This window comes from Arcobacter sp. L (genome assembly GCF_000284235.1).
GTDB lineage: Bacteria > Campylobacterota > Campylobacteria > Campylobacterales > Arcobacteraceae > Aliarcobacter > Aliarcobacter defluvii.
The window spans coordinates 2,652,887-2,710,557 of sequence record NC_017192.1 but is presented as its reverse complement, the minus strand read 5'-3'; the positions used below and the strand labels follow the sequence as shown (position 1 = coordinate 2,710,557).

The following is a 57,671-nucleotide window of genomic DNA, read 5'->3' as shown; positions in this document are numbered from 1 at the left end:
TCAAAATTTGAAACACCATTATTTACTCCAACAACAAAGGGTGTGAAAGATATTCCATTAAATTCACAAAAAGTAAGAGATACTTTCCCTGAAATCATCTCAAGTTTAGAAAAATTATTTAGTGAATTTACAAAGTTTGCACAAGATAATGGAATTATTGTAGTTGATACAAAACTTGAAGTTTTTGTAAATTCAAAAGGTGAATGGATTTTAGGGGATGAAATATTAACACCTGAAAGTTCAAGATTTATTTCAAAAGAAGATTTTGAAAAACAAAATTATATTTCTATGGATAAACAAATTTTAAGAGATTTTGGAAAAGCAAGTAATTGGAAAGAACAGGCAAAAGAGTTAAAACCTGGTCAAAAATTAGATGTTATTGTTCCACAAGAAATCAAAGATAAAATTTTAAGTGGATATACAACAATTCTTAAAAGATTGAGTTAATAGGCTTAAAAGAGCTAAATTGCTATAAGGCAGTTTTAGATATAATCGCAAAAAAATAAATTGAAGGTGACAAATGAAAGCAATTGTAAATGTAGGATTAAAACAAGGTGTTCTTGATGATCAAGGTAAAGCAACTCATCATGCTTTAGATACATTAGGTTTTAAAGAGATTGTTAAAGATGTAAGAATTGGTAAACAAATTATCATTGAATTAAACTCTTCAAATGAAGAAGAAGCAAGAGCTGAAGTTACTAAAATGTGTGAAAAACTTTTAGCAAATACAGTAATTGAAGATTATAATATACAAATAGTAGGTTAATATGAAAATTTCAGTATTACAATTTCCTGGAACAAACTGTGAATATGATACAAAATATGCTTTTGAAAAGTTAGGTTGTGATGTAGAAGTTATTTGGCATAAAGAAAAAAAAATACCTTCTGATACTGATTTATTAGTAATTCCTGGTGGCTTTTCTTATGGTGATTATTTAAGAAGTGGTGCGATTGCCAGATTTGCAAATGTTATGGAATCAGTTCAAGAATATGCTGCAAAAGGTGGAAAAGTTTTAGGAATTTGTAATGGATTTCAAATTTTATTAGAAGCAGGATTGTTACCTGGTGCTATGAAAAGAAATGATTCTTTACATTTTATTTCTAAATATCATACTTTAAAAGTAATTAATACTGATAATACATTTTTATCTTTAACAAAAAAAGATGAAGTTTTGAATATTCCAGTTGCACATCATGATGGAAATTATTATATTGATGCAGAAGGTTTAAAAGAGTTAGAAAAAAATAATCAAATCCTTTTAAAATATTGCGATAAAGATGGAAATTTAGTAAATATGAATGGTTCAGTTTCTAATATCGCAGGAATTTGTAATAAAGAAAGAAATGTTTTTGGTTTAATGCCTCATCCTGAGCGAGCTATTGAAGAGATATTAGGTTCAACTGATGGAGTAAATATGCTGAAGGGTTTTTTACAATAAAGAGATGACAAATCTCTTTATGTAAAAATGAAAATGAAAAAAACATTTCTATTTATCTTATTATTTAATATTCTTCTTTCAGTAAATCTTTTTGCTGCCAAAAATTTATATTTATCTTATAAAAAAATTCCTAGTAACGTTTATAAAAATCAAAAATTTGAAGTTGTTATAAAAGCATTAATTACTACTGATAATTTTGATAAGCTGTCTACTACTTTTTCAAATTCTTCAAATATTACAGTTTTAAATTCAAATAGTGAATGGAAAAAGATATCTAATGATACTTATGAAAATAGTTATTATTTTAAAGTAAAAGCAGGAAATTTTAAACTTCCAGATATTGAAGTAAAATTATGGAGTAATGATTCTTTAATTGATGTAAGTGAATTATCTGCAACTCCTATTAGATATTCAGATATAGGAAAAGGTGATGAAAGATTTTCAAATATAATTGCAGATAATATTTTGTTAAAGGCATATAAAACAAAGCAATATAATAATAAAGAAGCATTAACAATAATTGATATTGATGCTTTAAATTCAAATTTAGAAGATTTTAAATTAAAAAATATTGAAGAACAAGGAATTTCAAATTTAAAAGAATGGGAAGGAACGCAAAATTTAGTTTATTATTTTGTAACACCTATTTATCAAAAAAACTTAATATTTACATATTACAATTCAATGACAAAAAGTTTCAAAGATGTAAAAATTCCATTAATTTTACAAAATGAATTAGTTAGTACTCAAACAGATTTAAATCCAAATGATTCTACTTTTGAAAGATACAAAAAAGTTGCAGCTATTGTGATTTTTGTATTTTTATTTATATTACTTATTTGGAAAAGAAATAAATGGTTTTTGATCTTAACATTAATATCATTTATCATTGCGATACTTTATAATTTACCAAATAGTAAAGGCGTAGTAAAAAAAGATTCTTTTGTTTATATTTTACCAACAAAAAATTCTACAATCTTTTTTAAAGTTGAAAATGAACAAAAAGTTGAAGTTCTACAAAGAAAAAATGGTTTCATCAAAGTTCTTGGCTTAGATAATGATTTTATTGGTTGGATAAAGGATGAGAGTTTTGGCGAGAATTAGAGGAATTATACTTTTTATACAATTTTCTATTACGGTTGCAGTTACAGTCTTATTTATGTATATATTTAAAAATCATACACATAAAGTAATAAAAATTTGGATGACTTTCCAAATGTTTGTTTTAGGAATTAAACTAGAAATTGAAGGAAAACTTGATGAATCATGTGATATGTTAATCATGAATCATCAATCTTTACTTGATATTATAGTAATTGAATATATTCATTCTCGAGATTTAGCTTGGGTTGCAAAAAAAGAGATTACAGATTTATTCTTTTTTGGGCATATCATAAAAGCTCCAAGAATGATAAGTATAGATAGAGAAAATAAAGCTGGAATAATTACTTTATTAAAAGAGACAAAAGATAGATTAGACAAAGGTAGACCAATTGCAATGTTCCCAGAAGGCACAAGAAGTAATGGTAAAAAAATGGGAAGTTTTAAACCAGGAGCTAAAATAGTTGCAAATAAATATAACTTAAGAGTTCAACCAATAATTTTATTTAATACAAGAAATATTGTTGATTCTAAAAGTTTAAAAGCAACACCTGGAATTGTAAAAGTCATTTTTTTAGAACCAGTTCTAGCATCAAAAGAGACATCATGGTTTGAAGATACGGAAATAAAAATGAATGAAGTCTTTGATAAAGAGTGCAATAATTATGTCTCTTAGCTGGCAAACAATCTTAGCAATTGGACTAGGAGGATTCTTAGGTGCAATTGTAAGAGCTTATGCTGTTCATTTTACAAATAGATATTTTTCTATAGAGTTTCCTTTAGGAATTTTACTAGTAAATCTAGTTGGTTCATTTATTATTGGTGTACTATTTGCATACTTTTCTCATTTTACAGTTTCTGTAAATGTAAAAGCTTTTTTAACAACTGGATTTTTAGGTGCATTAACTACATATTCTACATTTGCAATTGAAACATATTTACTTTTTAGTACCTCAATTTATTTAGCAATTTTGAATATCTTATCAAATTTAATCGGTACAATTATCGCAGCAGGTAGTGGATATAAATTAATCCAATTTTTTCTTAAGTAAATTACTCAAAATTTTTTTAAGCATTATATAGTTATAATGCTCCACAAAATCAATATAATAAGGATAAGTCATGAGTATGCCAGGTGGTATGGAATGGTTATTAATTGCATTAGTTGTATTACTATTATTTGGTGGTAAGAAAATACCAGAACTAGCTAAGGGATTAGGTTCAGGAATCAAAAACTTTAAAAAAGCTGTTAAAGATGATGAAGATGAAATAGCAGATGCAAAAAAAGTTGATGAAATTGAAAAAAAATCAGAAGTAAATGCAACTGATAAAAATGAAACAAAACAATCATAAGAGAAAGTATTGCAAAATTTAGTAAAAGAATTTATTGAAAAAACATTAGGAATAAGTCTTGTTTTGGAAAAACCTAAGGATATATCTTTAGGACATTATGCAACTCCAGTTGCATTTTCTTTAGCAAAAGAGTTGAAAAAATCACCAATGGCTATTGCAGATGAATTAGTTTCAAAATTTGATGATTGTCAGATGTTTGAAAAAGTTGAAGCTGTAAAAGGGTTTATAAATTTTAAATTATCAAACTCTTTTTTACAATCATTAGTTGATAAAGCTTTAACTCAAAAAGAAGATTTTGCAAAACAAAATAAAAAAGATGAAAAAATCTTATTAGAATATGTTTCTGCAAATCCAACTGGACCACTTCATATTGGTCATGCAAGAGGAGCAATTGCAGGAGATACTCTTGCTCGTGTTGGAAGATATTTAGGTTATGATATTACAACAGAATATTACATAAATGATGCTGGTGCGCAAATGGATATGTTAGGACTGTCTATTTCTTTAGCTGCAAGAGATTTTTTATTAAATGAAAATGTTGAATATCCAGAAACTTATTATCGAGGTGAGTATTTAATAGATATAGCTAAACAAATTCAAGAGACACATGGAAATGAGATTTTTTATGATGAATCTAGATTTAAAGAAATGGCTAGATTTGGTAAAGATGAAGTGATGAAAATCATCATTAAAGATTTAAAAGATTTAGGTATTGAATTTGAAAATTTTGTTTCTGAGAAATCTTTATATTATGCATGGGATGAAACAAAAAAAGTACTTGAAGATAATGGTTCTTTATATGAAAAAAATGACAAGATTTATTTAAAATCTACTCAATATGGTGATGATTCAGATAGAGTAGTTGTAAGAGATAATGGTATTCCAACATATTTAGCTGGAGATATTATTTATCATAAAGATAAATACGATAGAAATTATGATAGATATATAAATATTTGGGGTGCAGATCATCATGGATATATTCCAAGGGTAAAAGCAGCAATTGAATTTTTAGGAAATGATTCTTCAAAACTTGAAGTTATTTTGTCTCAAATGGTACAATTACTAAAAGGTGGTGAACCTTATAAAATGAGTAAACGTGCTGGAAATGTTATATTGATGTCAGATATTACTGAAGAAATAGGTCCAGATGCTTTAAGATTTATTTTCTTAACAAGAAAAAGTGACACTCATTTAGAATTTGATATTGATATGTTAAAAAATCAAGATTCATCAAATCCAATTTTTTATATAAATTATGCTCATGCTAGAATTAATCAAGTTTTTGTAAAAGCAGGAATTACGACAAAAGATATTGAAAATATAGATTTTGATAATTTAAATCAAGATGGATTAAATTTAGTTTATGAATCATTACTTCTTGAATCAATATTAAGTGAAGCATTTACAAAAAGAGATATGCAAAAAATAACTGAATACTTATATAATCTTGCTTCATCAGTTCATAAATTTTACAATGAGCATAAAGTTATTGGGAGTAATGAACAAAATTTATATTTAAAAGTATTATCAATGGCAGCATTAAGTATAAATGTTGGATTATCTTTATTAGGGATTAAGGCTAAGGATATAATGTAATGAAATGGGTAATTGGGATTCTAATTATTATAGTTTGTTATGCGATTTATACTGGTAATATGGGTGGAGCAAGAGATGCAGCATCCAATTACAATAAGCTTTTAAGAGGAGGGGAAGAAAAATAAATTTTCTTCCTTTTTTTATAACTCTTTATTTCCTAAAGTATGAAGAAACTCTTCTAAAGAGTATTTTGTTCTATATTTTTCACTCATTAAATGTATAAAAATATCACCTAAATCAATGATTGTCCATTCATCATCTTCATCAACTCTTAAGAACTCTTCACCTTGTGGTTTTAAATCACTTTTTAAGTAGTTTAATAATGCAAAACCATGTTTTGGATTTAATGTTGTTGCAATTACAACATAATCAACAATATAGTCTTTTGATGTTAAATCAATAATCTCTATATTTTCCGCTTTTTTGTCATCTAATATTTTTTTTATGTTTTCTAATCTTGTATTCAAAAACTTTTACCCTTTTTTAAGATTTAATATATCATCTTTAATTTCAATTGGAACATAATTCATATCAATATGTTCTCTTAATAAAGTTGAACTAATATCAATATTTATATCCAAAATTTTAAATTCTTTTGCTTTATTTGATTCAAAACCTTTTCTTGTTGCTACTACAAATTCAACCATTTTTTTTAAGTCATTAATTTTGTACCATTTATCTAAATTTTCAATATTATCTTCACCTAAAATAAAATATATTTTAGTTGGCTGATATAAACTATTTAAATAATTTACAGTATCAACTGTATAACTTACTTTTTTCTGATTTATTTCATAATTAGAAATTTCAACTTTTTTAAATTTTTGAAAAACTTTTGTAAGTAATTCAAATCTAATTTCTGGTTTTAAATAAAAGCTATTTTTAAAGGGATTTAAATAAGTAGGAACAATAATTAATTTATCAATATTTAGATTTTCTAAAGCAGCCTCTACAATAGCAACATGAGCTATATGAACTGGGTCAAAACTACCACCAAATATTGCAATTCGCACCTATTTAAAACCTTTGTAATATACTTAAATATTATTATAGCAATTTTTCGATAAAATATCTACCATTTAGATTTATATTAAAGGGAACAAATGGCTGTTAAAGTTGCAATAAATGGTTTAGGAAGAATCGGAAGATGCGTAGCAAGAATAATTGCAAGTCGAAACGATGTTGAGTTAGTGGCTGCAAATGCTAGTGGTAGTGAAGAAATGATCCAATATAATTTAAAATATGATACAGTTCACGGACCAAAACTTGATGTAAAAGTTGAAGATGGATATATTTATATTGGTAAAGATAAAGCTAAATTATTAAGTGAAAGAGACCCTTCTAAAATTGATTTTGCTGCATATGGTGTAGATGTTGTTTTAGAATGCACAGGAGCATTTTTAACTCAAGAATCTTGCCAAGCATATATTGATAATGGTGTAAAAAAAGTTGTTATTTCAGCACCTGCAAAAGATGATACACCAACATTCGTAATTGGTGCAAATGAAAATACATATGCTGGACAACCAATTGTATCAAATGCTTCTTGTACTACAAATGGTTTAGCTCCTGTAGCAAAAGTATTAGATGATGCATTTGGAATTGAAAAAGGTTTAATGACTACAATCCACTCATATACTTCATCTCAACCAATTTTAGATGCAAAAGATAAAAAAGATCCAAGAAAAGGAAGAGCTGGGGCAACTAACTTAACTCCTTCAAGCACAGGTGCTGCTAAAGCTATTGGAAAAGTAATGCCACATTTAAAAGGTAAATTAAACGGTCAAGCAATTAGAGTTCCAACACCAAATGTATCTTTAGTTGATTTAACTGTAACACTTAAAAAAGATGTAACTTTAGAAGAAGTATGTGAAGCATTTAAAGTATCTGCTGAGGGTAATTTAAAAGGTATTTTAGGTATAGATGAAGAGTATAGAGTAAGTTCAGATTTCAATGGTGAAACATTATCTACAGTAGTTCCTTTAGATACAATTCAAGTTATTGAAGGAAACATGGTAAAAATTTTATCTTGGTATGACAATGAATGGGGATACTCAACAAGATTAGTGGACATGGGTGTTCACATAGCTACAAAATAATTTTTTCAAGGATATAAATTGAAATTACAAGAAATCAAAAATATTGATATCACAGGTAAAAAAGTTTTCATTAGATGTGATTTTAACGTTCCAATGGACGAATATAACAATATTACAGATGATAGAAGAATTAGAAGTGCATTAAATACTATTAGATATTGTATAGATCATGATTGTTCAGTTATTTTAGCATCACATTTTGGAAGACCAAAAGGTGGTTATGAAGAAAAATACTCTTTATTACCTATTGCAAAAAGATTACATATTCTTTTAAAGCAAGATATAAAAATGGCTCCAGGTATTATTTCGGATGAGACATTAAAAATGGCTCAAGAGTTAAAATCTGGAGAAATTCTGCTTCTTGAAAATATGAGATTTGAAGTTGGTGAAACTAAAAATGATGAAGAATTAAGTAAAAAGTTAGCTTCAATGGCAGAAATTTATATTAATGATGCTTTTGGAGTTTCTCATAGAGCTCATTCATCAGTTGAAGGAATTGCAAAATATTTTGATATGAACCACAAAGCTGCTGGATTTTTAATGGCAAAAGAAATTAAATTTTTCCATCACATAGTTCATAATCCAAAAAGACCATTTGTTTCAATAGTAGGTGGTTCTAAAGTTTCTGGAAAATTAGAAGCACTTCATAATCTTGTACCAAAAGTTGATAAAATTATTATTGGTGGAGGAATGGCCTTTACCTTTTTAAAGGCATTAGGACATGAAATTGGTAATTCTTTAGTTGAAGAAGATTTAATTCCTGAAGCGATTAAAATAATGCAAGAAGCAAAACAATTAGGTGTTAAATTGTATTTACCAGTTGATGTAGTTGCTGCAGAAGCCTTTGATGCAGAAGCAATAGCAAAAATCGTAACTATTCAAGAAATTCCAAAAGATTGGATGGGATTAGATATTGGACCAGCATCTGCACTTTTATTTAGTGAAGCATTAAATGATGCAAATACTATTTTATGGAATGGACCAATGGGTGTTTATGAAATGGATAAATTTGCAAAAGGAAGTACAAAAATTTCTCATGCAGTTGCTAATTCATTCGCTACAACAGTAGTTGGTGGTGGAGATACAGCAGATTTAGTTAGAGTAACTGGTGATGAAGATGAAATGACATTTATAAGTACAGGTGGTGGAGCTTCTTTAGAATTAATTGAAGGAAAAATATTACCTGGTGTTAAAGCTCTTGTGCTTGAGGAAGATGTTTAATATGCCTATAATTGCAAGTAATTTCAAAACAAATCATACAAGAAAATCAACAGCTATATTTGTAAATGAAGTTAATGATTATTTAAAAGAAAAAAATATTTTAAGTGAAGTTTATGTGTTCCCTACAGCTACTTCACTTGATATTTTTGATACGGTTTCAAATTTTATTATAGGAACTCAAAATGCTTATGCAACAGCAAGTGGTTCTTTTACTGGTGAAATTGGAACTGTTCAACTTGATGAATTTGAAATTAAAACAATACTGATAGGACATAGTGAAAGAAGACATATTTTAGGTGAAACACAAAATGTAATAGCTCAAAAATATGAATTTTATAAAAATCTTGGATATAAAATAATTTATTGTATTGGTGAACCTTTAGAAATTAAACAAAAAGGAATAAAATCTACTTTAGAATATATTTATGAACAATTTATTGGAATTGATATAAATTATGAAAATTTGATTCTTGCTTATGAGCCTGTTTGGGCTATAGGAACGGGAGTTTCTGCAACGAATAATGATATAGAAAATGTTCATAATGCAATAAAGGAAAAAATCAATAAACCACTTTTATATGGTGGAAGTGTTAAGTCAGAAAATGTAAGAGAAATATGTCAAATTCCAAATGTAGATGGAGTTTTAATAGGAACGGCTTCTTGGAAAGTTGAAGAATTTATAAAAATAATAGAAAATACAAAGGATTTATAGAATGTTTATGAAAGGTAAAAAAGGTGTAATTTTAGGTGTAGCAAATGATAAATCAATTGCTTATGGAATTGCAAAAGCATGTGCTGCACAAGGTGCACAAATAGCATTCACATATTTAAATGATGCACTTAAAAAAAGAGTTGTACCAATTGCTACTGAGTTTGGAAGTGAAAATTTAGTATATCCATGTGATGTATCAAATCCAGAAGAAATAAAAGCTTTAAAAGAGTCATTAGAAAAAGATTTAGGTCAAATTGATTTTATTGTTCACTCAATTGCTTTTGCTCCAAAAGAGGGATTATCTGGAAGATTTTATGATATTTCAAAAGAAGCTTTTGATATAGCTATGGATATTTCTGTTTATTCATTGATTGAAGTTGTAAGAGAGTTAAAACCTTTGTTAACAGATAATTCATCTATTTTAACTTTAACTTATTATGGTGGAGTAAAATATATTCCAAATTATAATTTAATGGGTATTGCAAAAGCAGCTCTTGAAATGACTACAAAATATTTAGCTGAAGATTTAGGAAAAGATGGAATTAGAGTTAATGCAATTAGTGCAGGACCTATTAAAACTTTAGCTGCAGCTGGAATCGGTGATTTTAGATTTATGCTTAAATGGAATGAAGCTCATTCACCATTAAAGAAAAATGTGACTATTGATGAAGTTGGAAATTCAGGAATGTATTTATTATCTGATTTAAGTAGTGCAGTTACAGGTGAAATTCATTATGTGGATAGCGGATTTAATGTAATGGGTATGCCAGCTGTTGAATTTGAAGATGGAAAACCAAAAATTGCTTGGAATGGAGAAAAATAGTTAAAAGCTTAAGCTTTTAACTATGAAATAAAATTTTATTTTTAAATTTATTGGAATTTTAAATTAAGATTTTAAAGATAGGATAATTATAAAAAATGAGTATTAATTTTAAAGAATTAGCAAATAAGTATCAAACACCATATTATGTATATGATTTTGATCATATTACAAAACAATATGAAGAATTAAAAGGGGCATTTAGAGCAAGAAAATCTTTAATTGCATACGCAGTTAAAGCAAATTCAAATTTAAGCGTTATTAAGCATTTGGCAAATCTTGGAGCAGGAGCTGATTGTGTAAGTATTGGCGAAGTTAAAAGAGCTTTAAAGGTTGGAATTCCAGCATATAAAATTATATTTTCAGGTGTTGGAAAAATAGATGATGAAATAAGACAAGCTTTAGAATTAGATATTTTAATGATAAATATTGAAAGTGCTGCTGAACTTGATAGAGTTGAAGTAATAGCTAAAGAATTAGGAAAAGTTGCAAGAATTTCAATAAGAGTTAATCCAAATATTGATCCTAAAACTCATCCATATATCTCTACAGGACTTCATGAAAATAAATTTGGAGTTGACATAGATACAGCAAAAAGAATGTATATTCAATGTAAAAATAGTGAAAATTTAGACCCAGTTGGAATACATTGTCATATTGGTTCACAATTAACTCAACTTGAGCCAATTAAAGAAGCAGTTAAAATTGTTGCAGATTTAGTTAGAAATTTAAAAGCAATTAAAATTGAATTATCATTTATGGATATAGGTGGTGGATTAGGTATTGTGTATAAAGACGAAAAATTAATTGATACAAATGAATATGCACAATCTGTATTAGAAACAATGTTTGGTCTTGATATTACAGTGATTTGTGAACCAGGTAGATTTTTAGTAGGAAACTGTGGAACATTTATAACAAAAGTTTTATATGAAAAAATTAATGGTAATAAAAGATTTGTTATTGTTGATGGTGCAATGAATGATTTAATCAGACCTGCACTTTATAATGCTTATCATAAAATTGAAGTATTAAACGATAATAAAGAGTTTAGCGATTGTAATTTAGTTGGTCCAGTTTGTGAAAGTGGAGATTTTTTTGCTAAAAATATTGAATTACAAAAAACACAACATAATGATTTAGTAGCTATTTATAGCGCAGGAGCTTATGGATTTACAATGTCAAGTAACTATAATACAAGAGGAAAAGTTGCAGAAATTGCTGTTGAAAATGGAAAAGATAGATTAATTAGAAGAAGAGAAACTTTTGAAGATTTAATTGCTTTAGAAGAAGAGTTTATAAAATAGAAAGGCTGTTATGAACAACGAAGATGGATTATTGGAGCTTAGAAATCAACTTGATTCAATAGATAATAAACTTTTAGATTTGTTAAATGAAAGAATGCAAATTGTTCATAGAGTTGGTAATTTAAAAGCAAAAAGTGGCGGTGCAATTTATCGACCTGAAAGAGAAAAAGCAATAATAAAAAGATTAGAAGAAATTAATAAAGCAAAAAAAGGCTTATTAAATAAAAATGCCATTGAAGCACTTTTTTTAGAAATTTTTGCAATCTCAAGAAATTTAGAATTACCAGAAAATATTGGATATTTAGGGCCTGAAGGAAGTTTTACTCATCAAGCAGCTGAAGCTAGGTTTGGTGCAATGAGTTCTTATATTCCTATTAATTCTATAAAGGGAGTTTTTAGAGAAGTAAATACTAAAAAAGTTAAATTTGGTGTTGTTCCAATAGAAAATTCTTCAAATGGAATTGTAAATGACACGATAAATGGCTTTAGTAAATATGATTTAAAAATTATTGCAGAAGTTGTTCTTGATATTCATCATACATTAGCTTCAACTTGTGATAAGGTAAGTGATATAAAAAGAATTTATTCAAAAGATATTGCATTTGATCAATGTAGAAGATTTTTAACAAATTTTGGCTTAGATGAAGCAGAGTTGATTCCTATAGAATCGACAACTAAAGCTGCAAAAATAGCTGCGACTGAAGCAGGAAGTGCTGCGATTTGTCCTCATGTGGGTGCCAAATTATATAATCTTCCAATTTTATTTGAAAATATTGAAGATAAAGATAATAATAAAACAAGATTTTTTATAATCAGTGATTTTGAAAATGCCCCAAGTGGCAATGATAAAACATCAATTTTAGTAAAATTTCCAGATAGACAAGGAGTTTTAGTAGAATTTTTAACTGATTTTAATGAAGCTGGTATTAATCTAACGAAAATAAAATCACATATAGTTGAAGGTAATTCAATCTTTTTTATAGATTTTGATGGTCATAAAGATGATGAAAATGTGAAAAAAGTTTTAGAAAAACACAAAAGTAGTGTTAAAATTTTAGGCTCTTATGTAAAAGAGATAAATGATATTTAAGAATTTAGGAAAAATAGATGAAATTTAATGAAGTATTAGAAAATGTTTCAATTTATGAAGCAGGAAAACCAATAGAATTGGTTGTTAGAGAATATGGTGTAAAACCTGAAAATGTAATCAAACTTGCATCAAATGAGAATCCTTATGGAACATCTCCAAAAGTAATTGCAAAAATTCAAGAAATTGCAAAAAATATGTTTGTATATCCTGATGATTCAATGTTTGAATTAAAAGAAGCATTAGCAAAAAAATTTGAAGTTGAAAGTGAAAATGTGATTATTGGTTCAGGAAGTGACCAAATAATAGAATTTTGTATTCACGCAAAATGCCAAAAAGGTTCAAAAATTTTAATGGCAAAAACAACTTTTGCAATGTATGAAATTTATGGAAAACAAGCAGGTGCAACTATTATTAAAACTGATTCAGAACAACATAATCTTGAAGAATTTTCAAAACTATATAAAGAACATGGTGCAGATGTGATCTTTTTATGTATTCCAAATAATCCATTAGGTGAATGTGTAGATAAAGATGATGTTTATGCATTTTTGCAAACAGTAAGTCCTGAAACTTTAATAGTTGTAGATGGAGCTTATCAAGAATATGCTTCTTTTAAAGATGAGAAAAAAAGAATTGTGCCAAAAGATTTAATGACAAAATTTCCAAATGCAATTTATTTAGGAACTTTTTCTAAAGCATATGCACTTGGAGGAATGAGAGTTGGTTATGGTATAGCACAAGCTGATATTATTCAAACTTTATATAAATTAAGAGCTCCATTTAATATCACAACTTTAACATTAGCTGCTGCTATTGAAGCATTAAAAGATGAAGATTTTGTAAAAAGTTGTATTGCTAAAAACTTCGAAGAAATGACAAGATATGAAGAGTATGCAACAAAAAAAGGATTTGAATATATTCCTTCTTATACAAATTTTATAACAATTAAAATGGGAGATAAATTTGTATCAAAAGTTGTAGCTCAAAAACTATTAGAAAGAGGAGTAATTGTAAGAGATTTAACTGGATATGGGCAAAATGCAATTAGAATTACGATAGGAAGAAATGAGCAAAATACAAAAGTATTTGAACAATTAGACGAAGTATTAGAAAATTTAAAATAAAGTTTATTAGAAATGGAAATAAAAGAAAAATCACTAGAAGAGTTAAAAGAACTTTCACAAGAAATTAGAGAAAGAATAATTGATGTTGTATCAAGAAAGGGTGGACACTTTTCATCTACACTTGGTGCAGTTGAGTTAACTCTTGGTATGCATTATGTATTTGATGCGTATAGTGATCCTTTTATTTTTGATGTATCTCATCAATGTTATCCTCATAAACTATTAACAGAACGTTGGGAAGAGTTTGAAACAGTTAGGCAATTTGGTGGATTAAGTGGTTTTACAAAACCAAATGAAAGTTCTGCTGATTATTTTGTAGCTGGACATAGCTCAACTTCTATTTCATTGGCTGTTGGTGCAGCAAAATCAATAAAATTAAAAAAAGAGAATAGAGTTCCAATTGTAATGATTGGTGATGGTTCTATGACAGCTGGAATGGTTTATGAAGCATTAAATGAACTTGGAGATTTGAAACTTCCAGTAGTAATTATCTTAAATGATAATGAAATGAGTATTGCAAAACCAATTGGAGCTATTTCTAAATATCTTTCAAAACTACTTGCAGGGAAATATTATCAAGGTTTTAAAACAAAAGTTGATAAATTTATAAGAAATAATATGCCAGAAGGTACAACTTACATAGCAAAAAGAATGGAAGAGGCTATGAAACTTATAACTCCAGGAATTTTATTTGAAGAAATGGGACTTGATTATATAGGTCCTATTGATGGGCATGATATTGAAGAAGTTATAGAAACTTTACAAATTGCAAAAGCAATGCAAAAACCAGTTATTGTTCATGCGCATACAATAAAAGGCAAAGGTTATAAAATCGCTGAAGGGCAACATGAAGAGTGGCATGGAGTAGGACCTTTTAATATTGAAGATGGAGAATTTGTAAAAAAAGTTGCTCCAAAATCTGCAACAGCAGTTTTTGCAGATGCTTTGATTGCTTTAGCTTCAAAATATGAAAATATTGTAGGTGTAACTGCTGCAATGCCTAGTGGTACAGGAATAAATAAACTTATGGATAAGTTTCCTGAAAGATTTTGGGATGTTGCAATTGCAGAACAACATGCAATAACTTCAATGGCTGCTATGGCAAAAGAGGGATTTAAACCATATATTACAATTTATTCAACGTTTTTACAAAGAGGATTTGATCAAATTATTCATGATGTTTGTTTGATGAATTTACCTGTTGTTTTTGCAATGGATAGAGCTGGAATTGTAGGAAATGATGGAGAAACTCATCAAGGAGCTTTTGATATTTCATATTTAAGATTTATTCCAAATATGATTTTGTTTGCTCCAAGGGATAATAAAACTTTAGAATTAGGTTTAGAATTTGCTTATAGTTTACAAAGTCCATGTGCAATAAGATATCCAAGAGGTAATTTTAAAGAGTTAAATTATTTACCAACTCAATTTGAGTTAGGAAAAGCTGAACTTTTAAAAGAAGGGACTTCAAATAAATTATTTATTGGTTATGGAGCAGGCGTTAGCAGGGCAATTGAAACAGAAGCTTTGCATGCAGAAGATATATCAATTTTAGATTTAAGATTTGTAAAACCAATAGATAAAGAGACTTTAATAGAACTTTCAAAAGAATATGATGATTGGTATGTATTTAGTGATTCACAAAAACAAGGTGGAGTTTCAAGTGCGATATTAGAAGTACTAAATGATGAAAATATTCATAATGTACAAGTTACATCTTTTGAATATGAAGATCACTTTATAGAACATGGTGACACAAAACAAGTAGAAGAAAGTTTAGGACTTTTACCACAGCAACTTATCTTAAGAATTAAATAATATTTATTTAGTTCTTCTCTCAAAGAAAATGTCAAGAAAAATTTTACATATGTAAAGATTTCAATAATAAAAATTTACAATTTAGTTTTATAATACCTCTCTTTATTAGATAAAATTAATAAATTATACTTATAGAATAATATATTAATTTAGGATAAAAAGTATCTTATATTATTAGCTAAAATACTTTAAAATAGGATATTTTTACTCTTAAATTATAAGTTAAAATTATAAAAAAAATTCTAAAATATTATAAAATTAATTTTCATTTAATAAAAATTGTCATATAGTTAAAATTATTTATTTAGGAGGATTATTATGAAATTAGCAATTTCTTTAACAGTTTGTTTATTAGGTGCAAGTACATTGTTAGCAGCAGAGACTTTGATAACAAAAGCGAAGAATAGTGGACTAGAAGCAATACCAACAGATAATGCAAAATTAATGAAAATGATAGATGATAAGAAAGATCCAATAACAAAAGAGAAAGTAGAATTAGGGAAAAAATTGTACTTTGACCCAAGATTATCAAGAAGTGGATTGATATCATGTAATACATGTCATAATCTTGCATTAGGTGGAGCAGATGGAGTGCCAGCAGCAATAGGACATGGATGGACAGCAAATCCACATCACTTAAATTCACCAACCGTGTATAATTCAGTGTTCTTTAAAGCACAATTTTGGGATGGAAGAAGCCCACACCTAGCAGATCAAGCACAAGGACCAGTACAAGCAGGACCAGAGATGGCAGCGCCACCATCATTAGTAGAACAAAGAATAAACTCAATACCAGAATATGTGGAAGAGTTTAAAGGTGCATATGGAAAAGAAGTAAAAGTAGATTTTGCAAAAATAACGGCAACAATCGCAACATTCGAGAAAACATTAGTAACTCCATCAAGATTTGATAAATTCTTAAGTGGAGATGAAAAAGCATTAAGTAAAGAAGAAAAAGAAGGATTAAATACATTTATTGATAAAGGATGTACAGCATGTCATACAGGAATAGCATTAGGGGGAACAATGCAAGCATTCCAAGTTGCCTCACAATACAAATTTATGAATGTAGGGGATTTTAAAGGTGATGCAAATGGAATGGTAAAAACACCAACATTAAGAAATATAACAGAGACAGCACCATATTTCCATAATGGACAAATATGGTCATTGAATGAAGCAGTAAAAGAGATGGGTTCTGTTCAATTAGGTATTAAAATTTCTGATGCTGATGCTCAAAAAATTGTAACATTCTTAAAATCATTAAAAGGTGATAAACCAGAAATAATATATCCACAACTTCCAGAATCTACAATAGAAACTGAAAAACCAACTTTCAACTAAAAATTTAAGAGGATTATTCCTCTTAAATTATAAAAATATTTTCAATTTCTCAACACATAATCCCATAGCCGTACTTTCGTATCCATTTACACTTTTTATATAAGGTTTACAAAAACCTTCAACCATGATTGCTCCAGCTTTTCCAAAACATTCACCACTATTTAAATACTCTTCCATATCTTCTTTATTAAATTCTGAAAATTGATAAGTTGTAATTGAAAGGTTAATTACCTCTTTTTCTTTTGATTTATAAATCATACAAGTAATAACTGAAGTTTTATTTCCACTTTGAAGTTCAAGCATAGCTTTAGCATCATCATAATCTTTTGCTTTTCTTAAAAGTTTTCCTTCACAAGTAACAACACTATCTGCAACTAAAAGAGGCATATCTTCAACACCATACTTTTTATAAAGTTCTTTGAATTTTCCTAAAGTTGCTTCATAACAAAATGATTTTGGATTTGTTGTTTTGATTGAATCTTCATCAAAATCTCCACCATTTTGAATAAAATCAATTCCAAAATTTTTTAAAATAAGTGCACGAGTTGGTGAATTTGAGCCAAGTCTTATCAAAATAATCCTTTTTTATTTGGATTATACTCAATTTGAATATAATAAATTTTTAAAATATTAATACAATTTAGGAAAACAAAAATGAATATAGTTGTAATAGGTGCTGGTGGAGTTGGAGTATTTTATGGAGTATTATTTCATAGATTAGGTCATAATGTAAAATTTGTAGCTCGTGGTAAAAATCTTGAATATTTAAAAGAGAATAAAATAAAATTAACACATTCAACATTTAGTTTAAATGAAAAAATTGAAGCTTTAAGTATAGAAGAGCTTGTACTATTAAATCCAAAAGATATAGATATTATTTTTTTGGCAACAAAATCTATGAGTACAGAAAATATTTCTTTGAAGTTGGAAGAATGGATAAAAAATAAAAAAGAAATTCCATATTTTATTTCTTTACAAAATGGTGTTGAAAATGAAGATATTATGTGTGAACATTATAATAAAGAGTATGTAATTGGTGGATTAACAAGACTAATTGCAGCTCATACAATTACTTTAGGACATGTGGAATCAACAGGAGAAGTTCAAACTATTTTAGGAGCAATGTATCCAACAAAACAAAATCAAGAGTTTTTAGAAAATCTAAAAAAAGAGCTTGATAAAACTGATACAACTACATTTTTAAGTCAAAATATAAAACTCGAACTTTGGAATAAACTTATCATTAATAATGGTGTAAATGCAATTTGTGCACTTTTAGGTGAAAAAACAGGAAGGTTAATAAATGATAAAAAAGTTTCAAAACTAATTTATGGGCTTATGAGTGAAACAGCACTTGCTTCAAAAACTGCAGGAGTTAATATCCCAAAAGAGAATGTAAATAAGATGTTTGAACTAATGACAAATTTTGAATCAATAAAACCTTCAATGTTAATTGATTTAGAAAAAAATAGAGATTTAGAACTTGAAGATATTTGTGGAGTCGTTATTAAAAACTGTGAAAAACAAGGTTTCGATGCTCCATATACTAGATCAGTTTCAACAATCTTAGAGTTCTTATATGATAAAAAAAGAGCTAAATAATCGCATGAAAATCGCAGAGATTTTGAAAAAAGAGATATATTATCTGTTTTTAGTATAATAGTAAAAAATTGAAAGTAGTTTATGAAATATTATGTATTATTAGTCTTAACAGTCCTTTTTTGGTCTGGTAATTTTATTTTTGGTCGTTTGGTTTCAAGTAGTATTGAACCAATGCAATTATCATTTTTTAGATGGTTTTTTGTACTTTTATTATTGTCTCCATTTCTTATTATAAATTATAAAAATATTTTAAAAGTATTTAAAAAAGAGTATTTGGTTCTTTTGATTTTAGGAAGTTTAGGAATTTCTGGTTTTAACACTTTTTTGTATTATGGTTTGCAAACTACAACAGCAACAAATGCTTTATTGATAAATTCAAGTATTCCAATATTTATTATCATATTATCAGCTATTATCTTTAAAACTTCAATTACAAAAATACAATTTTTTGGAGTAATTCTTTCAACTTTAGGAGTTATTTATCTTATATTAAAAGGTGAAATAGATCACATATTTGAACTTGAGTTTACACATGGAGATTTGTGGATAATAGCGGCTTGTGTTGATTGGGCTTTATATACAGTGTTATTAAAATATAAACCAAAAGAGTTAAACTCTATAGAGTTCTTTAGTATTACTACGCTAATTGGAACAATAATTTTATTTATAGTTTTTTTATATCAAGGTTATAGTTTTGAATTTAGTTTTTTAGAAAAAAATGAAGTTTTGTACTCTTTAGCATATATTGTAATTTTTCCATCAATTTTATCTTTTTATTTTTGGAATAGGGCGATTCTTGAAGTTGGAGCAAACAAAGCAGGGCAATTTACACATTTGATGCCAATTTTTGGAGCAATTCTGGCTTATTTCTTTCTTGGTGAAGTAATGCAAACCTATCATATTGTTGGAATAATTTTAATATTCTTAGGAATATATTTATCGATATTTCTAAAAAAAAGAGAAAAATAAAATGCAAATATTATCAAGAATATCTGGAATATTGATTTTTTCTTCTTTTATATCTACAATTTATTTTTATTTTTTTCATAAAGAACTTTTAATAATCTCTGGAGTTTTAGCTTGGATTGCATTTGTTCTTTTATTTTCAAGTCTAAAAAGTAAAAAAATAGTTGTAATTTTATTGATTTTAAGTTTTGTATTTTTTGGTGTTAGTTTTTTTAATCATTATGATATAAACTTTATAAAAGTATTTACCGTAAATCAATATCTATTAACTCTTTTAATAGGAGTAGGTTTTTTAAGATTAATAGCAATACCAAAAGAAGAAAAAAATACAAACTTACCAAAAGGAAGACAATCTTTTATAAAAACTTATTGGAGTGTACATCTGTTTGGTTCGGTGATAAATTTGTCTTCATTAATTTTAGTTGCAGATAAAATGTATAAAAAAGGTGCTTTAAATAGTGCTCAAATAGTTCTTTTAACAAGAGCATTTGCAAGTGATGCTTACTGGTCACCATTTTTTGTAGCCTTTGCTGCTGCTATTACTTATGCTCCAAAATTAGATACATCAACAATTTTAATAAATGGAATTTTTTTAGCAGTTATTACTTTTTTTATTACATATTTTGAAGTAATAAAAAATAAAAAATTTAATATAGATGAATTTTCTGGGTATCCTTTATCTTTTGATTCATTATTTTTACCAATAGTTCTTGCTTTATTAGTTTTAATTACAAATCATTTTCATCCAGAAATAAAAGTAATTATTTTAATTTCATCTTTTTCAATCTTGATGACTTTATTTATTTTACCAACAAAAAAGAATTTAAAAGAATCAATAAAAATATTAAAATTTCATGTTTTAGATGAATTACCTAAAATGAAATCAGAGTTATCTCTTTTTTTAGTTGCTGGAATGTTTGGTATTTCAGTTAGTTCTATTTTAATTGGATTAAATTTATCTTTACCTTTTGAAGTTTTTGATTGGCAAATTGCATCAGTTTTACTTCTAATATTTATCATTTTATCTTTTATTGGAATACATCCAATTATTACAATAGCAATTATTGGAGATTTCTTAAGTGGAGTAAATCATACTCTTTTAGCAGTAACATTTTTAATGGCATGGTCAACAACAGTTTCAACTTCACCTTTTTCAGGTCAAAATCTGACAATAGTTTCTAGATATAATTGTGATGCTAAAGAGATATTTAAATTAAATTTAGTCTATGTTATTAAAATGTATTTTATTTGTATATTATGTTTATATATTTTATCAAAATATTTAGCTTTGTAATAAAATCATATAATTATCATATGATTTTATTACAATTATTCTGATAATGGTAAACGTATGATGAAAAACATTCATTATCCTTTCTGCTTCCTAAATTTTAAATCATGCGTTTACTTTATTTTGCTAATTTTCGTTAAAATTATCCTAATTTATTTTAAGAAGTTTATATGAATTTATTTTTTATTTTATTAGGAAAAATTTCTCCATTATATTTGAATATTGCAATTGGTTATGTCCTATCACGTTATTTTAAAGTGAAAAGAGATTTGATAGCCTTTCTTCTTATATATATTTTGGGTCCAGTTGTAATATTTTTTGCAACTTTATCTATTGAAATTAATCTTCAATTACTTTTTTTACCTTTGTTTGTTTTTTTCTTTGGTTCGTCAATTGCATTTTATATACTAAAAAGATATAAAAAAGATTGGAATGACGCAAGTATTAATACTTTAGCATTTACCTGTGGAACAGGGAATACGGGCTATTTTGGTATTCCTCTTGCTATGATATTGTTAAGTCCTGAATCAGCAAATATTTTTATTTTTGCAACTTTAGCATCTTTACTTTATGAAAATACAACAGGATTTTATGTAACGGCAAAAGGAACTTTTACTGCACGACAATCAATTATGAAAGTAATTAAACTTCCATTGCTCTATGCATTTATAGCTGGAGTTTCTTTGAATATTGTAGGAGTCAGAACACCTGATTTTTTAATACCTTATTTTGAAAATTTAAAATGGGCTTATGGAATCCTTGGAATGATGATGTTAGGAATGGGAATGAAAGGTTTTAATCTAAAAGAAGATTTAGATAAAAAATATTTAAAAGTTGCCTATTTTTACAAGTTTATTTTTTGGCCAGGAGTAATTTTAGCAATAATAATTATAGATAGAAATTTTATAGGCTTTTTAAATGAAGAGATTTATAAAGTATTGTTTTTATTTTCGGTAGTTCCACTTGCTGGAAATACGGTAACTCTAGCTGTACTTTTAAAAGCTAGACCAGAAAAAGCATCTTTTACAGTATTATTAAGCACTTTAATTTCAGTTTTGTATATACCAATTGCTTTGATAATTTATGGAGGATTTTAAAGAAAGAAGGATTAATCTATAATTCTTCTTGAAGTCCAATAATTCTTTTTATAAAAAGGTTTATCTAAACTTGTGAATTGGATACCCTTAATAGAAGCGTGCATAAAATTTCCATTTCCTACATAAACTCCTACATGTTTATCTGTTTTACTCGTTTTGAAAAAAACCAAATCTCCTGGGATTAATTCAGCTTTTTTTACTTCAACACCCATATTAACTTGTGTAAGAGTTGTTCTTGGTAATTTTATACCAAATTTATCTTTATAAATTCTTTGCGTAAATGCTGAACAATCTATACCTTTTTTAGATTCTCCACCAAGTTTATATCTAACATTTTTCCACTCATTATAAAAGTCATTAAAAGCTTGTTTTCTTTTTGGTATTTCAGATGATGATTTAACATTTTCACTATTTTCATTTAACATTAGAGTTTTATATTCTTTTGGTGTTATTACTGTTTCATATTCTAAAATAGGTTTATTTTTTATTTTTTTATTTTTTTCTTCATAAAGTTTTTTATATTCTATATATGTTAAAGTTGTTTTTTCTGATTGAGAGTTATTTGATTCAATATTCTGATTTTTATTACTACATGCGGTGAAAAATATTAGAATAGGTATTATTACAAAAATCTTTTTTATCACTATTTTTCTCCTATATATTTATGAATTAATCTATAATTCTTTGAGCTTTCCAATAGTTTTTACTAAAATAGTCATTATCTAAATCAGAAATTGTAACACCAATTTTTGTTGATGCATGCATAAATTTACCATTATCAATGTATATTCCAACATGTTTACTTTTACCAGTTTTAAAAAATACTAAATCTCCAATTTCAAGCTCATTTTTCTTTATTTCTTTTCCTACTTTTGCTTGTAAAAGTGTAGTTCTTGGCATCTCTAAATCAAATTTTTCTTTAAATGCTTTTTGAATAAAAGCTGAGCAATCTATTCCTTTTTTAGATTCTCCTCCAAGTTTATATCTTACACCTTCCCATTTAGAATAGAAATCAAACAATTCATTGTTTAAAGCCGATTTTTTTGTTATGTAGTTGTTATTAGTAAATTCATTAAAAGGATTATTTTTAGAGTGTTTTTTTGATAATTGTTTAGATTTTATGTAATTCTGATAATTGCTTTCTTGAAGAGAAGCATTAGAATGTATAGAATTTTTATTTTTTAGATATGAAGACATATCTACAACTTCTTCACTAGTTTTGAAAGAACAACCTGTAAAAAATAAGGAAACATAAATAGATATAACTAATAAATTTTTAATATTCATATTATAAGATTCCCCTTTTAAGGCATTTTCTAGTAAAGATTTAGTTTATGATATTAAAAAATCAAAAATATGTCAAGTCTAAAACTTTTAGGAGTATAATGAGGCATTATTTTAAGGGGAAAAAAATGTTAAAATATTTTATATTTATGTTAACTGTTTTTGGTTTAAATGGATGTATTTCTACTCAAAATTTAGGATTAGATAATAATTTAAAATTAGAAAATGAAAAAAAGATTTCTACTTTTGATTCATGTACAAATTTTTCATATATCTCACAATCAACAAATAATAAATATGATAAATTGTTTATTGAATATATAAATTTAGACAATTTTTGTAAATGGAATGGTTTACAAAGAGGATACTTTGTAGATTTGTTTAAATCAACTATAAAAGCTAAGTCATTTAGGCTTATTGAGAGAATTGAACATAATAATTCTGAATATAACACATATTTAATTGATGAAAAGTATTATGTAAATATGATCTACAAATATACTGTATTTGAAGATTTATTTATTATTGATTATGCTGGAATTTATACAACAGAGCAAATTCAATCATTTGACAAAAGTTATAATAATTTATATTTAGATAAACCTAGATTCTCATCTAATTATTCAAATAGCTTAGTTAGAATGAATTTCTTAAACTCATATTTTACAAGAGAAAGTGAAGGTTATGAGAATTAATTTATTGATTATTGTTTATTGTATTATTGTTGTTTTATCTATTATGTATGCTACTCAGCCATTACAACCTTTACTTGCAAAAGAGTTTGATATTTCAGTTATAAAAGCTTCTCAATTTACTGCTGTAATTATGCTTTTTTTAGCAATTTCACCTATTATTTATGGATATATCTTAGAAAAAGTTTGTGCAAAAAAAATGTTAGTAAGAGCTTCAAGTATTTTATTAATTACAAATATATTTTTAGGATTAGCAAATAGTTATGAAACTTTTTTATTTTTAAGAGTTTGTGAGGCATTAGTTGTTCCTGCAATTTTAACTTCATTGATGAGTATTTTGGCAAATATTGATAAAAAAAATATTAAATTTAATATGTCTATTTATGTTGCAGCAACAGTTTTTGGTGGATTAGTTGGAAGAGTTTTTTCTGGATTTATAGCTACAAATTTTTCTTATGAATATGTTTTTTATTCATTATCAGTTGCTACTTTATTTTCAATTTTTTTAATAAATAAATTAGATTATGAAGGTGATGCAACAATGGTAAAACCAAAAATAAAAGATATTGTCTATATATTAAATGATAGAAGATTTGTAATAGTTTATTTTATTATGTTTTGTATGTTCTTTGTTTTTGCTGGAGTTTTAAATGTTTTACCATTTAGAGTAAAAGAAATTTCAGAATCTTTTTCTGAATTCCAAATTTCATTGTTATATTTAGGCTATGGTATGGGAATTGTTGTCTCTTTAGGTTCTAAAAAAATTGTAAACTTTTTTAGAGGAGAAGTAAATACAATGTTAGTAGCAATCTCTTTTTTCCTATTTATTACAATATTTTTAACAAATGAAAATATCATTTATTTGTTTTTACTGTTATTTTTATTTTGTATTGGGATGTTTACTGTTCACACTGTAAGTACTGGACTTGCAAATTCAATGAAATCTTCACAAAAATCATTAACTTCAGGTATGTATTTAACTTTTTATTATTTAGGTGGAGCAACAGGTTCATTTTTTCCTTCTATTATATATAAACATTTTGGTTGGGATATAATGCTTTATGGATTTGTTTTTATATTATTTATCGTAATATTTTTTGTATATAAAAATAAAAATTTATTTTCAAAGGTTTAAATATGGAAAAAATTGATACAAAATCATCTTTTATTTTAGGTTTTTTTATTTTTTTAGGATTAAGTATATTAGGTTATTTGATCTCAACAAGTGTTATAAAATATAAAGAACTTGAACGTACAGTTGTTGTTAAAGGTTTGTCTGAAAAAGAAGTAAATGCTGATATTGTTTTGTGGCCTATAAAATTTAGTGTTATAAATAATAATTTAGATGAGTTATATAAAAATATTGAGAATGATACACAAGAAATACTCTCTTTTCTTGAAAGTAATGGAATAGCTAGAGAAGAAATAATAATTAACTCTCCAGCAATAATCGATAAAATGGCAAATGAATATTCAAATCAAGAAGTTCAAGTTAGATATGTAGCAAATAGAACTATAAATATTTATTCGAAAAATATAGAAAAAATTAGAGATATAAATGGAAAATTATTTGAATTATCAAAAAAAGGAATTTTGTTTAAAATAGATGATTATGATTCAAAAATCGAGTATATATATACAAAGTTAAATGATATTAAACCAATGATGATTGAAGAAGCAACAAACAATGCAAGAAGTGTTGCACTTAAATTTGCAAAAGATTCAAATAGTAAGCTTGGCAAAATTAAAAAAGCTTCTCAAGGTCAATTTGTTATTACAAGTAGGGATAAAAATACTGAATATATAAAAAATATAAGAATTGTATCTACAATAGAATATTATTTATCAGATTGAGAGATAATTATCTAATTATCTCTACAAAATCTACATCAATTTCAGGAGATTGAAGAAACTCTTTTTCAACTTCCCCTGTAATTTTTATTTTTGTTTTCTCATTGATAGTTGTCATTGGAAACTTATCTCTATCTATTTCAACTCTAATTTCTGATATTCCATCTGAAAATAGATATTTTTCTGCATTTAATTGTTTTGTTAAATAGCCTTCTAAAACAACGTGAGCATCTTCAACTGGATTTGAAATAACATCTTTTACACTTTTATATGTAGAAACTGAACCAGGTCCTATATACTGTGCAAATAATTGATTTGATAGTAATAAAGAAAAGATAACTAAAGAAATTGATTTTAATTTCATAAAATCTCCTTATATAATATAAAGAATTATTATATAAGGAAAGTGTTAATTAATTGTTTAGTAAGAAATACTAAAAACCTCTGAGGGTTATTCCTAAAATTATAGCAACTAAGCCTAGAAAAATATTTGTAGGTATTAGATATTGAGCTAAAGGTGCTAGTTGGTTTTTTGCTGTTGCAAAATCACCATTATCGAAAGCTTTTTGAGCTTTATTTCTTTTCATATATATAACAATAAATATGATAGTCATAATAGTCCAAATAAGTTCTTTAACTATCACAAATTTATAAAGTTCAGTTCCTTTTAATTGTAAAGCTAAAATCATAATAACAGCTGTAATTAAAAGAAGAATAATAGAAGGAATAACCATAGAAAAAAATCTTTTTAGATTTTCTAAAGTTCTCCCTAATTTTATTTTTGGGTCTTCAATATTTTGCATAGAATAATGAACTGCAAATCTAATTACAATCATTCCTCCAACCCAAATTATTGCTGATAATATATGTAAAAAAACAATTAAAGTTGAGAAATTGTTAAATAATTCACTCAATTCTTATCCTTATAAATTTTCTTTTGCATAATTTAAAGCTGCAATTTTTGCTTCTTCAACTTTTGTTACATCTTTTCCACCAGCTTGTGCGAAGTCAGGTCTTCCACCTCCACCTCCACCAACTATTGGTGCTATGTTTTTAATCCAATCACCAGCTTTGATATTTGTATTTTTACTTCCTGCAACAATCATAACTTTGTCATCTTTTGCTTGTAAAAGTAAAATCGCTAGTTTTTCAGTTGCATTTTTCATATCATCAACAATTTTCTTTAAATCACCATTTTCTACAACAGCCACTACAACTTTAGTATCACCAATAATTTCTTCATTTATTGGAGCAGAAGTTTGGCTAAGAGCTACTTCAACTTCTTTTTTCAAATCTTTAATTTGTTCTTTTAATTTTTTAATTCCAGAAATCACATCACTATTTTTAATTTCAGCTTGAATATCATTCATTTTTGAAATAATTTCTTTAGTATATTTAATTGCAGAAGCTCCACAAACAGCTTCAATTCTTCTTACCCCTGCACTAACACCTGATTCTTTTACAATATAAAAACTTCCAATATCAGCTGTATTTCTTACGTGTGTTCCTCCACAAAATTCAACTGAAACATCTGAGAAACTAACAACTCTTACAACATCACCATATTTTTCACCAAACATAGCAATTGCACCTTTGTTTTTTGCTTCATCAATAGGTAATTCTTCAATATTTCCAGAAATTCCTCTTGCAATCATAGAGTTTACTAAATCTTCAACTTCTTCAATTTGCTCAGTTGTCATTGCTTTTGGATATGTAAAGTCAAATCTTAATCTGTTTGCATCATTTAATGAACCTGCTTGTGAAACACTCTCTCCTAAAACCATTTTTAATGCACTTTGTAAAAGGTGTGTAGCACTATGATGTTTTGCAATTTCATATCTATTTACAACAACTGCATCAACACTTTCACCTTGAGCTAAAGTAGAATTTTCTACTTTTACTTTTGAAAGATTTAATCCATGGAATTTTGAAGTCTCTTCGATAATAGCTACATGTTTATTATCTTCTAATGCTCCAATATCTCCTGTTTGTCCACCACTTGTTGCATAAAATGGTGTTTTATCTAACATTACCCAACCAGTAGTTCCTGCTTCTAAAGTTTTTACTTCTTTAAAATGTTCATCTAATAATGCAACAATTTTTGATTTATAAGTAATATTAGTATAACCAACAAATTCATTTATTCCATATTTTTCAATTAATTGTTTGAAATCACCATCATTAGAAGCATCACCACTTCCTTTCCAAGCAGCTTTAGCCATTGCTTTTTGTGCATTCATTAATTCATCAAATTTTGCTAAATCAACTTTTAAATTTCTATCTCTTAACATATCTTCTGTTAAATCTAAAGGGAAACCATAAGTATCATAAAGTTTAAATGCAATTTCTCCAGAGAAAATCTCTTTTGTATTTGCTAACTCTTCATTAAATAATGACATACCTAAATCAATAGTTTTAAAGAATCTATCTTCTTCTAGAGTTAATTGTTCTTTTATGAAGTTCTTATTTTCAACAAGTTCTGTATAGTGTTCACCCATAATTTTTATAAGTGTATCAAGAAGTTGTGCCATAAATGGTTTTCTAAATCCAATTAAATATCCATGTCTAACAGCTCTTCTTAAAATTCTTCTTAAAACGTAAGGTCTTCCTTCATTTCCAAATAAAATACCTTGAGATAACATAAATGATGTTGCTCTTAAGTGATCAGCGATTACTCTATATGAACCAATATTTTCAGAAGTTGCTTTTTTATTTGCAAGTTCTTCGATTTTTTCAATAATTGGTTTGAAATTAGATGAATCAAAGTTATTAAATACACCTTCTTTAATTGCAATAACTCTTTCTAAACCCATTCCTGTATCAATTGATGGTTTGGGAAGAGGATTTAGTTTTCCATCAGTTGTTCTTTCGTATTGCATAAATACTAAATTCCAAATTTCAAGGAATCTATCACCATCTCCACCCATGTAATCTTCAGAACTATTAAAGTGTTCTTCGCCTTGATCATAGAAAATTTCACTACAAGGTCCACAAGCACCTGTATCTCCCATTGACCAGAAGTTGTCTTTATCACCAAATTTCATAATTCTTGATGGATCAATATGTTTTGACCAAATTTCAAAAGCTTCATTGTCATCATTATGAACAGTTACCCATAATTTATCTTTTGGTAATGCAAGATTTACTGTAACAAATTCCCAAGCATAAGCTATTGCATCTTTTTTGAAATAATCTCCAAAAGAAAAATTCCCTAACATCTCAAACAATGTATGATGACGTGCTGTGTAACCTACATTTTCAAGATCATTATGTTTTCCCCCAGCTCTTACACACAATTGACAAGAAGTAGCTCTTGGATTTTTTGGTGTTGGAACAGCACCTGTAAATATATCCTTAAACTGTACCATCCCTGCATTTGTAAACATTAATGTAGGATCATCTGGAACTAAAGGCATTGAAGATATAACTTCATGTCCTTTACTTCTAAAAAATTCTAAATATTCTTTTCTAATATCCATAAATTATCCATTTTAAATTAAATTCTCTTATTTTATCTAAAAAAATATTTAGCCTTTATTAGTAAGTTAAATAAATGTAAAACTAAATTTAAGTTTTCACAAGTTATAATCAATCAATTATATTTTTATATAAATTATAGTGTACAAATTGAGAATATTAAAATTAATAATAAGGAAATAAAATGGGAAAATATATTGAATTAACAGCAGCAAATTTTGAAGAAACAACACAAGAAGGTGTTTCAATGGTTGATTTTTGGGCTCCTTGGTGTGGACCTTGTAGAATGATTGCTCCTGTTATTGAAGAGTTAGCAGCAGATTTTGAAGGTAAAGCAAAAATTTGTAAAGTTAATACAGATGAAGAACAAGATTTAGCAGTTAAATATGGAATTAGATCAATTCCTACAATTTTATTTATGAAAAATGGTGAAGTTGTAGATCAAATGGTTGGGGCATCTTCAAAACAAGCATTTACAGATAAAATTAACTCATTATTATAATATTTTAGAGTATATAATTATTTAAAAGGGAGAAGTTTTACTTCTCCCTTTTTTTATTTACAAGTTTAAATAAATTAAGATAGATATAAATTATTAAATGATAAAATTTATCCTTAATATTTGAAGTTATATTTAACCTACAACTTACAAATATTTTAGTATCATAATGTTTTTAAAAATATTATGAACTATATAAATAAAAAATAAGGATTTGATATGTTAGATTTAGCAATTATTGGTGGAGGTCCAGCTGGATTAACAGCCGGATTATACGCTACAAGAGGTGGATTAAAAAATGTTGTAATGTTTGAAATGGGAATGCCAGGTGGACAGATTACAAGTTCATCAGAAATTGAAAATTATCCAGGACAAATTGAGATAGTTTCAGGTATGGATTTAATGATGAGATGGCCTGAGCAATGTCAAAGATTTGGTTTAAAACATGAAATGGCACAAATTGAAAATGTAACAAAAAATGGAGATACTTTCAAATTATTAACAACAGATAAGAAAGAATTTGAGGCTAGATCAGTATTAATTGCAACAGGTTCTGTTCCAAAGCGTGCTGGATTTAAAGGTGAAGATGAATTTTTTGGAAAAGGAATCTCTACTTGTGCAACTTGTGATGGTTTTTTCTACAAAGGTAAAGAAGTTGCAGTTGTTGGCGGAGGAGATTCGGCGATTGAAGAAGCAATTTATTTATCTAAAATGTGCAAAAAAGTATATTTAGTTCATAGAAGAGATACTTATAGAGCTGCGCCAAGTACAGTTGAGCATATGAAACACACTGAAAATATCGAAGAAGTTACAAATGTAACTGTTGAAGAAGTTTTTGGTGATGCAAGTGGAGTTCTTGGTTTAAAAGTTAAAAGTAAAGTTACAGGTGAAATTAGAGATTTACCAACACCAGGAGTATTCATTTTTGTAGGAAGAGATGTATTAAATGCACCTTTAAAACAAGCTGATGGTTCTTTTTTATGTGATGTTAATGAATCAGGTGAAGTAATTGTTGATTTAAGAATGAAAACTTCAGTTCCAGGACTTTACGCAGCTGGTGATATTAGAATTGAAGCTTCAAAACAAGTTGTTTGTGCTGCAGGTGATGGTGCAACAGCAGCAGTTAATATTATTGAATATTTAGGATAAGGAATAATTTAAAAATGATTAAAATAGGTATTTTAGGAAGCTCTGGAAGGGTAGGAACTTTATTAATTGATGATTTATCAACTGATACAGAAGCTATGGTATCAGCTGTTTATGTTTCAAAAAAAATTGAAAAGACATTACCAGAACATACAGTTGTTACAAATGATATGAAAGTTTTATTTGATTCTTCAGATGTAATTATTGATTTTTCAGCTCCTGCTGGAACAGAAGCACTTTTAACTGAAGTTGTAGAAAATAGGGGAAATAAACCCTTGGTAATTGCAACTACTGGATTAAACAAACATCAGCAAAATTTATTGCTAGAAGCTAGTAAAATCGTACCTATTTTATATGCAACAAATATGAGTTTAGGAGTTGCTGTTTTAAATAAATTAGTAGCACTAGCATCTAAAACATTAAGAGATTTTGATATTGAAATTGTTGAGCAACATCACAGACATAAAGTAGATGCTCCATCAGGAACAGCTTTAACTTTGGCAGAACATGCTGCAAATGCAAGAGATTTGAATTTAGATGAAGTTAGAATTTCAGGTAGAGATGGTCTAATTGGTGCTAGAACTAAAGATGAAATTGCAGTTATGGCTTTAAGAGGTGGAGATATAGTAGGTCGACATACAGTTGGTTTATATAATGATGGAGAATTTTTAGAATTAAATCATACAGCAACTGCAAGAAATACTTTTTCAAAAGGTGCAATAAAAGTTGCAAAATGGATTATTGGAAAAAATCCAAAATTATATACAATCAATGACGCTTTGGGTCTATAAGGAATAATAAATATGTGCGCAATAGTTGGAATTTATGGGAATGAGAATGCTGCAAGATTAGCTTCAGTAGCATTATTTGCAATGCAACACAGGGGTCAAGAAGCAACAGGAATTTCTTCTTCATGTAATGGAAAAATCTACACAAAAAAAGATAGAGGATTAGTTACAGAAGTTTTTACAGATGAAGCATTAAAATATTTAAAAGGTAATATGGCAATAGGTCATAATAGATATTCAACTGCAGGGGGAGATTCAATTTTAGATGCTCAACCTGTTTATGCAAAATATAAACTAGGTGAAATTTCTATTGTTCATAATGGAAACTTAATTAATAAAGATGAAGTTAGACAAGATTTAATAGATAAAGGTGCAATTTTTCAAACAGGAATGGATACTGAAAATTTAATTCATCTAATAGCAAAAAATACAAAAGATAGATTAAGAGATAGAATTAAAGAAGCTTTAAATAGAACTATTGGAGCATATTGTTTTATTGTTCAAAGTAGATCAAAGCAATTCGTTATTAGAGATAGATATGGAATAAGACCCTTATCTATTGGAAAACTAAAAAGTGGTGGTTATATAGTTGCTAGTGAAACTTGCGCTTTTGATTTAGTTGGAGCAGAATTTATTAGAGATGTAAGACCTGGTGAAATGTTGATTTTAGCAGAAGGATGTGAACCTGAGTCTATTCAATTATTTGAGCCAGAGTATAGACCTTGTGCATTTGAATTTGTTTATTTTGCAAGACCAGATTCAGTAATTGATGGTAAGAATGTTTATGTTACAAGAGAAAATATGGGTAAAGCACTTGCTTTAAATGATAAAGATAAAAATATAAAAGTAGATATGGTTATTCCTGTTCCTGATTCAGGAGTACCAGCAGCACTTGGTTATGCAGCACAAAGTGGAATCCCTTTTGAATATGGAATTATTAGAAATCATTATATTGGAAGAACATTTATTGAACCAACACAAGAGATGAGAGATTTAAAAGTAAGAATGAAGCTAAGTCCTATGAAATCTTTAATTGAAGGAAAATCTTTACTTGTAATTGATGATTCAATCGTTAGAGGAACAACTTCTAAAAGAATTGTTAAAATTTTAAAAGAAGCAGGAGCCAAAGAAGTTCATTTTAGAGTCGCAAGTCCTGAAATAAAATTTCCATGTTATTATGGAATAGATACTCCACATAAAGAAGAATTAATTTCGAATAATATGAATAAAGAAGAAGTTTGTAAATATATTGAAGCAGATAGTTTAGAATATTTATCAGTTGATGATTTGGTAAATGCTATTGGAAATGATAGAAATTATGCATTGGAGAGTTTTAATGGGGATTATTTCGTAAAAGCATAATGAGTGAATTAAAAAATGTATTAACTATTGGAAGATATTTAAAAAATAAATTTGGCGAAAAAATTTATAAAGTTCCTATTTCAATATCTGGGTTTACCTGCCCAAATATTGATGGTACTGTTGCCAGAGGTGGATGTTCATTCTGCGAAAATGATTCTTTTAGCCCTAACTTACAAGAAAAAAAAACTAAATTTAAATTAAATCCTAATGTAAAAGAAAATCCCTATTTAGAGAATCAATTAAAACAATTAGAATTACAGTTTTTTGCTACTAAAAAAAGGCTTGAAAATAAATTTGGTGCTAAAAAATTTATAGTTTATTTTCAATCATTTACAAATACTTATGCACCTTTTCCTACATTAAAAGCCTTATATGAAAAAGCTTTGAGTTTTGATAATGTTATTGGACTTAGTATTGGAACAAGAACAGATTGTGTTACTGATGAAATTTTAGATTTTTTAGTTGAAAAATCTAAAACTAAAGAGATATGGATTGAATATGGTATTCAATCTTTTTTTGATGAAACGCTTGTAAAAATCAATAGAGGGGACAATGTTTCAAATATGAAATATTGGATTAAAAGAACTAAAGAAAAAGGCTTAAATGTTTGTGGACATTTGATTTATGGTCTTCCAAATGAAACGCAAGAAATGATGCTTGAAACATTTAAATTAACAGTAGAATTAAATGTTGATTCAATAAAATTCCATCCTTTATATGTAGTTAAAAATACTCTTTTAACTAATGAATATAAAAAAGGAAAATTTACTCCAATTTCAGAAGAGTTATATATTGATACAGTAGTAAAATCAATAATAAACTTACCTTCAAATATTTCTGTTCAAAGAATTACTGCTGGAATTGATGATGATACATTGTTATCACCAGAATGGTGTAGAAATAAACATACACAAATGAAAAATATTAGATTAGCTTTAGAAAAAGAGGGATTTAATTATTAGAGAAATACTAGGATTTTACCTAGTATTTATTTGATTTTTAAAAGATAATCAACTACATTTTCAATAAAAGCATCATGTTTTCTATCTTTTCTGTATGCAATATAGAGTTTTCTTAACATTTTTTGATTGTTAATTCTTGATTCATATAAGGCACCTGCTTTTAATAGTGATTCAATTGCATTTCTTGAAACAATTGAAACAGTTGGAGTTTGATTTTTATCTGAGTGTAAAACAGTTTGAACAATTGTTGTAGCACTTGTCACTTCACTTGTTACATTAAAAGTATCACAATCAGGAAAATTTGCCTTTTCAAGATTTTCTTTAAATATTAATCTTGTATTTGATTCTGGATTTCTACAAACCCATTTGTAAGATAATAAATCTTCTGCTTTTGCTTTTGCTGGTAATTTTTGGTTTGAGAAAATTACAATCTCATCTTCCATCCATTCTCTATAAATAATATCTTCATTTGGAACATAATTTTCAACTAAAGCAATATCAATTTTTTTATCTAATAAATCTTCTATAGCTTCATGAGAAACTGAAACATTAATCGATACATCATTATGAATATTTTCTTTTAAATTATTTAAAAATCTTGGAAGTATGTAATTTCCAATAATAAATGAAGCTCCAAATACAAAAGTTACGTTTTTATTCATTATTTTTAATAACTCTTTTTCAGCATTAGCAACACATTTCTCAATTTTTAAAGCTATACCATGAAGTATTTGACCTTCTTTAGTCAATTTTATACCATTTTTCTTTCTATCAACTATTTGAACATCTAAATAATCTTCGATAAATTTCATTTGTTGTGTAACAGCAGGTTGAGAAATACCAAGTTTTGCAGAAGCTTTTGAAAAAGATTTTTCTCTAACAACAGTTAGAAAAGTTTCTAATTTGGCAAAATCAGTGAGCATTATAATCTCCATAAAATAAATTATAAAATGATAACATTTATTTATATATAGAATAATTAAGAGAAATAATGAATTTATATAATATATGGTATAATAAATAATAATTGGAGAAAATATGTCTGAAAATTTATTAGTATCATTAAATGAATCACAGAAAATTGCTGCACAACATATCGATGGTCCTTTGCTTATTTTAGCAGGTGCTGGTTCAGGTAAAACAAAAACAATTACAACAAGACTAGCTTATTTAATATCAATTGGTATTGATCCTAGTTGTATATTAACTTTAACTTTTACTAATAAAGCGGCAACTGAAATGAGAGAACGAGCATTTAATATGTTAGATTCTTCATTGATGAATACTCCTCCTTTATTATGTACTTTTCATAAATTTGGATTACTATTTTTAAAGTTTTATATTAATGAATTAGGAAGAAAAAACAATTTTATAATAATCGATACAGATGATAAAAAAAGGGTTTTAAAGTCAATTAATAAAGAAATAACTACATCTCTTTTGGTTTCAGAAATTTCAAAATATAAAAATTCTTTATTAACACCTAAAGAAGCAAAAAGTGCAGCTCAATTAAAACTTTATCAAGAAATTGCTGATATTTATGAGCAATATGAAGAATACTTAAATAAAAATAATTTAGTAGATTTTGATGATTTATTACTTCTACCTTACATGATATTAAAAAATAATGAAAATTTATCAAAAGAAATTAGCCAAAAATATCAATATATAATGGTAGATGAGTATCAAGATACAAATGAACTACAATATAGACTTTTGAGATTATTATGTTCAACTCATAATAATTTATGTGTAGTTGGTGATGATGACCAATCTATTTATGGATGGAGAGGTGCAACAATTAAGAATATTTTGAATTTTTCAGAACATTTTGAAAATACATTAGTAGTAAAATTAGAAGAAAATTATAGATCAACCGATACAATTTTGAACCATGCAAATCAATTAATTGAACATAACCGTGATAGATTAGGTAAAAAATTAATAGGAACAAGAGTAAAAGGTGATTCTATAAAAGTTTATGAATCAAATGATGAAAATGAAGAAACTAGAAAAATTGTTGAAGATATAAAAAAATTAATTGATTGTGGTGAAAATCCAAAAAATATAGCAATATTATTTAGAGTAAATGCCCTATCTCGTTCTTTGGAAGAAGGCTTTAATAAAGCTGGACTTCACTATAAACTTGTTGGTGGAATGAAGTTCTATGAAAGAAGTGAAATCAAAGATTTAATTGCATATTTTAGAATTTTAACTAATTCAAATGATAATTTTTCTGTAAAAAGAATTATTAATAAACCAAAACGTGGAATTGGAAAAACAACTATTGATAAACTCGAATCAAAATCTATTGAAACTGGAAAATCAATATTTGATTTAATTCAAAATTTAGATTCAGATGAAATAAGTGCAATTGTTGGAAAAAAGAATTCAAGAACTTTAAAAGTATTTGAAGCTTCAATTTTAGATTTAAAAGAATTATTAGAAGAATCAAAAATGAAGTTTTTAGATAGTTTTGAAGAAACATTTGATTATCGAGCTTCATATGATAATTTACCTGATGGTTTTGAAAGACAAGCTAATATTGATGAATTTTATGGATATATTAGAGATTATTTTATTCAAAATCCACATTTAGATTTAAAAGATTTTTTAAATGAAATAGCTCTTGACAGTGAAAATGATGATTATAGTGGAGAAGCTGTTTCTATGATGAGTATCCATGCTTCAAAAGGTTTAGAATTTAAAAAACTTTTTATTATTGGTTTTGAAGAAGGATTCTTCCCTATTATTGGTGATGGGAGTGATTTAGAAGAAGAAAGAAGATTAGGGTATGTTGCTATAACACGTGCTATGGATAATCTCACTTTATCTTTTGTTCATTCAAGATTTTATAAAGGGAAACGAACAACTCTTATAAAAAGTAGATTTTTAAGTGAATGTGGACTTATAAAAGGTAGTCTAACTATTGAAAGACAATCTGGATTTAAAAAAGGTGATTTGGTTCAACACAAAATTTTTGGAATGGGTAGAGTATTAAAAGCCACAAATGCTGGTAAAGATTATAAGCTTACAATAAATTTTGGTGGAACTCACAGAGATATTTTATCTTCATTTGTAGAAAAAGCATAATAGGATAATTCTCTTGCAAGTTAGATTTTACGAAAAAGAACAAATAAATAAATTATTGGTTGTAAATAAACCAATTTTCATAAGCTCAAACTCTTATTTAAACAGAATAAAAAGAAAGTTTAAGAATAAAAAAGCAGGTTTTAGTGGCACATTAGACCCTTTTGCAAAAGGCTGTTTAATAGTTGCTTTTGGACAATATGCTAAACTTTTTAAATATATATCAAAAACACCTAAAACTTATAAAGCTGTTATTTGGTTAGGTGTTGAATCTGAATCTTTTGATATAGAACAAATTATTGATATTAATTTAGTTGATAAAGTGAATGAAAAAAAGATAATTGATGAGTTGAATTTATTAAATGGAAAAATAGAATATACACCACCAAAATTTTCAGCAAAAAAAGTTGATGGTAAAAGAGCTTATGAACTTGCTAGAAATGGTGAAGAAGTACAATTATCAAAAACAACAATGAATGTATATAATACAAAATTTATTTCATATAGACATCCTTTTATTACTTTTGAAGTAACAGTTAGTGAAGGAACATATGTAAGGTCTTTTGCTCAGTTATTATTAGCAAAATTAGATAGAGTAGGTACATTATCTTATCTTGAGAGATTAAATGAAGGAAAATTCTTTTTTGATAATGAAAAAGAGTTAAATCCATTAGATTTTATTGATTTGCCTATAAATAAATATTTTGGAACGCAAGAGTGGCTGGTTCAAGGTAAAAGAATAGGTTTAGATTATGTTGAAAAAAAAGAGAATGGAAAATATCTTATAATAACAGAAAACTATTTTTCTATAATCGAAATAATTGATGCTGATATAAAATATTTAGTAAATAGGGTACCAAAATATGAAAAATGAAATGATTGAAAAGTCGTATGCTAAAGTAAATATTTTTCTAAAAATTGCAGATAAAAGAGAAAATTATCACGAACTCGTATCAAGATTTGTACGAGTTCATAATTTGTATGACATTATATCATTTGTTAAATCTAGTAGGAAAGCAATTACAATTATAGGAAATTTTGGTTGTAAAATGGATTCAAATACTGTATATAAAGCATACAATTTGATAAAACATTTTAAAGGTGTTGAAGAATTCTTTTTAAATCATGAAATTAGAATAGAAAAAAACATTCCAGAGTTTGCAGGACTTGGTGGCGGAAGTTCAAATGCAGCTACATTTTTAATTATGGCAAATAAATATTGTAAATTAAATTTATCAAAAGATGAATTAAGTAAAATAGGTGCACAAGTTGGTGCTGATGTTCCATTTTTTGTTTATGAATATGATAGTGCAAATGTAACAGGAATTGGAGAAATAGTAGAAAAATTTGATGAAGAGATTTTAGATATAAAAACTTTAACACCAAAAATAAAATGTAATACAGGTGAAATTTTTAAAATATTTAGAGAAAAATTTTATAAACAAATATCAAAAGAAGAAGCAAAAAAATTGCTTGATATGAAATCAATTGATATTTTAAAAGAGTTAGATATAAAAGAAGCAAATGATTTATATGAAAGTGCACTAAGTCTTTATCCACAACTTAGTGAATTTGAAAAAAAAGATTGGTATTTTAGTGGAAGTGGAAGTTCATTTTTTAGGATAAATAATGGCAAATAAAAAAGATACAAAAAAAAATTTAGTTTTTAAAAATAAAAAAGCATTTCATGATTTTACAATTTTAGATTCTTTAGAAGCTGGAATTATGTTAGAAGGAAGTGAAGTAAAAGCAATAAGAGAAGGAAGAGTAAATCTAAAAGACTCTTTTGTACGAATTATAAAAGGTGAAGTATTTTTACTTAATGCACATATCTCTCATTTAAGTACAACACATACAACATATAGACCTGATGAAAGAAGAGCAAGAAAGCTATTATTACATTCAAAACAAATTGATAAAATGTATTCAAAAGTAACAAAAGAAGGAATTACTTTAGTTGCTTTAAAACTCTATTTTAACGATAAAAATATGATTAAAGTTGAAGTAGCAACTGCTCAAGGTAAGAATTTACATGATAAAAGAGAAGATTTAAAGGCAAAAACAATGAAAAGAGAGACTGAACAGGCTCTTAAATCTTTCAAATAAGATACTTTTTATCTTCTTTTATAAGTAAAAATTATAATAAAAATAGTATTTTATTTGTTAATTTTTCGTTAATTTTTTTGTTGATTTTAAGTTTTTCTTAGCTATTATTTGCGTAATGAGTGACATTTTTGTGACTTGTATATAAAATTAGTAGGAGGAGATTGATGCAAAACGGTGCACAAATTGAGTACGATTACTCAGTTGCAAAAGCCTTTACATTTGCAACAATTTTGTTTGGTATCATTGGTATGACAATTGGTGTTGTACTAGCGTTTCAATTGGCGTTTCCACAGTTAAATCATTTAGCTGGGGAATATGGTACATTTAGTAGATTAAGACCTTTACACACAAATGGTGTTGCTTTTGGTTTTGCTCTAAGTGGTATTTTTGCTGGATGGTATTACATTTCACAAAGGGTATTAAAAGTTTCATTAAAAGAGTCTCCTTTTTTAATGGCTATTGCTAAGTTACACTTTGTATTATATTTTATTACTATCCTTTTAGCTGTTGTTACACTTTTTATGGGTATTACTACATCAAAAGAGTATGCAGAATTAGAGTGGCCATTGGATATATTAGTTGTTCTTTGGTGGGTATTATGGGGTATTTCAATTTTTGGATTAATCGGAATTAGAAGAGAGAGAACTCTTTATATTTCTTTATGGTATTTTATTGCTACATTTATCGCAGTTGCAATGTTATATTTATTTAATAATATGGAAGTTCCAACAGCTTTAGTTTCTGGTTATGGTTCATGGATTCACTCTGTTTCTATGTATTCAGGTACTAATGATGCTTTAGTTCAATGGTGGTATGGACACAATGCTGTTGCATTCGTTTTCACAACTCCTATTATTGCGTTAATTTATTATTTCTTACCAAAAGAATCTGGACAAAATGTTTATTCTTATAAACTTTCTATTTTAGCATTCTGGGGATTATTATTTGTTTATTTATGGGCTGGTGGACACCACCTTATTTATTCAACAGTTCCAGATTGGATGCAAACTATGGGTTCAGTTATGTCTGTTGTTTTAATTTTACCATCATGGGGATCAGCTATTAATATGCTTTTAACAATGAAGGGTGAGTGGCAACAATTACAAACAAATACACTAATCAAGTTTATGGTATTAGCTTCAACTTTCTATATGTTATCAACAATTGAAGGACCAATTCAAGCTATTAAATCTGTAAATGCTATTGCACACTTTACTGACTGGATTCCAGGACACGTACATGATGGTGTTTTAGGATGGGTTGTATTTATGATTATGGCTGCATTATTTCATATGGTTCCAAGAATGTATAAAAGAGAAATTTATTCTAAATCATTAATGGATACACAATTCTGGTTACAAACTACAGGTATTGTTTTATACTTTACATCTATGTGGATTGCAGGGATTACACAAGGTATGATGTGGAGAGCTTATGATGAATATGGATCATTAGTTTACTCATTTATTGATACAGTTACTGTATTACATCCATATTACACAATTAGAGCAGTTGGTGGGTTATTATACCTAATTGGATTCTTTATGTTTACATATAATATTTACAAAACTATTAGATGTGGAAGAGTACTTGATAAAGAACCAGTAAATGCTACACCAGTAGCTGCGTAAGAAAAGGAGAAATTATGTTTCATTGGTTTGAACAAAGACCGTTTTTCTTTGCGGTACTAGTATTTTTATTTGTTGCATTTGCAGGTATCGTTGAAGTTATTCCAGATTTTGCAAAACAAAGTAGACCAACTGTTGGTACAAAACCATACAGTGTTTTAGAATTAGCTGGTAGACAAGTTTATATTAAAGATTCTTGTAATGCTTGTCACTCTCAATTAATTAGACCATTTAAAGCAGAAACTGATAGATATGGTATGTATTCATTATCTGGTGAATATGCTTATGACAGACCATTTTTATGGGGATCAAAAAGAACAGGTCCAGATTTAATGAGAGTAGGAAACTATAGAACTACTGATTGGCATGAAAATCATATGTATGAACCTTCAGCTGTTGTTCCTGGAAGTATTATGCCATCGTATAAACATCAATTTAGTAATATTGCTGATATAGAAACTGCGTATGCAGAAGCATTTACAGTTAAAACAGTATTCAACACTCCTTATGATCAAGAAGGTATGCCTAAACTTGGTTCTTGGGAAGAAGCAAAAGCAGCTGCATTAGAAGAAGCAAAAGTAATTGCTGCTGATATGAAAAATGAAGCTGTAAAAGAAGCTGTTGCAAATGGTCAAGTTCCTGAAATAGTTGCATTAATTGCATATTTAAATTCTTTAAAATAAGGGTCATTAATGGATTATGAAACACTTCTTACATTACAAGGGTATGCAAAATTTTTCTTAATATTAGTAATATTTATTATTTTCTATTCTTATGCTTACTCTATATATAAAAGAGATAAAACAGGTGAAAGGGATTTTGAAAAGTATTCAAAACTTGTACATGATGATTCAAGTGTTTCTATGCCTTTAGAAGAAAGAAAAAAAGATAAAGATATAGATAATAAGGAGAAATAAGATGAAATCTATGGTTATAGGTGGAATAATTCTTATCATCGCTTTATTAGCAGGAACTTACTTCTCAGCAGGTGATGCTTTTAACGGTGATGATTATATTAACAGCTTAACAATGTTAGGTGCAGTAGCTATTATTACAATTACTGTATTTGTTGCATTAAAATATGTTAATCAAATGAAAAATGATACAGCTAGTGGTGAATTAGCTGAAGAAAAATGGGACGGTATTGGTGAGTATAAGAATGCAATTCCAACAGGTTGGGGACTTGCATTTATAGGTACAATTATTTGGATGTTCTGGTATTTTACAGTAGGTTATCCAATTAATGGTTTTTCACAAGTTGGTCAATGGAATGAAGAAACTTTAGAATACAATGCTAAGTTTGAAAAAAAATGGGAAAATCCATCTGATGAGACTTTAAAAGCTATGGGACAATCTGTTTTCTTAGTACAATGTGCACCTTGTCATGGTGTTGATGGTGAAGGAATTGATGGAAAAGCTCAAAACTTAACACATAGAATGGCTAAAGAACAAATTGTACATGTAATTAAAAATGGTGCAAATAATTTAACAACTGCATATCCAGCAGGAATGCCTCCAATGATGTTAACAGAAGATGCAGATATAAATGCAGTTGCTGATTACGTTGCTGGTGGATTAAAAGGTGAGCAACCAGCTGCATTTGCTGTATGTTCTAGTTGTCATGGTGCAGATGGGAAAGGTATGGATTATGTAGCTCCAAATATAAGAGCTTATGATGATGCATTAGTTATGGCTGTATTAAAAAATGGTAAAAAAGGTTCTATTGGAACAATGCCAAGTTTTAGTGGAAGACTTAATGAAACTCAAGAAAAAGCATTAGCTTCATATTTAAGAAGTTTAGGAGAGTAACATGGCTGGAAATACACAGATGAATGAGAATGAAAGAGGAACTTTTAAACTACATGGTATTACAGGTATGTTAATAGCAGTAGTATTACTATTGACAATATTAGGTGTATTAACATTTAATGGAATAAAAGTACAACAAAATGAAGCTAGTAATTTTTATAAAATCAATCAAGATTTAAATGGATTAAAAATGAATAGCTCAGATAATCATACACAATACCAACTTGTTGGTAATGGTAAATAAGGGGTAAGATATGGAAAGAATTATTGGTATTTTACTTGTGGTATCTGCTATTATGACTGTATACTATGGTTTCTTTGATGCAACAAAAGTGTTTGTTGGTTAAATGAAAAAAATTAATTTTTTAAAAGTAGGAGTGATTTTTTCACTTCTGCTTTTTTTCTGCCAAAACTTAAATGCTCAAAATTATATATTAAATGATGATGGTTTAATCGATATAAGAGCAAAAGAAAAAATAAATCAAATAGGTGATGAAGTTAAATCTAAATTAGGTGTTAATATATATATTTATGCAAAATCTACTTTAGGTTTAAGTGAAAATACAAATACAAGAGAAAAAATTGAAGCAATAAAAAATAATGAAAATCAAATATTGTTAAATTTACAAAAGCCATATGTTTTACTTAGTATAGCTGTTGAGGAAACACATGTTAATTTACTTTTTAGTGATGATTTAAAAAAAGTGATTGATAAAAATGATATTTTAGATGGATATGTAGTTCCACTTCTTGCATCAAAAGATAAAAATACTTTATTTGCAAAAATAAGTGCTGCAAGTTTAAATGGATACGCTGCAATTGCAGATACATTAGCTGATTCTAGAAATATTAAACTTGAAAGTAGTATAGGAAATGCTGGAAAAGTATCGGGTACTATTTGGAGAGTTGTAATGTATACTTTAATTGTTTTAGGATTATTAGCTTATACTTATGCAATTTTAAAAAAAAGAAAGTAAATTTATGAAAAGAAATTATTGGCCATTGTTTTTTATAGGAATTTTTAGTTTTGTATTTTCAATGATTATTTGGACAGTAAGAAGTGCAACAAGCCTTCCTGTAATAGAAGATCATAGCTTCATGAAGAAATATCAAGATGTTGATGAAAATTATAATAATATGATGGATTCAAACTCATTATTTTTAAGAAAATATAATTTTGAATTTTATTTAAATGAGAAAAAATTTGATCTTACAACTGATGATATAAAATATTCTCAAAGAGTTTTAGAAAAATATTCTTTACATAAAGACCTTTTAAAAGTTGGGAAAAATAACCTTAAAATTGTAGTTTATGATAAAGTAACAAATGAAAAAAAAGATGTAAATATTGAATTAATAGTAACAAAATCAATTTCAAATGATAGTGATATGATTTTTAGAAATGATGATTTTTTAAGTCAAGACAAAATATATACTTCTACTTTTGAATTAAAAGAATCTAATAATTGGATTATAACAGGTAGTTTCAATGTTGATGGAACTATAGGATATATTTATATAAAAACAAATGCTATTTAAAAAAAAACTTTTAGTTTTTCCTACATCAAGGGTAATTAGAAATTTTATTTCTAATCAAAAGAGTGAAAATACTCTTTTGCCTTTTATTTTAACAATCGACGAATTTTTTAAAAAATCAATAACATTAAATAAATTTAAATATTGCGAAGAAGAACAACGAGTTCTTTTTTTAAATGAAGCAATAAAAAATGTTGATATTAAAAAGCTTGGTATTTCTGATAATTTTACTAAGTTTTTAAAACAAAGTGATTATATTTATAGATTTTTTTTAGAACTTGCAAGTGAAAAGGTTGAAATAAATCAGATACAAAATGTTGACACTTATGATTTTTATCTAGAGCATTTACAAATATTAGAAGTAATAAAAAATAACTATGTAAATATTTTAGAGAAAAATTCTTATGTAGATAGAATTAACATAAATAATCACTATAAAATTAATGAAAATTTTTTAAATAAATTTGACTCAATTGAGTTACATTTTGAAGGATATTTTACAAAAGTTGAATTTGATATGATAGAAAAAATATCAAAATACATAAATATAACAATTGTATTTTATTCAAATATTTATAATCAAAAATCATTGGAAGTTTTTAAAAATCTTAGTTTAGAGGTTAAACTTAATTATAAATATAAATATGATTTATCAAAAAATGAGATTATAGAACAAGAGCCAATATATAATAAATTAGAATTTTTTGAAACAAAAGGTTTTAATTCTAGATTAAATCAAATAGCTTATATAAAATCTTGTATTGAAAAATCGGTAAAAAATGGTATTAATCCATCAAATATTGCTTTAGTCTTACCTGATGAAAATTTTGCATCTTATATACAACTTTTTGATGATGAGAGATATTTTAACTATGCAATGGGAAAAAGTATAAAAAATACAAATCTTTATCAAATTGCAAATGCAATATATTTATATTTGAATGAAGATGAAATTAAAAATATTGAAAATTTAAAATTTTTAGAAATTGATAAATTATTTATAGATAAAAACATAAAGTTTTTATGGAATAAAAATGTAACAAAAGATTTATTTCTTTTTATTACTGATTTTATAAAATCAAAAGAGACGGATGTTGAGCTTATTGAAAAATATGATGAGTTACTTTACAAACTAAATATTATTTTATTTTCAAAAGAAAACAATATTTTATTAAAAGATGTATTTAAAATATTTTTACAGAAATTAGCAAAAATTACTCTTGATGATGTTAATTCTGGAAAAATTACGGTTTTAGGATTACTAGAAACTAGAGCTTTAGAGTTTGATGTTATAATTATCTGTGATTTTAATGAATCATTTATTCCAAAAATATCTTTAAAAGATAAATTTTTATCAACAAAATTAAAACAATTGGCAAATCTTCCAACACAATTTGATAGAGAATCTTTACAAAAGTATTATTATAAAAGATTAATAACTTCAACAAAAAATGTTTTTATTTCTTATGTGAATTCAGATACAAATCAGATTTCAAGATTTGCAAATGAACTGTTTGAAAAAAGAATAATTACTGATACAAATGATAATTTTTACAAACATATACTTTATGATAATCATAAAATTTCTCATTTTGAAGAAGAGATAATTGCTCAAATTGATTTAGCAAAATTTATTTGGTCAGCAACTTCATTTAAAACTTTTTTACAATGCAAAAGAAAATTTTATTTGCAATATATTTTAAAAATAAAAGAACATTCGATTTCATTAAAACCAAAAGCTTATGAATTAGGAGATATTATTCACTCAATCTTAGAAGATTATTATACTATTTATGAAAATGCAAATGAATTGAGTTTTGAAAAAATTGAGACTTTATTTACAAAATATAAAAGTTCAAATCCATTTTTGATACTTGATTTGGAAATTTGGAAGAAAAAACTCTATGAGTTTTATTTACATGATAAAGAGCGATTAAAAAATAGAAAAATTATAGCTTTAGAGAAAAACTTTGAGTGTGAATTTAATGGAATAAAAATAAAAGGAATTATTGATAGAATTGATAGTTTTGAAGATGAGTATGAATTGATTGATTATAAAACATCTTCAAGTTTAAGTGTTGATACGCTTAAAAATTATGAAAAGACTAATGATTTCCAACTTGAATTTTATTATATTGCTATGAATCAGTATTTTAAAACAAATAAAATACACGCGTATTATTATGATTTACACAATACTCAACTAATTCCTGAAATAGCACTTGAAAGTAAATTAGAACTTTTAAATCAAAAATTTGAAGAGTTAAAAGAGATATCAAAAAAAGAGATTTCTTTTTCAAAATGTGAAGATAAATCTATATGTAATTATTGTATCTACAATATTATTTGTGATAGAGAATAAACTCAAATTTAAGAACAATTTTTTTTAATATATAAATAGTTAATATATTAATTATATATTAATTAATCTTAGTGTATATTTCTGAAAATTAAAAGGAATTTATATGAATTTTACATTAAGCGATCAACTAGGTATAAAAATAGCAAAAGTAAGAAATAGTATAAAAAATGAGATGGAAATTGCTCTTAGTCCATATGAATTAACAACTACTCAATTTGTAGTTTTATTAAAACTTTGTGAAAAAGATAGAATGACTCAAAAAGATTTAGCAAATGAGACTGACTATAAACAATCAGCATTAACACTTATTTTAGATAAATTAGAAGCAAAAGGTTTAGTAAACCGTGAATCAAAAAAGAATGATAGAAGAGCATATTTAATTGCAATTACAAATAAAGGAAAAGAACTAAAAGATATACTTATCAATCTTTCTTTAGAACTTGAGAAAAAAGTTTTACAAGGTATTAGTGAAACAGAAAAAGATGTTTTTATTTCTATGCTTGATAAAATTATGGAAAATTTATCAAAAGAGTAATAATGAATAGAAATACATTTATTTTTATAATAGTTCTTTTTCTATTTATTGGTTGTGTTCCCAAAATTGAAAAAGTTGAAAAAATTGATGAAAAACAGATATTTGATGAATTGAAAATTATAAATACAAAATCAACAAAAGAAAATATTACTCAAAAATGGTGGGAATTATTTGAAGATGAGCAGCTAAATTTTATTGTTGAAAAAGCTTTAAATGATTCACCATCATTAAAAAGTGTTAAACAAAGGTTTGCAAAAGCTAATGCAACAATAAGAGCAATTGAATCAGAAAATTTACCAAATATATCTTTTGAATCAAGTTTAACTAGACAAAGATTTAGTGAAAATCATATTTTCCCACCTCCTTTAGGTGGTGGATATTTCACCCAATATCACAGTGCAACGACATTAGATTATAAGTTTGATTTTTGGGATGAAAGAAAATCTAAAATTTTATCAGCTAAAAATATTGCTTTTGCACAAAAAGCATATATCGAAAATACTAAGTTAAATCTATCTTTAGCTATAAGTCAATTGTATTTATCTTGGAATTTTAATGAAAAGAAAATAAATATTTTAGAAAAGATTGTAAATATTTTAGATGAAGAGTTCAAGATATTAAAAGAAAAATTTGATAATGGTTTAATTGATGAAGTATTATTGAATGAAAAAAAAGCTCAAATATCTCAAATGAAATATAATGAATATTCAATTAAAGAGATAACAAAAGCACAGATTTCAGCATTATGTATCTTATCTGGACAATTACCAAGTTTTGCACAAAGTCTAAAAAAACCTGATATTCATGAATCAATAAATTTAGTTTTATCAAACGATATTTATTTAAATTTTTTATCAAATAGAGCAGATGTAGCTATTCAGAAATATATAGTTTTAAGCAATGATGAAAATATAAATGTTGCAAAAACTAAGTTTTATCCAAATATAAATTTATCAGGACTTTTAGGGTTTACATCATTTTTATCAGGTGAATTTCTATCAAAATCTTCAACTGTTCCTTCTGCTGGTGTTGCTTTGGATTTACCTATTTTTGATTGGGGAAAAAGAGAATCAAATTTAGATGATAAAGTTATTACATACAATAGTTCAGTTTATGAATATAATGATATTTTAAATAAAGCAGTAAATGAAGTAGTTGGTGTATTAAATAAAATTGAATATAAAAATCTACAAATAAAAATGCATAAAGAACAACAAATATCAGTTGAACAAAATGAAAAAATAGCAAATAAAAGATTTGAGATTGGTTTAAATGATAAGATTCTATATTATGACACAAAAATTAATAGTTTAATGATTCATATTGTTGAAATGGAATTATTACAAAGTCATTCAGAATTAGAATTGGAATTAATAAGATCAATCGGTGGTGGCTTTAAAGAAGAAGAGTTAAAAAATGCCAAAGGCTAAAATTGGTATTTTTAAATCTGCTTTCCAAGAGTGGATAAATGGTGATTTAACAATTATTATTTATGTTGTTAAATTAACAATTGCAGCATTAATAGCAATGAGTGTATCAATGTTTTTAAATCTTTCAAGTCCACAAACTTCTGTATTCACTGTGTTTATTGTAATGCAAATGTACAGTGGAATGGTTTTTTCAAAAAGTTTTTATAGATTTTTGGGAACAGTTATAGGATTTATTATCTCTTTAGTTTTGACTTCTGCTTTTTCCCAAGATAGAGTTTGGTTTATGGGTTTTTTTACAATTTGGATAGCAATTTGTGCAGCAGCTGGATTTAAATATAGGAATTTCATATCTTATGGATTTGTTTTATCAGGTTATACAGTTGCTTTAATAGTTTTACCAAATATTCACAATCCTTTAAGTGTTTATGGTTTTGCCGTTGAGAGGTTTTCAGAGGTTGTTGTTGGGTTATTAAGTGCAAGTGTTATAAGTGAAGTTGTTTTCCCAAAAAAATTATCAGATACTCTATTTATAAGTGAAAAACAAAGATATAAAAATATATTTATAGCTGTTTTAGATACAAATAATATTTTTAGTAAAGAGAGTAATACTTCAAACTTCTCAAAAAATATTTTAGGTTCAGATGCACTTAGAGTGAATAGTATATTTGAAAGTAATATCAATAAAAAAGATAAGATGTATTATCAAAGATTAAATTCTGAATTTATGCATTTATCAGTTACTTTCCATTCTTTAAAGAACATAATTAGTACAATTTCTAACAATGAAAAAATAGATAAAAATATAATTTTATCGTTACAAGAAATTTATGAACCAATAAAAAACTTTTTAGAAAAATATTCTGATGATTTATTTGAATACAATGTAGAAAATATTATAAATGAATTTGATTCAACAAGAATAAAAATAAAAGAAAAAATAGGTTTAGAAAGAGAAAAATTTAAAGATTTAGATTTCGATTTACAAAATGATTTTAATTCATCATCATTTTTAATCTTACGATTTTTTGATGAATTTTCCCAATATACAAAAACATATATATCATTTTTAAATAGTAAACTAAAAAATGATGATAGTGAAGAAGTAAGCCAAATAGTGAAATTCTCTACATATACTGATAATTTACTTGTTATTTTAGCTTCATTTAGAGCAGCGATTGTTTTGATTGTGATGACAATATTTTGGATTATTACAGCTTGGGGTTATGCTCCTTTTGCAATTATTTCAGCTGTTGCAACTACACTTATGTTTAGTTCTATTCCAAATCCAATAAATGCGAGTAAAAGTTTTTTGAAAGGTTCAATTGTATCTTTTTTTGTGGCAGGAATTTATAATTTTTATTTAATTCCAACTTATGTTAGTGATATTCCAACTTTTTGTTTTGTAATGGCTCCTGTTTTTGCGATAGCTGCTTGGCTTGGAACTTCACCTCAAAGAGGATTATTTGCATTTGGATTTATTTTTATTATTATTACTGTTTGTTCGATGAATTTATATTATAGTATGGATTATATTACTTATTTTGAAACAAGTATTTCTTCTTTAATAGGAATAATTGTTGCTGGTGTTGCTTATGAACTTATAAATTCTTGGTCTGAATCTTGGACAAAAAGAAGAGTATCAAATCTATTAGTAAATAGAATAATAAAATTAACTTATGAAAAAAAAGATTTAAGGAGGGTTGTTTTAGAAAGTCGTGGTTTAGATCTGATTCAACACTTTTCAACCCAAGGAAGATTAAATACTCAATCAAATACTTTGATTTTTCAATGGCTACTTTCAAGTATTGAAATTGCAAGAGCAATTATAGATATAAAAAATTTATTAAAAGAGTTTAAAAAAGATAATCAACCAAAATTTGTTTATGAAATTTTAGATTCTATAAAGGAATATTTTTCTTTAAAAGATGAAAATAAAAAAGAAAAAATCTTTTTTAAAATTAAAGAAGATTTTATTGAATTAGAAAAAAATAGAGTATATAAATCAGCTATTGAACAAAGAGTTATGCAAAATATTTTAATAGAAATTTCTTTAATTTATACTCTTATGTTAAATAAAATATCACTTCCCTCAAAAGGAGAAATAAAATGAATTTAGTAGTAACACTATTAGGAAATGAAATACCAACATTAGTAGTAGTATTTATTGTTGCAGGAATTGTACAGATTTTTATAAATAGAATTTTAGCTGATCTTGGAGTTTATAATTATGTTTGGCATCCTGGACTTTTTAGAACAGCTTTATTTGTATGCTTTTTTGCAATACCATCAATTTTGATTTATAATTAAGGAAATATAATAATGAATAAAAATAGTAAATTAATAAAATTCATAAAATTTGCAATTACATTTTTTATAGTTGTAATTGCAGTTTTTCTAGCATTAAAACTTTGGCATAACTATATGAATAATCCATGGACAAGAGATGGACGAATAAGAGCTGATACAATCATGATTTCTCCTGATGTTAGTGGTTTAGTTGAAAAAGTTTATGTTAAAGATAATCAATTTGTAAAAAAAGGTGATTTACTTTTCCAAATTGATAAAAAAAGATTTTTAGAAGATGTAGCAAAATCAGAAGCATTTCTTCAAATACAAAAATCTGAATATCAAATGAAGAAAAAACAGTTTGATAGAAGATTTAAAGTTGATAATAGTGTTGTTTCAAAAGAAGAACATGAAACTGCAAAATATCAATTAGATATAGCAAAAGCAAATTATGATAAAGCTTTAGTTGAGCTAAATATTGCAAAATTGAATTTAGAGCGTTCTAGTGTAATTGCAACTGAAGATGGTTGGGTTTCAAATCTGGTTTTAAAAAGTGGAGATTTTATAAATAGAGGTGAAAATACCTTAGCATTAATCAGTAATAATTCTTTTTGGGTTTATGGATATTTTGAAGAGCACAAAATACCTCTTATAAAAGAGGGTGATATTGCAAATATACAACCTTTAGGTACAAATTTTATTTTAAAAGGGCATGTATCAAGTATTTCAAGTGGTATAACAGATAGAGATAATGAAATAGGTAAACGACTTCTTGCAAATGTGAATCCATCATTTACTTGGGTTAGATTAGCTCAAAGAATTCCAGTAAGAATAGAAATAGATGAAGTTCCAAAAGATTTTATATTAAGAGCAGGAGTTACTTGTACTATTAAAATAATAGAAAATAAATAGTGATTTATTGTCACTATTTATTTAGCAGTTGCAATTAAAACATCTTCAATAATTTTTGTTATATCTCCATCTAAAATTGCTTCAACATTTGAATAACCAATATTACTTCTACTATCTTTTACTTGTTGATAAGGTTGAAGAACATAAGATCTGATTTGATGTCCCCATCCATTATCACTTTTTTCTACACCATCTTTTGTAGCTTGTTGTTTTTCAAGTTCTAATTCATAAAGTCTTGATTTTAGCATTTTCATAGCACTTGCTTTATTTTTGTGCTGAGATCTGTCATTTTGACATTGGACAACTATATTTGTAGCAATATGTGTAATTCTAATTGCACTTTCTGTTTTATTTACGTGTTGTCCACCAGCACCACTTGCTCTGTATGTATCAATTCTAATATCTTTATCTTCTATTACAATATCAATATTATCATCTACTTCAGGACTTACCATCACAGATGAGAATGATGTATGTCTTTTTGCATTTGAGTCAAATGGAGAGATTCTTATAAGTCTATGAATACCATTTTCAGCTTTCATATAACCATATGCATTTTCACCTTTGATAATAAATGAAACATCTTTTATACCCGCTTCATCACCATTTTGATAATCAAGAAGTTCAACTTTGAAATCATTTCTTTCAGCCCATCTTAGATACATTCTATAAAGTATACTTGCCCAATCTTGTGACTCAGTACCACCTGCTCCTGGATGAATAGAAACAATTGCATTTGATGCATCATCAGGATTAGATAACATCACTGAAATTTCAGTTGATTTGATAAGTTTTTCCAAATCTTCTGCTTCATCATATAGCATTTCTAAAGTTTCATCGTCTTTTTCTTCAGTTGCCATTTCATAAAGTTCATTTGTACCTTTTAAAGAATCATTTGCTTTATTAAATTTATTTAGTTTCCCTAAAATTCTATTTTTTTCTATTCCTATTTTTGTAGCATTTTCTACATCATTCCAAAAATCTTGAGATGATTCTAATTGTTTGATTTCATCCAATCTTTTATTTAAATCATCAGGTTTTAAAATACCTTTTATATTATTGAGTTTTGTATTTAGTAGTTTTAATAGTTCTGAATATTCGTATGCGTCCATTTTAGCCTTAATCCTTTAAAAAAGGAAATTATACTTTAAATTTCTATAAAGAGTGATTAGAGTTTGTAAGAAGAAAGAAAAGGATAAAATCCTTATTCTTTATTTATTATTTAATTCTTTTAAATATGCATAGATGCCTTTAAGCTCTTTATAATCAATAAAATTTGCATAAGGTGCCATAATATTTGCATTCATAGAATCAACTTTTCCAACTTTATAATTTTTAATTGATTCTTGCATATCTTCTTGAGATAAATCTCTTAAAGGTCTAGCACTATTATAAGCTCGTTTTTCACCATTTGTTCCATGACAAGTTTGGCATTTATTTATATAAAGTTCTTTTGCAATTATTGCAGCATCTTTTAACTCTTTTTCAACTTTTGCTTTTTCTTCAGCTTCTTTTTTTGCTTCTAATTTAGCTAAGATTCTTGCTTCCATATCAGCAGAATTTCCTGACATATTTCCAGCAACTACAGGTTGAATTGAAGAGTTTGGAGTTTTTAAGATATAGATAAAATTCATTCCATTTGCTGATTGAGAAATTTTTATATCATCTACAATCCAACCTTTTGCTTTCATATCATTGATTGAATATTTACCTTCACATGCTCCACCATTTAAAGCAGTATTTTCAATAGTACTCATTGAAGTATGATTTTCTTTGAAACACATAGTTGTATCTGCGATTATAGATGTAGTTCCTAATAATAAAATAGATGAAAGAATTGCTTTTTTCAAGATAAAATCCTTTTTTGTAAAATTACAAGATTTTATCATAATAAGGTTAAATTATTATAATATCTTTTATTTGATATATTAAAATATTTTTATAAATAAAAAAGGGTGAGGAAAATTCCCCACCCTTAGAAAAAGTATAGTCAAATAGTTCTAAAAATATTAGAATGTATATTCAACTTGTAATCTTCCTCTTGTATCATCATTGATTTCATCTGCATCACTAGCTGCATTTTTAATTTCTTTAGTATATGTACCATATCTGATATACGTAGAGAAGTTTTTGCTCATTTTATAAGTTAATTGAGCATATAATTCTTCTTCTTCCATTTCAGCATCTCCAATATTTGTATATTGTAAGTTATTGTAGTTAGCTGATAAATTTAAGTTTGATAAAATATTTACACCTAAAGTTGTTTGCCAGTAATCAGCATCAGCTTTACCATTAACAGTTGTATTCCATCCATTTACAGTTGTAACAGCATCATTATCAGCAGCAGTTAAACCACCATCTTTATCTGTCCATGCATAAAGAACTTTAGCATTAACAATTGAAACTTTTCCAGTTAAAGCAATTTTAGCAATTGCATTGTCTTCAGGTAAACCTAATGCTTGAATTGTATCATCTAAAGATAATGAAGCATATCTTGCATCAACACCAAGTTTTACTCCACTTAAATCAAAATCTGCTTTTGCACCAATTGTATATGAATCAAAAGTTTGATCTAAATCTAAATACCAAGCATCAAGAGTAACAAAATCTAAGTTTGCAATAGCACCAACTGTAACAATATCTTTACCACCATCAACAACGTCTGTTAATTTAGTTTCACCACCTAAAGCACTAACTTTTGCATCACTTGAAGAATCTAAATTTGATTGATTAAAGTAAGCAGCAGCTAAAGTAACTGGTCCAACTGTAGAAAGTGCTAAAATACCTGTTCCTGTTTGCTCATTATTATCTGAGTCAACAGCTACAGTCCAAGGAGTAGTTAAACCTTGTTTACCAACATTAACAGTAGTATTTTGAATTCCTGTGTATCCAAAATAAGCATTTGATAAAGAGATATCAGCTTGACCATCACCACTGTCAGTATTTAATGTTACAAAAGATCCATTTCCTTGTGAACCAGCAATAATTCTTGAATTGAATTTTACATCATCATTTACTTTTGAAGATAAATTTAATCCGATTTTATAGTTGTTTTCCCCATCTTTATTTCCAGCACTTACTGTATCAGTTGAATCATTACTATAGTCATTATATCTATATACTACAGATCCAGATACATCTACATTTTTGATTGCTTCTTCTAATGGTTGAGCATTAGCAGTAGTTAATCCTGCAACTGCTACAGCAGCTACTAAACTTAATTTTGCGATTTTTTTCATTTGTTCTCCTAAAATTTCGAAATCTATTATCAGTCTACCGGAGCGCGCGAACTCATCTAAAACATAGGTTTTAAACCTTTTCCGACATACCGTTGCGACCATTCTACACCACTAAATTTTAAAGTTTTCTTAAAATCATTAATTCTGTGTTAATTAACTGTTAATTTAAGTTATTTTTTAATTAACAGAAAAAATATGCTGTGTTATTGCTATTTTAGGACTTTTTTACTCTTATTTATTTGATAAATAATTATTTATTTGATAGAGAAACTATACAGTTTGTTAAGATATTTGGTTTTGATATTTTAATATTAAGATTATTTATATTGTAATTGTTTTGTAATAATGATTCAAAATGCAAAATTGCATCTTCAAGTAGAAAAAATTTTTCTTTTTTCATTGTAGTTTTTATTAGATTTGAAATTTCAGAATAGTCTATAAACTTATCTTCTGAAAATTCATATTCAAAAGATAAGTTTATAACGACTTTTTGTTTTTTTATTCGTTCAAAGTCAAGTATTCCTATAATACATTTAAAAGTTAAGTTATCAATATGTATTTTCATATAACTTTTTTCTCTTCACCTTTTATTATTCTTATAATGTTTGGTATGTGTTTATATATAATGATAAATGCAATGATATACATAGGAACATTTGAGCCTACATTTAATCCATTGTTTAAAAAACTTGCACTTATTACTACAGCAACTAATCCTAGAAGTGAAGATAATGATGATATTTTTAAAACTTTTGCACAAACTATCCAAACTACAGCACCAATTAATGTTGGAATAGGGATAAGTACAAGATATACTCCAAGTCCTGTAGCTACACCTTTCCCACCTTCTAGTCCTAGATAGATTGAGTAGCAATGTCCTAAAACAGCAAGTATTGCAATTCCCCATAAAGTAGAATCACTTACTCCATAATACATAGCAAATAATAGAACTAAAGTACCCTTTAACGCATCAAGTAAAACAGTAGCAATACCTAATTTTTTTGCTAATTTTGGGTTAGTTTCTTTTACTACTCTTAAAACATTAGTTGCACCAATTGATTTACTTCCTTGAGTTTTTATATCAACTCCTGCAAATGTTTTTGCTAAAATTGCACCAAATGGAATAGAACCAATAAGATACGCTGCTATAAAAAATAGTATGTTTGTATTTGTAAAAAAATCCATTTATTACCTTTGTTTAAAGTCTATAATTAAATGAGATTATAACTAAACTTTTGTTATATTCACATTTAATAAAAATTTGAAGGTTTATTTTGGATTTAAAAGAAGAGATAATAAAATTAAAAGATGAATTAGATGTGACTTTAGTGGCACATTTTTATCAAAGAGATGAAGTTTTCGAGTTGGCTGATATAACAGGTGATTCATTAGAACTTGCAAAAAAAGTAATGCTTACGGATTCTAAATTTGTAGTTTTCTGTGGTGTTGGTTTTATGGGTGAAAGTGTAAAAGTTATGAGCCCACAAAAAAGAGTTTTAATGCCAAAAATCGCTTGTTGTGCAATGGCTAGGATGATAGATGAAGGTTATTTTGAACAAAATTTAAAAAAGATTAATGAAGCAGGTATTGCAAACGAAGATATTTTACCAATTACATATATTAACTCTAGTGCAGCAGTAAAGGCAAAAGTTGGACAAATGGGTGGAATGGTTTGTACTTCTTCAAATGCTTATAAAATTATTGAAAAAGGTTTAGAATCAGGTAAAAAAATATTTTTTGTTCCTGATCGTTGTTTAGGGCAAAATTTTGCAAAATCACTAAATCTAAAATCAGCAGTTGTTGGTGATGGAAGTGATTTAAAAGAGGCTGATATTATTTGTTATAACGGATTTTGTTCTGTTCATCAACAGTTCACTGCTGATGATATAGATTTTTATAGAGAAAAATTTCCTGATATTTTGATTGCAGTTCATCCTGAATGTGATCCTAGTGTTTGCGATAAAGCAGATTTTGTAGGTTCAACTTCACAATTAATAACATATATTAAAAATTTAGACCCTGAGCAGAAAATAGCAGTTGGAACAGAATTTAATATGGTAAATAGATTAAGAAGCAAAAATACATATATTTTAAGTTCAACAAAACCAGAGTGTCCAACAATGAATGAAACAACGCTTGAAGATGTTTATAAAACTTTAAAATCTATTAAAGATGATAACATTTCAAAAGAGAATGAAATATTTGTAAGTGAAGAAACAGCAAAATGGGCAAAAGTAGCATTAGAAAGGATGTTTGAAGTATGATTAATATCAAAAAATTTGTAAAAAATGCCATTATTGAAGATAATGGTCGAGGGGATTTATTCTTCGATGTTGCTCCAAAGGGAAGATTTACAGCGCGAGCTATTTGTAAATCAGATGGAATACTCGCAGGTGTTCAATATGCAAAAGTATTAGCAAGAACTGAAAAATTTGATTGTAAATTTTTAAAAAATGATGGTGATGAGATAAAAGTTGGTGATGTAATTGCTGAACTTGAAGGAAAAGCATCTATTTTACTTTCGTCTGAAAGAACTTTTTTAAATATGCTTCAACATGCAAGTGGAATTGCAACAATGGCAAATAAATATGCAAAATTGATTGAAGGGACAGGTGTTGTTTTACTTGATACTAGAAAAACAAGACCACAATTAAGAGATTTTGAAAAATATGCTTCAAGAGTTGGTGGAGCAAT

At 26.8% G+C, this 57,671-nt stretch carries 63 protein-coding genes (2 of these 63 running past the window's edge); 49 read left to right on the top strand and 14 right to left on the bottom strand.

The annotated features are described in order from the left end of the window. The 9 genes from ABLL_RS13380 to ABLL_RS15235 all read left to right on the top strand — a co-directional run. Nucleotides 1–447 carry the 3' portion of a phosphoribosylaminoimidazolesuccinocarboxamide synthase gene (locus ABLL_RS13380; protein WP_014475322.1) on the top strand. The gene continues 504 nt to the left of window position 1, outside the view, so 447 of the gene's 951 nt are visible here — the last part of the coding sequence; its start codon lies off the left edge, out of view; its stop codon occupies nucleotides 445–447. A gap of 73 nt (nucleotides 448–520) precedes the next feature. Next, nucleotides 521–766 (top strand): phosphoribosylformylglycinamidine synthase subunit PurS, encoded by a 246-nt coding sequence (purS, locus tag ABLL_RS13375; RefSeq protein WP_014475321.1) that lies wholly within the window; start codon nucleotides 521–523, stop codon nucleotides 764–766. A 1-nt stretch (nucleotide 767) separates the two neighbouring features. Then, a complete protein-coding gene (gene purQ, locus ABLL_RS13370; protein WP_014475320.1) occupies nucleotides 768–1,439 on the top strand; it encodes a phosphoribosylformylglycinamidine synthase I in 672 nt (223 codons plus the stop codon). Between the two features lie 33 nt (nucleotides 1,440–1,472). Continuing rightward, a complete protein-coding gene (locus ABLL_RS13365; protein WP_041655350.1) occupies nucleotides 1,473–2,543 on the top strand; it encodes a hypothetical protein in 1,071 nt (356 codons plus the stop codon). Then, nucleotides 2,521–3,216 (top strand): 1-acyl-sn-glycerol-3-phosphate acyltransferase, encoded by a 696-nt coding sequence (locus ABLL_RS13360; RefSeq protein WP_228712367.1) that lies wholly within the window; start codon nucleotides 2,521–2,523, stop codon nucleotides 3,214–3,216. The genes ABLL_RS13365 and ABLL_RS13360 overlap by 23 nt, the downstream gene beginning before the upstream one ends. Continuing rightward, complete coding sequence (gene crcB / locus ABLL_RS13355) at nucleotides 3,206–3,592, top strand: fluoride efflux transporter CrcB (protein WP_014475317.1); 387 nt, start codon at nucleotides 3,206–3,208, stop codon at nucleotides 3,590–3,592. Before ABLL_RS13360 ends, crcB begins: the two co-directional genes overlap by 11 nt. Before the next feature lie 70 nt (nucleotides 3,593–3,662). Beyond that, nucleotides 3,663–3,893: a twin-arginine translocase TatA/TatE family subunit gene (locus ABLL_RS13350; RefSeq protein WP_014475316.1), complete on the top strand. Its 231-nt coding sequence runs from the start codon at nucleotides 3,663–3,665 to the stop codon at nucleotides 3,891–3,893. Nucleotides 3,894–3,902: 9 nt separating this feature from the next. Beyond that, nucleotides 3,903–5,492, top strand: a complete 1,590-nt coding sequence (gene argS, locus ABLL_RS13345; protein ID WP_014475315.1) for an arginine--tRNA ligase — start codon at nucleotides 3,903–3,905, stop codon at nucleotides 5,490–5,492. Continuing rightward, on the top strand, nucleotides 5,492–5,617 hold the full coding sequence (locus ABLL_RS15235) for a hypothetical protein (RefSeq protein WP_258239358.1): 126 nt from the start codon (nucleotides 5,492–5,494) through the stop codon (nucleotides 5,615–5,617). Before argS ends, ABLL_RS15235 begins: the two co-directional genes overlap by 1 nt. 15 nt (nucleotides 5,618–5,632) lie before the next feature. Here ABLL_RS15235 and rsfS read toward each other — a convergent pair whose 3' ends face one another. Both rsfS and nadD read right to left on the bottom strand, forming a co-directional pair. Continuing rightward, nucleotides 5,633–5,959, bottom strand: coding sequence for a ribosome silencing factor (rsfS, locus tag ABLL_RS13340; RefSeq protein WP_014475314.1), 327 nt, complete (start codon nucleotides 5,957–5,959; stop codon nucleotides 5,633–5,635). 6 nt (nucleotides 5,960–5,965) lie between these two features. Further along, nucleotides 5,966–6,505 (bottom strand): nicotinate (nicotinamide) nucleotide adenylyltransferase, encoded by a 540-nt coding sequence (gene nadD / locus ABLL_RS13335; RefSeq protein ID WP_014475313.1) that lies wholly within the window; start codon nucleotides 6,503–6,505, stop codon nucleotides 5,966–5,968. Between the two features lie 90 nt (nucleotides 6,506–6,595). Between nadD and gap the strand changes: the two genes are divergently transcribed. The 9 genes from gap to ABLL_RS13290 all read left to right on the top strand — a co-directional run bounded on the left by gap (nucleotide 6,596) and on the right by ABLL_RS13290 (nucleotide 17,027). Beyond that, nucleotides 6,596–7,591 (top strand): type I glyceraldehyde-3-phosphate dehydrogenase, encoded by a 996-nt coding sequence (gene gap, locus ABLL_RS13330; RefSeq protein ID WP_014475312.1) that lies wholly within the window; start codon nucleotides 6,596–6,598, stop codon nucleotides 7,589–7,591. Between the two features lie 18 nt (nucleotides 7,592–7,609). Further along, complete coding sequence (pgk, locus tag ABLL_RS13325) at nucleotides 7,610–8,812, top strand: phosphoglycerate kinase (protein WP_014475311.1); 1,203 nt, start codon at nucleotides 7,610–7,612, stop codon at nucleotides 8,810–8,812. Between the two features lies 1 nt (nucleotide 8,813). Further along, entirely contained in the window at nucleotides 8,814–9,524 is a 711-nt protein-coding gene (locus ABLL_RS13320; protein WP_014475310.1) for a triose-phosphate isomerase, read from the top strand. Nucleotide 9,525: 1 nt separating this feature from the next. Next, nucleotides 9,526–10,347, top strand: a complete 822-nt coding sequence (gene fabI / locus ABLL_RS13315) for an enoyl-ACP reductase FabI (RefSeq protein ID WP_014475309.1) — start codon at nucleotides 9,526–9,528, stop codon at nucleotides 10,345–10,347. A 95-nt stretch (nucleotides 10,348–10,442) separates the two neighbouring features. Further along, nucleotides 10,443–11,651: a diaminopimelate decarboxylase gene (gene lysA, locus ABLL_RS13310; RefSeq protein ID WP_014475308.1), complete on the top strand. Its 1,209-nt coding sequence runs from the start codon at nucleotides 10,443–10,445 to the stop codon at nucleotides 11,649–11,651. A gap of 10 nt (nucleotides 11,652–11,661) precedes the next feature. Beyond that, the gene (gene pheA, locus ABLL_RS13305) at nucleotides 11,662–12,741 is read left to right on the top strand and encodes a chorismate mutase (RefSeq protein ID WP_014475307.1); all 1,080 of its coding nucleotides are present in this window, start codon (nucleotides 11,662–11,664) and stop codon (nucleotides 12,739–12,741) included. Nucleotides 12,742–12,758: 17 nt separating this feature from the next. After that, entirely contained in the window at nucleotides 12,759–13,865 is a 1,107-nt protein-coding gene (gene hisC, locus ABLL_RS13300; protein ID WP_014475306.1) for a histidinol-phosphate transaminase, read from the top strand. A gap of 12 nt (nucleotides 13,866–13,877) precedes the next feature. Further along, nucleotides 13,878–15,683: a 1-deoxy-D-xylulose-5-phosphate synthase gene (gene dxs / locus ABLL_RS13295; protein WP_014475305.1), complete on the top strand. Its 1,806-nt coding sequence runs from the start codon at nucleotides 13,878–13,880 to the stop codon at nucleotides 15,681–15,683. Between the two features lie 318 nt (nucleotides 15,684–16,001). Then, nucleotides 16,002–17,027 (top strand): cytochrome-c peroxidase, encoded by a 1,026-nt coding sequence (locus ABLL_RS13290; RefSeq protein WP_014475304.1) that lies wholly within the window; start codon nucleotides 16,002–16,004, stop codon nucleotides 17,025–17,027. Between the two features lie 27 nt (nucleotides 17,028–17,054). Here ABLL_RS13290 and maf read toward each other — a convergent pair whose 3' ends face one another. After that, nucleotides 17,055–17,600, bottom strand: a complete 546-nt coding sequence (gene maf / locus ABLL_RS13285) for a septum formation inhibitor Maf (protein ID WP_014475303.1) — start codon at nucleotides 17,598–17,600, stop codon at nucleotides 17,055–17,057. An 81-nt stretch (nucleotides 17,601–17,681) separates the two neighbouring features. Here maf and ABLL_RS13280 point away from each other — a divergent pair, with 81 nt between their 5' ends. The 4 genes from ABLL_RS13280 (at nucleotide 17,682) to ABLL_RS13265 (ending at nucleotide 21,983) form a co-directional block, all read left to right on the top strand. Beyond that, nucleotides 17,682–18,629 carry a ketopantoate reductase family protein gene (locus ABLL_RS13280; RefSeq protein ID WP_014475302.1) on the top strand — a complete coding sequence of 316 codons (948 nt, stop codon included), beginning with the start codon at nucleotides 17,682–17,684 and terminating at the stop codon, nucleotides 18,627–18,629. Nucleotides 18,630–18,710: 81 nt separating this feature from the next. Next, nucleotides 18,711–19,598 carry a DMT family transporter gene (locus tag ABLL_RS13275; protein WP_041654921.1) on the top strand — a complete coding sequence of 296 codons (888 nt, stop codon included), beginning with the start codon at nucleotides 18,711–18,713 and terminating at the stop codon, nucleotides 19,596–19,598. A gap of 1 nt (nucleotide 19,599) precedes the next feature. After that, nucleotides 19,600–20,889, top strand: a complete 1,290-nt coding sequence (locus ABLL_RS13270; RefSeq protein WP_014475300.1) for a hypothetical protein — start codon at nucleotides 19,600–19,602, stop codon at nucleotides 20,887–20,889. Nucleotides 20,890–21,056: 167 nt separating this feature from the next. Further along, entirely contained in the window at nucleotides 21,057–21,983 is a 927-nt protein-coding gene (locus tag ABLL_RS13265; RefSeq protein WP_014475299.1) for an AEC family transporter, read from the top strand. An 11-nt stretch (nucleotides 21,984–21,994) separates the two neighbouring features. Here the strand turns inward: ABLL_RS13265 and ABLL_RS13260 are convergent, their stop codons facing one another. Both ABLL_RS13260 and ABLL_RS13255 read right to left on the bottom strand, forming a co-directional pair. Continuing rightward, complete coding sequence (locus tag ABLL_RS13260; protein ID WP_014475298.1) at nucleotides 21,995–22,627, bottom strand: NlpC/P60 family protein; 633 nt, start codon at nucleotides 22,625–22,627, stop codon at nucleotides 21,995–21,997. A 25-nt stretch (nucleotides 22,628–22,652) separates the two neighbouring features. After that, entirely contained in the window at nucleotides 22,653–23,270 is a 618-nt protein-coding gene (locus ABLL_RS13255) for an NlpC/P60 family protein (protein ID WP_014475297.1), read from the bottom strand. A 125-nt stretch (nucleotides 23,271–23,395) separates the two neighbouring features. Between ABLL_RS13255 and ABLL_RS13250 the strand changes: the two genes are divergently transcribed. Genes ABLL_RS13250 through ABLL_RS13240 form a run of 3 tightly spaced genes read left to right on the top strand, consistent with a single transcriptional unit; the run spans nucleotide 23,396 to nucleotide 25,813 of the window. Then, nucleotides 23,396–23,962, top strand: a complete 567-nt coding sequence (locus ABLL_RS13250) for a hypothetical protein (protein ID WP_014475296.1) — start codon at nucleotides 23,396–23,398, stop codon at nucleotides 23,960–23,962. Further along, the gene (locus tag ABLL_RS13245; RefSeq protein WP_050989857.1) at nucleotides 23,952–25,094 is read left to right on the top strand and encodes an MFS transporter; all 1,143 of its coding nucleotides are present in this window, start codon (nucleotides 23,952–23,954) and stop codon (nucleotides 25,092–25,094) included. The genes ABLL_RS13250 and ABLL_RS13245 overlap by 11 nt, the downstream gene beginning before the upstream one ends. 2 nt (nucleotides 25,095–25,096) lie before the next feature. Then, a complete protein-coding gene (locus ABLL_RS13240) occupies nucleotides 25,097–25,813 on the top strand; it encodes an SIMPL domain-containing protein (protein ID WP_014475294.1) in 717 nt (238 codons plus the stop codon). A gap of 7 nt (nucleotides 25,814–25,820) precedes the next feature. On the opposite strand, the gene ABLL_RS13235 is transcribed toward ABLL_RS13240, so the two are convergent. From ABLL_RS13235 to alaS, 3 genes are all read right to left on the bottom strand, one after another. Next, nucleotides 25,821–26,174 (bottom strand): NirD/YgiW/YdeI family stress tolerance protein, encoded by a 354-nt coding sequence (locus ABLL_RS13235; protein WP_014475293.1) that lies wholly within the window; start codon nucleotides 26,172–26,174, stop codon nucleotides 25,821–25,823. A gap of 70 nt (nucleotides 26,175–26,244) precedes the next feature. Then, on the bottom strand, nucleotides 26,245–26,724 hold the full coding sequence (locus ABLL_RS13230; RefSeq protein WP_014475292.1) for a hypothetical protein: 480 nt from the start codon (nucleotides 26,722–26,724) through the stop codon (nucleotides 26,245–26,247). A gap of 9 nt (nucleotides 26,725–26,733) precedes the next feature. Continuing rightward, on the bottom strand, nucleotides 26,734–29,289 hold the full coding sequence (alaS, locus tag ABLL_RS13225) for an alanine--tRNA ligase (protein WP_014475291.1): 2,556 nt from the start codon (nucleotides 29,287–29,289) through the stop codon (nucleotides 26,734–26,736). Nucleotides 29,290–29,471: 182 nt separating this feature from the next. Here alaS and trxA point away from each other — a divergent pair, with 182 nt between their 5' ends. The 5 genes from trxA to ABLL_RS13200 all read left to right on the top strand — a co-directional run bounded on the left by trxA (nucleotide 29,472) and on the right by ABLL_RS13200 (nucleotide 34,044). After that, nucleotides 29,472–29,789, top strand: coding sequence for a thioredoxin (gene trxA / locus ABLL_RS13220; protein WP_014475290.1), 318 nt, complete (start codon nucleotides 29,472–29,474; stop codon nucleotides 29,787–29,789). Between the two features lie 216 nt (nucleotides 29,790–30,005). Then, nucleotides 30,006–30,935, top strand: a complete 930-nt coding sequence (trxB, locus tag ABLL_RS13215; protein WP_014475289.1) for a thioredoxin-disulfide reductase — start codon at nucleotides 30,006–30,008, stop codon at nucleotides 30,933–30,935. Nucleotides 30,936–30,949: 14 nt separating this feature from the next. Further along, complete coding sequence (dapB, locus tag ABLL_RS13210; RefSeq protein WP_014475288.1) at nucleotides 30,950–31,723, top strand: 4-hydroxy-tetrahydrodipicolinate reductase; 774 nt, start codon at nucleotides 30,950–30,952, stop codon at nucleotides 31,721–31,723. Nucleotides 31,724–31,735: 12 nt separating this feature from the next. Continuing rightward, on the top strand, nucleotides 31,736–33,082 hold the full coding sequence (gene purF / locus ABLL_RS13205; protein ID WP_014475287.1) for an amidophosphoribosyltransferase: 1,347 nt from the start codon (nucleotides 31,736–31,738) through the stop codon (nucleotides 33,080–33,082). After that, the gene (locus ABLL_RS13200) at nucleotides 33,082–34,044 is read left to right on the top strand and encodes a TIGR01212 family radical SAM protein (protein ID WP_014475286.1); all 963 of its coding nucleotides are present in this window, start codon (nucleotides 33,082–33,084) and stop codon (nucleotides 34,042–34,044) included. The genes purF and ABLL_RS13200 overlap by 1 nt, the downstream gene beginning before the upstream one ends. Before the next feature lie 26 nt (nucleotides 34,045–34,070). On the opposite strand, the gene ABLL_RS13195 is transcribed toward ABLL_RS13200, so the two are convergent. Next, nucleotides 34,071–34,967, bottom strand: coding sequence for a LysR family transcriptional regulator (locus tag ABLL_RS13195; RefSeq protein ID WP_014475285.1), 897 nt, complete (start codon nucleotides 34,965–34,967; stop codon nucleotides 34,071–34,073). A gap of 115 nt (nucleotides 34,968–35,082) precedes the next feature. On the opposite strand from ABLL_RS13195, the gene ABLL_RS13190 reads away from it, so the two are divergent. From ABLL_RS13190 to ABLL_RS13110, 17 genes are all read left to right on the top strand, one after another. Next, complete coding sequence (locus ABLL_RS13190) at nucleotides 35,083–37,137, top strand: ATP-dependent helicase (RefSeq protein ID WP_014475284.1); 2,055 nt, start codon at nucleotides 35,083–35,085, stop codon at nucleotides 37,135–37,137. Between the two features lie 13 nt (nucleotides 37,138–37,150). Continuing rightward, nucleotides 37,151–38,008, top strand: a complete 858-nt coding sequence (truB, locus tag ABLL_RS13185) for a tRNA pseudouridine(55) synthase TruB (protein WP_014475283.1) — start codon at nucleotides 37,151–37,153, stop codon at nucleotides 38,006–38,008. After that, nucleotides 37,998–38,774 carry a 4-(cytidine 5'-diphospho)-2-C-methyl-D-erythritol kinase gene (locus tag ABLL_RS13180; protein ID WP_014475282.1) on the top strand — a complete coding sequence of 259 codons (777 nt, stop codon included), beginning with the start codon at nucleotides 37,998–38,000 and terminating at the stop codon, nucleotides 38,772–38,774. The genes truB and ABLL_RS13180 overlap by 11 nt, the downstream gene beginning before the upstream one ends. Further along, nucleotides 38,764–39,240 carry an SsrA-binding protein SmpB gene (smpB, locus tag ABLL_RS13175; RefSeq protein ID WP_014475281.1) on the top strand — a complete coding sequence of 159 codons (477 nt, stop codon included), beginning with the start codon at nucleotides 38,764–38,766 and terminating at the stop codon, nucleotides 39,238–39,240. The genes ABLL_RS13180 and smpB overlap by 11 nt, the downstream gene beginning before the upstream one ends. Before the next feature lie 164 nt (nucleotides 39,241–39,404). After that, entirely contained in the window at nucleotides 39,405–40,871 is a 1,467-nt protein-coding gene (ccoN, locus tag ABLL_RS13170; RefSeq protein WP_014475280.1) for a cytochrome-c oxidase, cbb3-type subunit I, read from the top strand. 14 nt (nucleotides 40,872–40,885) lie between these two features. Beyond that, nucleotides 40,886–41,551 carry a cytochrome-c oxidase, cbb3-type subunit II gene (gene ccoO, locus ABLL_RS13165; RefSeq protein WP_014475279.1) on the top strand — a complete coding sequence of 222 codons (666 nt, stop codon included), beginning with the start codon at nucleotides 40,886–40,888 and terminating at the stop codon, nucleotides 41,549–41,551. Nucleotides 41,552–41,560: 9 nt separating this feature from the next. Next, a complete protein-coding gene (locus ABLL_RS13160; RefSeq protein WP_014475278.1) occupies nucleotides 41,561–41,785 on the top strand; it encodes a CcoQ/FixQ family Cbb3-type cytochrome c oxidase assembly chaperone in 225 nt (74 codons plus the stop codon). A 1-nt stretch (nucleotide 41,786) separates the two neighbouring features. Beyond that, nucleotides 41,787–42,677, top strand: a complete 891-nt coding sequence (locus tag ABLL_RS13155; protein ID WP_014475277.1) for a c-type cytochrome — start codon at nucleotides 41,787–41,789, stop codon at nucleotides 42,675–42,677. Nucleotide 42,678: 1 nt separating this feature from the next. Continuing rightward, nucleotides 42,679–42,921, top strand: coding sequence for a DUF4006 family protein (locus ABLL_RS13150; RefSeq protein WP_014475276.1), 243 nt, complete (start codon nucleotides 42,679–42,681; stop codon nucleotides 42,919–42,921). A 103-nt stretch (nucleotides 42,922–43,024) separates the two neighbouring features. Next, nucleotides 43,025–43,654: a hypothetical protein gene (locus ABLL_RS13145; protein WP_014475275.1), complete on the top strand. Its 630-nt coding sequence runs from the start codon at nucleotides 43,025–43,027 to the stop codon at nucleotides 43,652–43,654. Nucleotides 43,655–43,658: 4 nt separating this feature from the next. Then, nucleotides 43,659–44,216, top strand: a complete 558-nt coding sequence (locus ABLL_RS13140; protein ID WP_014475274.1) for a hypothetical protein — start codon at nucleotides 43,659–43,661, stop codon at nucleotides 44,214–44,216. Continuing rightward, nucleotides 44,206–46,575: a PD-(D/E)XK nuclease family protein gene (locus ABLL_RS13135; protein ID WP_014475273.1), complete on the top strand. Its 2,370-nt coding sequence runs from the start codon at nucleotides 44,206–44,208 to the stop codon at nucleotides 46,573–46,575. Before ABLL_RS13140 ends, ABLL_RS13135 begins: the two co-directional genes overlap by 11 nt. A gap of 103 nt (nucleotides 46,576–46,678) precedes the next feature. Then, on the top strand, nucleotides 46,679–47,110 hold the full coding sequence (locus ABLL_RS13130) for a MarR family winged helix-turn-helix transcriptional regulator (RefSeq protein WP_014475272.1): 432 nt from the start codon (nucleotides 46,679–46,681) through the stop codon (nucleotides 47,108–47,110). Between the two features lie 2 nt (nucleotides 47,111–47,112). After that, nucleotides 47,113–48,540 (top strand): TolC family protein, encoded by a 1,428-nt coding sequence (locus tag ABLL_RS13125; RefSeq protein ID WP_014475271.1) that lies wholly within the window; start codon nucleotides 47,113–47,115, stop codon nucleotides 48,538–48,540. Beyond that, entirely contained in the window at nucleotides 48,527–50,650 is a 2,124-nt protein-coding gene (locus ABLL_RS13120) for an FUSC family protein (RefSeq protein ID WP_014475270.1), read from the top strand. Before ABLL_RS13125 ends, ABLL_RS13120 begins: the two co-directional genes overlap by 14 nt. Continuing rightward, on the top strand, nucleotides 50,647–50,847 hold the full coding sequence (locus ABLL_RS13115; RefSeq protein ID WP_014475269.1) for a DUF1656 domain-containing protein: 201 nt from the start codon (nucleotides 50,647–50,649) through the stop codon (nucleotides 50,845–50,847). Before ABLL_RS13120 ends, ABLL_RS13115 begins: the two co-directional genes overlap by 4 nt. A 12-nt stretch (nucleotides 50,848–50,859) precedes the next feature. After that, nucleotides 50,860–51,738: a biotin/lipoyl-binding protein gene (locus ABLL_RS13110; RefSeq protein ID WP_014475268.1), complete on the top strand. Its 879-nt coding sequence runs from the start codon at nucleotides 50,860–50,862 to the stop codon at nucleotides 51,736–51,738. A gap of 17 nt (nucleotides 51,739–51,755) precedes the next feature. Here the strand turns inward: ABLL_RS13110 and prfB are convergent, their stop codons facing one another. The 5 genes from prfB to plsY all read right to left on the bottom strand — a co-directional run bounded on the left by prfB (nucleotide 51,756) and on the right by plsY (nucleotide 56,162). Further along, nucleotides 51,756–52,850 (bottom strand): peptide chain release factor 2, encoded by a 1,095-nt coding sequence (gene prfB / locus ABLL_RS13105; RefSeq protein WP_014475267.1) that lies wholly within the window; start codon nucleotides 52,848–52,850, stop codon nucleotides 51,756–51,758. 99 nt (nucleotides 52,851–52,949) lie between these two features. After that, nucleotides 52,950–53,588 carry a cytochrome c gene (locus ABLL_RS13100; RefSeq protein WP_014475266.1) on the bottom strand — a complete coding sequence of 213 codons (639 nt, stop codon included), beginning with the start codon at nucleotides 53,586–53,588 and terminating at the stop codon, nucleotides 52,950–52,952. A 159-nt stretch (nucleotides 53,589–53,747) separates the two neighbouring features. After that, a complete protein-coding gene (locus ABLL_RS13095) occupies nucleotides 53,748–54,977 on the bottom strand; it encodes a major outer membrane protein (RefSeq protein WP_014475265.1) in 1,230 nt (409 codons plus the stop codon). Nucleotides 54,978–55,227: 250 nt separating this feature from the next. After that, nucleotides 55,228–55,542, bottom strand: a complete 315-nt coding sequence (locus tag ABLL_RS13090) for a dihydroneopterin aldolase (RefSeq protein WP_014475264.1) — start codon at nucleotides 55,540–55,542, stop codon at nucleotides 55,228–55,230. Beyond that, nucleotides 55,539–56,162: a glycerol-3-phosphate 1-O-acyltransferase PlsY gene (gene plsY / locus ABLL_RS13085; RefSeq protein WP_014475263.1), complete on the bottom strand. Its 624-nt coding sequence runs from the start codon at nucleotides 56,160–56,162 to the stop codon at nucleotides 55,539–55,541. Before plsY ends, ABLL_RS13090 begins: the two co-directional genes overlap by 4 nt. 89 nt (nucleotides 56,163–56,251) lie before the next feature. Between plsY and nadA the strand changes: the two genes are divergently transcribed. Together nadA and nadC are read left to right on the top strand one after the other, a co-directional pair. Continuing rightward, the gene (gene nadA / locus ABLL_RS13080) at nucleotides 56,252–57,241 is read left to right on the top strand and encodes a quinolinate synthase NadA (protein WP_014475262.1); all 990 of its coding nucleotides are present in this window, start codon (nucleotides 56,252–56,254) and stop codon (nucleotides 57,239–57,241) included. Further along, on the top strand, nucleotides 57,238–57,671 hold the 5' portion of the coding sequence (nadC, locus tag ABLL_RS13075; protein WP_014475261.1) for a carboxylating nicotinate-nucleotide diphosphorylase. Its footprint extends 388 nt past the window's final position; 434 of the gene's 822 nt are visible here — the first part of the coding sequence; it begins with the start codon at nucleotides 57,238–57,240; the stop codon falls past the right edge of the window. Before nadA ends, nadC begins: the two co-directional genes overlap by 4 nt.

Bases quoted from the DNA above. Each gene is read 5' to 3' on its own strand.
- purS (WP_014475321.1), top strand. From the start codon at position 521: ATGAAAGCAATTGTAAATGTAGGATTAAAACAAGGTGTTCTTGATGAT.
- purQ (WP_014475320.1), top strand. From the start codon at position 768: ATGAAAATTTCAGTATTACAATTTCCTGGAACAAACTGTGAATATGAT.
- ABLL_RS13365 (WP_041655350.1), top strand. From the start codon at position 1,473: ATGAAAAAAACATTTCTATTTATCTTATTATTTAATATTCTTCTTTCA.
- ABLL_RS13360 (WP_228712367.1), top strand. From the start codon at position 2,521: ATGAGAGTTTTGGCGAGAATTAGAGGAATTATACTTTTTATACAATTT.
- crcB (WP_014475317.1), top strand. From the start codon at position 3,206: ATGTCTCTTAGCTGGCAAACAATCTTAGCAATTGGACTAGGAGGATTC.
- ABLL_RS13350 (WP_014475316.1), top strand. From the start codon at position 3,663: ATGAGTATGCCAGGTGGTATGGAATGGTTATTAATTGCATTAGTTGTA.
- ABLL_RS15235 (WP_258239358.1), top strand. From the start codon at position 5,492: ATGAAATGGGTAATTGGGATTCTAATTATTATAGTTTGTTATGCGATT.
- gap (WP_014475312.1), top strand. From the start codon at position 6,596: ATGGCTGTTAAAGTTGCAATAAATGGTTTAGGAAGAATCGGAAGATGC.
- ABLL_RS13320 (WP_014475310.1), top strand. From the start codon at position 8,814: ATGCCTATAATTGCAAGTAATTTCAAAACAAATCATACAAGAAAATCA.
- fabI (WP_014475309.1), top strand. From the start codon at position 9,526: ATGTTTATGAAAGGTAAAAAAGGTGTAATTTTAGGTGTAGCAAATGAT.
- lysA (WP_014475308.1), top strand. From the start codon at position 10,443: ATGAGTATTAATTTTAAAGAATTAGCAAATAAGTATCAAACACCATAT.
- pheA (WP_014475307.1), top strand. From the start codon at position 11,662: ATGAACAACGAAGATGGATTATTGGAGCTTAGAAATCAACTTGATTCA.
- hisC (WP_014475306.1), top strand. From the start codon at position 12,759: ATGAAATTTAATGAAGTATTAGAAAATGTTTCAATTTATGAAGCAGGA.
- dxs (WP_014475305.1), top strand. From the start codon at position 13,878: ATGGAAATAAAAGAAAAATCACTAGAAGAGTTAAAAGAACTTTCACAA.
- ABLL_RS13290 (WP_014475304.1), top strand. From the start codon at position 16,002: ATGAAATTAGCAATTTCTTTAACAGTTTGTTTATTAGGTGCAAGTACA.
- ABLL_RS13280 (WP_014475302.1), top strand. From the start codon at position 17,682: ATGAATATAGTTGTAATAGGTGCTGGTGGAGTTGGAGTATTTTATGGA.
- ABLL_RS13275 (WP_041654921.1), top strand. From the start codon at position 18,711: ATGAAATATTATGTATTATTAGTCTTAACAGTCCTTTTTTGGTCTGGT.
- ABLL_RS13270 (WP_014475300.1), top strand. From the start codon at position 19,600: ATGCAAATATTATCAAGAATATCTGGAATATTGATTTTTTCTTCTTTT.
- ABLL_RS13265 (WP_014475299.1), top strand. From the start codon at position 21,057: ATGAATTTATTTTTTATTTTATTAGGAAAAATTTCTCCATTATATTTG.
- ABLL_RS13255 (WP_014475297.1), bottom strand. From the start codon at position 23,270: ATGAATATTAAAAATTTATTAGTTATATCTATTTATGTTTCCTTATTT.
- ABLL_RS13250 (WP_014475296.1), top strand. From the start codon at position 23,396: ATGTTAAAATATTTTATATTTATGTTAACTGTTTTTGGTTTAAATGGA.
- ABLL_RS13245 (WP_050989857.1), top strand. From the start codon at position 23,952: ATGAGAATTAATTTATTGATTATTGTTTATTGTATTATTGTTGTTTTA.
- ABLL_RS13240 (WP_014475294.1), top strand. From the start codon at position 25,097: ATGGAAAAAATTGATACAAAATCATCTTTTATTTTAGGTTTTTTTATT.
- ABLL_RS13235 (WP_014475293.1), bottom strand. From the start codon at position 26,174: ATGAAATTAAAATCAATTTCTTTAGTTATCTTTTCTTTATTACTATCA.
- alaS (WP_014475291.1), bottom strand. From the start codon at position 29,289: ATGGATATTAGAAAAGAATATTTAGAATTTTTTAGAAGTAAAGGACAT.
- trxA (WP_014475290.1), top strand. From the start codon at position 29,472: ATGGGAAAATATATTGAATTAACAGCAGCAAATTTTGAAGAAACAACA.
- trxB (WP_014475289.1), top strand. From the start codon at position 30,006: ATGTTAGATTTAGCAATTATTGGTGGAGGTCCAGCTGGATTAACAGCC.
- dapB (WP_014475288.1), top strand. From the start codon at position 30,950: ATGATTAAAATAGGTATTTTAGGAAGCTCTGGAAGGGTAGGAACTTTA.
- purF (WP_014475287.1), top strand. From the start codon at position 31,736: ATGTGCGCAATAGTTGGAATTTATGGGAATGAGAATGCTGCAAGATTA.
- ABLL_RS13200 (WP_014475286.1), top strand. From the start codon at position 33,082: ATGAGTGAATTAAAAAATGTATTAACTATTGGAAGATATTTAAAAAAT.
- ABLL_RS13195 (WP_014475285.1), bottom strand. From the start codon at position 34,967: ATGCTCACTGATTTTGCCAAATTAGAAACTTTTCTAACTGTTGTTAGA.
- ABLL_RS13190 (WP_014475284.1), top strand. From the start codon at position 35,083: ATGTCTGAAAATTTATTAGTATCATTAAATGAATCACAGAAAATTGCT.
- ABLL_RS13180 (WP_014475282.1), top strand. From the start codon at position 37,998: ATGAAAAATGAAATGATTGAAAAGTCGTATGCTAAAGTAAATATTTTT.
- smpB (WP_014475281.1), top strand. From the start codon at position 38,764: ATGGCAAATAAAAAAGATACAAAAAAAAATTTAGTTTTTAAAAATAAA.
- ccoN (WP_014475280.1), top strand. From the start codon at position 39,405: ATGCAAAACGGTGCACAAATTGAGTACGATTACTCAGTTGCAAAAGCC.
- ccoO (WP_014475279.1), top strand. From the start codon at position 40,886: ATGTTTCATTGGTTTGAACAAAGACCGTTTTTCTTTGCGGTACTAGTA.
- ABLL_RS13160 (WP_014475278.1), top strand. From the start codon at position 41,561: ATGGATTATGAAACACTTCTTACATTACAAGGGTATGCAAAATTTTTC.
- ABLL_RS13155 (WP_014475277.1), top strand. From the start codon at position 41,787: ATGAAATCTATGGTTATAGGTGGAATAATTCTTATCATCGCTTTATTA.
- ABLL_RS13150 (WP_014475276.1), top strand. From the start codon at position 42,679: ATGGCTGGAAATACACAGATGAATGAGAATGAAAGAGGAACTTTTAAA.
- ABLL_RS13145 (WP_014475275.1), top strand. From the start codon at position 43,025: ATGAAAAAAATTAATTTTTTAAAAGTAGGAGTGATTTTTTCACTTCTG.
- ABLL_RS13140 (WP_014475274.1), top strand. From the start codon at position 43,659: ATGAAAAGAAATTATTGGCCATTGTTTTTTATAGGAATTTTTAGTTTT.
- ABLL_RS13135 (WP_014475273.1), top strand. From the start codon at position 44,206: ATGCTATTTAAAAAAAAACTTTTAGTTTTTCCTACATCAAGGGTAATT.
- ABLL_RS13130 (WP_014475272.1), top strand. From the start codon at position 46,679: ATGAATTTTACATTAAGCGATCAACTAGGTATAAAAATAGCAAAAGTA.
- ABLL_RS13125 (WP_014475271.1), top strand. From the start codon at position 47,113: ATGAATAGAAATACATTTATTTTTATAATAGTTCTTTTTCTATTTATT.
- ABLL_RS13120 (WP_014475270.1), top strand. From the start codon at position 48,527: ATGCCAAAGGCTAAAATTGGTATTTTTAAATCTGCTTTCCAAGAGTGG.
- ABLL_RS13115 (WP_014475269.1), top strand. From the start codon at position 50,647: ATGAATTTAGTAGTAACACTATTAGGAAATGAAATACCAACATTAGTA.
- ABLL_RS13110 (WP_014475268.1), top strand. From the start codon at position 50,860: ATGAATAAAAATAGTAAATTAATAAAATTCATAAAATTTGCAATTACA.
- prfB (WP_014475267.1), bottom strand. From the start codon at position 52,850: ATGGACGCATACGAATATTCAGAACTATTAAAACTACTAAATACAAAA.
- ABLL_RS13095 (WP_014475265.1), bottom strand. From the start codon at position 54,977: ATGAAAAAAATCGCAAAATTAAGTTTAGTAGCTGCTGTAGCAGTTGCA.
- ABLL_RS13090 (WP_014475264.1), bottom strand. From the start codon at position 55,542: ATGAAAATACATATTGATAACTTAACTTTTAAATGTATTATAGGAATA.
- plsY (WP_014475263.1), bottom strand. From the start codon at position 56,162: ATGGATTTTTTTACAAATACAAACATACTATTTTTTATAGCAGCGTAT.